The following is a 56,812-nucleotide window of genomic DNA, read 5'->3' as shown; positions in this document are numbered from 1 at the left end:
GGCGAGAACCTCGCCATCGGCAATTTCGATCATGTCGCACCGAAGGGCTGGGTGTTTCCCAAAGCGGTTCAGAGGTTCGCCGAGGCCGGCATATCGAGGCTCGGCGTCAAGGGTCGGCCGAACCAGGCGGTCTCAAAACTTTCCGGCGGCAACCAGCAGAAGGTGATCATCGCCAAATGGGTGTCGCGGCCGCCCAAGGTGTTCATCCTCGATGAGCCGACGCGCGGCATCGACGTTGGCGCCCGCGCGGCGATCTACGATGTCATCGCCGACCTTGCCCGCTCGGGCATGGCCGTGGTGGTGGTGAGCTCGGATCTCGAGGAGGTGCTGGGGCTTTCGCACCGGGTTCTGGTGCTGAGCCGCGGCCGCCAGCGCGGCATCCTCGATCGCGACGAAGCAAGCAATGTCGCCGTGATGGAACTCGCCACGAGCTGAGGGCACGGCAGATGGGAATAAAGCGCAGCAGGTGATAGCCTCCCAAGCACCGGACCGCGCGGGGCGCCAGCAGGGCTGGCGCCCCTTCTTTCAGGGAGAGGGAGAAAGATGAAACTGTTCGATATTGATGGCGACGTGGCGCTGGTGACGGGCGCCGGCAGCGGCATCGGTCAAGCGATCGCCATCGGTCTGGCGGAAGCCGGCGCCGATGTCGCCTGTTTCGGCCACAGCTCGAAGGGCGGGCTGGAAGACACGGCCGACAAGATCAGGGCGCTCGGCCGCAAGGCGCTGGTGCTGACCGGAACTGTCACATCGCAGAGCGATCTCGCGGCAACGGTCGAACGCGTCGAAAAGGAACTCGGCGCGCTGACGATCGCGGTCAACAATGCCGGCGTCGCCGGTGCCGAACCCGCCGAGACGCTGCCGATGGAGAAGTGGCAGAAGCTCTACGACGTCAATGTCAGCGGCGTGTTCCTGTCCTGCCAGGCCGAGGCGCGCGTCATGCTGCCCCGCCGCAAAGGCTCTATCATCAACATCGCCTCGATGTCCGGCTCGATCGTCAACCGCGGCCTGACGCAGGCGCACTATAATTCGTCCAAGGCGGCGGTGATCCACATGTCGAAGAGCCTCGCCATGGAGTGGGCCGATCGCGGCCTGCGCGTCAATGTGGTGAGCCCCGGCTACACGCTGACGCCGATGAACATGCGGCCGGAGGTCGCCGAGCAGGTCAAGATCTTCGAGCGCGACACGCCGATGGGCCGCATGGCGAGGCCTGAGGAAATGGTCGGGCCGACCGTGTTCCTGGCGAGCCGGGCCGCGAGCTTCGTCACCGGCATCGACCTCATCGTCGATGGCGGCTTCGTCTGCTGGTAGGAGAAAGAAAAAGTGCAGAAGCGTTTCGAAGGAAAGACGGCAATCGTCACAGGCGCCAGCGGCGGCATCGGTGCGGCCATGGCGAGGCGTTTCGCGGCGGAAGGTGCGGCGGTCGTGATCAGCGCCATTGATCCGCGCGTCGACGAGGTCGCCGCCGGCCTGAAGGCTGCGGGCGCGAAGGTCGCCTCGATGCGCATGGACGTGACGAAGAAGGACGAGGTCGAAGCGCTTTACGATCTCGCGGAGAATGAATTCGGTCGGGTCGACATTTCGGTGCAGAACGCCGGCGTCATCACCATCGCCAAAATCGAGGCGATGACGGAATCCGAGTGGGACAAGGTGATGGCGGTGAACACGAAAGGCGTGTTCCTGTGCTGCCAGGAAGCGATCGCGCGCATGCGCAAGCACGGCCAAGGCGGCCGGCTGATCAATACCGCGTCCGGCCAGGCGCGGCAGGGTTTCATCTACACGCCGCATTACGCCGCGTCGAAGTTCGGGGTTGTCGGCATCACGCAGAGCCTGGCCAAGGAAGTGGCCAAGGAAAAGATCACCGTCAACGCCATCTGCCCCGGCATCATCGATACCGACATGTGGGCCTATAACGACACCGCATGGGGCAAGCTGCTCGGCGACTACAAGCCGGGCGAGCTGATGGCGGAATGGGTGAAGAACATCCCGATGGGCCGCGCCGGCAGCGGCGAAGACGTCTCAGGCCTCGTCAGCTTTCTCGCCAGCGATGACGCGGCCTACATCACTGGACAGACCATCAATGTCGACGGCGGCCTGATCATGTCGTGAGAAGGCCTGCGATGCGTTGAGTGACCGCGGCGCCAGCCTCACTGCGACCCAGGCAGCCGGGTCGCGACAGCCGATTTCATCGCAGGTTCTGCGACATAAGACGGCTTGCCGCCGTGATTGCGCTCCTGTATCGCCACCGAATATGTTCACCTCGAGTGAAATAAATCGGCGGAAAGTTGAGGGCGCCATGGCAAAGAAGACGACCGACACCAAGCCTTCCAGCGCTAGCGCCCAAGCCAAGCCGTTGCCGAAGAGCGTCTCGGCGGACGGGCGAACCGTGCGAACCATCCGCGCGCCGCTGACGCAGAATCCGCACGCCGTCCGCGACACGCGCGAGAAAGTGCTGGAGGTGGCGATCGGCCATGAGGTGCGCGCCTTCCGCAAGAAGCTGGGCATCACCGTCGCCGATCTCGCGGCCGCCACCGACATTTCGCTGGGCATGCTGTCGAAGATCGAGAACGGCATCACCTCGCCGTCGCTAACCACGCTGCAGGCGCTGTCGCGGGCGCTCGGCGTGCCGGTCACCGCCTTCTTCCGCCGCTTCGAGGAAGAGCGCGCCGCCGTCTTCGTCAAGGCCGGCGAAGGCGTCGACGTCGAGCGGCGCGGCACACGCGCCGGCCACCAGTACAATCTGCTCGGCCATATCGGCGCCAACACCAGCGGCGTGGTGGTGGAGCCCTATCTGATCACGCTGACCGAGGACTCCGACGTGTTCCCGACCTTCCAGCATGCGGGTATGGAGTTCCTCTATATGCTCGAGGGCGAGGTCGTATACCGGCACGGCAGCAATCTCTATCCGATGAAGCCGGGCGACAGCCTGTTCTTCGACGCCGATGCGCCGCATGGGCCGGAAGAACTGACACAGCTGCCGATGCGCTATCTCTCCATCATCTGCTATCCGCAGAACAGCACGACCTGACCAACCCGAACCCGGACATCGTTCGGTGACGCATTCGTCGAAGGTCCGACCTCGCGAAGCATTTCCGTGGCATTTCCACCAGCTCGTGCCGGCGTTGTGCCGTCCGCGGTAATTTTCCTGCAGGCAAATAGTTTTATCCACAGGCAATCCTGCGGCGGACCCCCAAACCGTTTACCGAACGGAAAACCGGCTTGACAACTTCGCGGTTCGGGCAGAACTTATGAAAAAAATTTCACTCTGTTGAAAGAGTGGACGCCCGGTCGATTGCGGGGCCGGACGTCGAGAAAAGGGGAAAAACCGATGTCCGACCTTAAGCAGCGCATCGAAGCGCTGTACCGTTCCGACGTGCGCGGATCCGTGCTCCTGATCGTCTGCCTTTGGGCGACGATCCTCTTCGTCCTCTTGATGACCTGGGCCTACATCCCCGACAGCGGGATCAAGCTCGTGGTGGTGATCGCCGCGGCCGCGGTGCTGATCTTCAACACCGCCGCCATCCTGGCGATGCTCAACCACTACAAGGAAGACAAGGATTTCATCTACGGCCTCGACATCAAGAACGCCGATGCGTTCCGCAACCGCCAGTCCTGAAGGGAAAAAGCATGTCCCGCTACATTCCGCCGGAGCAGAGCAAGGCCGGTCAGGTCTTCGACATCGCCGTCGTCGTCGTCGCCATTTTCGTGGCGCTTTGGTTGCCGCTGAAACTCGGCCTCGCGGGTGCTGCGAAATCGATCGACGTGCTCGACGCCAAGACCTGGGAAGCGCTCGGCCAGAACGCGACCATGGCCTCGATCTGGGAAAAGCTCGGCTACACGCCGGAGACCGCCCACGACATCATCCAGAACCGCTTCCACTACATCATCGACTGGCCGACGCTGATCATCATGGCGGTGGTGCTGATCGCCTATTTCGTCTTCCTGTTCCGCGCCTCCGATCGCGAATATCGCGAGGTGATCAACGAGAAGTTCGACGGCAAGTAACCCGGGAACACGATCATGTGGATGACAGTCTCTTACGCATGTTGGGGCATCTCGATCCTGCTCGCGCTGTGGATGCTCTACGACTGGTTCAAGGTCGACACGACCTATTCCGAGGAGACGCTGACCTCCTCGCGCGAAGGCGAGCTTGAAGCCGTCTCCGAAAAGCACCGGATCTGAGTGGAGCCTCACCAATGACAGTCGCGGTTGAAACGAGAGAAACGGTGGTCCACGGCGACCGGGTCTCGCTGCTACGCGTGCTCGGCCCCGCCCATGTCTGGGCGCTCGGCGTCGGCATCGTGCTGGTCGGCGAGTTCACCGGCTGGAATTTTGCCGCCGACAAGGGCGGCGCGCTCGCCGCGCTGATCGTCTGCTGGATCGTCGGACTGCTCTACACCTCGGTCGCCATGATCGATTCGGAAGTGACGTCGACGGTCGCCGCCGCCGGCGGCCAGTACGCGCAGGCCAAGCACATCGTCGGGCCACTGATGGCTTTCAACGTCGCGCTGTTCCTGGTCTTTGCCTACACGATGCTCGAAGTCTCGGATGCGATCCTGCTCGGCGACACCATCGTTGCCAAAGCAGGTGTCGAGGGATTGACCCACAATTCCTTCATCGCCGCCACCATCGTCGTGCTGGCATGGCTCAACTATCGCGGCGTGCTGATGACGCTCAACGTCAACTTCGTCATCACGGCGATCGCCTATATCTCGATCGTCATCCTGTTCTTTTCGGTCAGTCCATGGACGCAAGGGGCGGTGCTGAAGCTCAACGAACTGGTCACTCCCGGCAACGCGCTGCCCTATGGCTGGATCGGCGTGATCGCCGCCTTCCAGTTCGGCATCTGGTACTATCTCGGCATCGAGGGCACCACGCAAGCGGCCGAGGAAGTGCGCTCGCCGGCGCGTTCCCTGCCCTATGGCACGATGGCCGGCATGATCACGCTTCTGATCGCCGCCGCCATGACCTGGTATGTCTGCGCCTCGCTGATGCCGTGGGAATATCTCGGCATCACCTATTATCCGCTCTGGGACGCCGGCAAGCTGACCGGCAGCCCGCTGCTCGAGAACCTGCTCTTCATCGCGACGCTGCTTGCAGCCCTTGCCTCGGCCAATGGCTGCATCAATGACGCCGCCCGCGCCTGGTTCTCGCTCGGCCGCGACCGCTACCTGCCGAGCTGGTTCTCGGCGGTGCATCCGAAGTATCGCACGCCCTATCGGTCGATCCTGTTCCTGCTGCCGATCGCGCTGGCCTTCGCCTTCATCGCCGATCTCAACCAGGCGATCACCTTCTCGATCCTGTCGGGCGTGCTGCAATACACCTTCATGAGCATCAACATCATGATGTTCCGCAAGAAGTGGCCGCTCGGCTCGATCCGCCGTGGCTACACGCATCCCTTCCATCCGCTGCCGGCGATCGTGCTGTTCTGCCTGTGCGTGGTGACCTTCTTCGCCATCTTCCTCGGCTTCGGCTCGCAGCTGATCGCGATGATCGCCTTCTACTTCCTGATCTCGCTGTGGTTCCACTTCTACCGCTACAAGTTCGTGCGCCGCGGCGACCAGTTCACCATGCCCTGGCCGAAGCCGCAGGGCTATTGAACGGAAAAAGACCCGCCGCTTGGCGGCGGGTCTTGGCGTATCGAGATGTCTGAGTTGACGTCAGTCTTGTTTGCCGGGGCGATCGTATTTGCGGTCGTCCTTCACCTTGCCTGGCTTGCGCGCTCCAGCCGCAACAGGGCCAGGGCGGCGCTCGCCAACGACGAGGCCGCCGTTCGCGCCGTCATTCGCGACGCGATCGACGTCTCCAACGGCACGGCCGGCGTCGCTACCTGGGCGGGTTCGCATAACGGCGAGCGCGCGCAGGTGCGCACCATCGTCGACACGCTCGCAACCAGGAAGCTTCCCGCGCGCTGGCTCAGCGTGTCGATCACCGAGCCTGTCGCGGTGCCCGGTGTTTTCGATATGATGATGCGGCCGGGATCGCCGACGACCTTCTCCAATTTCGACCATCTCGAACACACCCTTCCGAAGACGGCGGCGTTCCCCGACGAGGCGGTGCTGCGGACAAACCGCAAAGGCGTCGTCTTCCCGCAGGAGGTGATCGCCGCGCATGCCGGGATCTTTGCCGAAGGCCACGCCAAGGAATTGCTGATCACGCCGAAGGGCGTGCGCATCGTGTGGCTGCTGGCCCAGGCCGATCGGGCGCGCTACGGTGTGTTCCGGCAAGCCGCTTTCGGCGACGCGAGGCTCGATCCGGCATTGATCGAAAAACTGCTCGGAGCCGCATCCTCGGTTCGCGACGCGATCAACCAGTGCGAGAGGCAGGCCGCATGAGCAACGCCACCGAACCCGCCGCCCGGCCTTCGAACCCTTATCTTGTTCTGGCCTCCGCGATCGCCCTGCCGGGCAGCGGACATGTCATGCTCGGCTTGCCGGCGCGGGGCCTGCAGTTCCTGTTCTTCATGGTGATCCTCGGCTGGGTCACAACCAAGGTGGCGCCGGCGGATGCCAGCTTCATCGGTCGCCATGCCGGCGGGTTCCTGATCTATGCGCTGTCGATCCTCGATGCCTACACGATAGCGCGCATTCGCCACGCGATATGGACCCACGGCCATCCGGACGGCGACAACGCTACAAGCGGCTCGAAGGCGGATATATAATCAGAGGAAAATTTCTTTCATACCATTGAATTCGCGGATTTCATTCGGTACACCATCTGGAAGCCACAAACGTCGGAGGCTGACATGTGCGGAATCGTCGGACTTTTCCTCAAGGACAAGACGCTGGAGCCGAAGCTCGGCGCGATGTTGTCGGAGATGCTGATCTCGCTCAGCGACCGCGGTCCGGACAGCGCCGGCATCGCCATCTATGGCGCGGCGACCGGCAACGAGGCCAAGATCACCGTGCAGTCGCCGAAACCCGAGCGCGATTTCCGCGGCCTCGACGTCGAGCTCGCCAAGGCGGTCGGCGCGCCGGTGAGCGTCGCGGTGAAGTCGACGCATGCGGTTATCCGCACCACGCCCGACAAGGTCGACGCCGCGCGTGAGGCGCTGCAGTCGCTTCGGCCCGATATCCGCATCATGGGCGCCGGCGAAGCGGTCGAGATCTACAAGGAAGTCGGCCTGCCGGAAGCCGTCGTCGATCGCTTCGACGTGCGCTCGATGACCGGCACGCATGGCATCGGCCACACCCGCATGGCGACGGAGTCGGCGGTCACTACGATGGGCGCGCATCCCTTCTCGACCGGCGCCGACCAGTGCCTGGTGCACAACGGTTCGCTCTCCAACCACAACAATGTCCGCCGCGAGCTGGTGCGTGAAGGTATGACCTTCGAGACGGAGAATGATACGGAAGTGGCGGCCGCCTATCTCTCCAACAGGATGGCGCATGGCAAGAATCTCGGCGAAGCGCTCGAAGGCACGCTCTCCGACCTCGACGGCTTTTTCACCTTCGTCGTCGGGACCAAGAACGGCTTCGGCGTTGTGCGCGATCCGATCGCCTGCAAGCCGGCCGTGATGGCCGAGACCGACCAGTATGTCGCGTTTGGCTCGGAATATCGCGCGCTCACAAAATTGCCCGGCATAGACAATGCGAGGGTCTGGGAGCCGGAGCCCGCAACGGTCTATTTCTGGGAGCATTGAGTTCATGCCTGCAACACCCATGCCGAAGGCGCAGCGCGAGCAAGGCCATGCGAGGGTCTTCGACCTCGCAGAACAGTCGCTGCGCGAGCTGAACCAGGCGCTTCATCAGCTGACCCCCGGCTCGAACGAGACCGCTTGGGAAGTGCTCAACCCGAAAGGCAGCCATTCGGTCGCCGTCGGCGTCGACCAGCCGATCAGCATCGATGTGCGCGGCAGCGTCGGCTATTACTGCGCCGGCATGAATGATGGTGCCGCGATCACCGTGCATGGCTCGGCCGGCCCCGGCGTCGGCGAGAACATGATGTCCGGCTCGATCGTGGTCAAAGGCGATGCCAGCCAGTATGCCGGCGCCACCGGCCGCGGCGGCCTCTTGGTCATCGAGGGCAATGCTTCCTCGCGCTGCGGCATCTCGATGAAGGGCATCGATATCGTCGTGCACGGCAATATCGGCCACATGTCGGCCTTCATGGCGCAGTCCGGTAATCTGGTGGTGCTGGGCGATGCCGGCGACGCCCTCGGCGATTCCATCTATGAGGCGCGGCTCTTCGTGCGCGGCAAGGTCGAAAGCCTGGGTGCCGACTGCATCGCCAAGGAGATGCGGCCCGAGCATATCGAACTGCTGCAGGGCCTGCTCGACAAGGCCGGCGTCACCGACGTCGAAGCTTCGGAGTTCAAGCGCTACGGCTCGGCCCGGAAGCTCTACAATTTCAATATCGACAACGCCGACGCGTATTGAGGCAAGATGACCTACCGCAACCCGCCGACGACGCCACGCAAGTCCGCGACCTTCGACGACTACACGCTTTCCGAAATACGCCGCGCGGCCGCGACCGGCATCTATGACATCCGCGGGGCCGGCGCCAAGCGCAAGCTGCCGCATTTCGACGACCTCCTGTTCCTCGGCGCCTCGATCTCGCGCTATCCGCTTGAAGGCTATAGGGAGCGCTGCGACACCAGCGTGGTGCTGGGCTCGCGCCACGCCAAAAAGCCGATCGAGCTGAAGATCCCGATCACCATCGCCGGCATGAGCTTCGGCTCGCTCTCCGGTCCGGCCAAGGAAGCGCTCGGCCGAGGCGCGACGCTTTCCGGCACCTCGACCACTACCGGCGACGGCGGCATGACCGAGGAAGAGCGCGGCCATTCGAAGACGCTGGTCTACCAATACCTGCCGTCGCGCTACGGCATGAACCCGCGTGACCTGCGCCGTGCCGACGCGATCGAAGTTGTCGTCGGACAGGGCGCCAAGCCCGGCGGCGGCGGCATGCTGCTGGGACAGAAGATCTCCGACCGCGTCGCCGAGATGCGCACGCTGCCCAAGGGCATCGACCAGCGCTCGGCCTCGCGCCATCCCGACTGGACCGGCCCGGACGATCTCGAGATCAAGATCCTGGAGCTGCGCGAGATCACGGACTGGGAGAAGCCGATCTACGTCAAGGTCGGGGGCGCCCGTCCTTATTACGACACCGCGCTTGCGGTGAAGGCCGGCGCCGACGTCGTCGTGGTCGACGGCATGCAGGGCGGCACCGCCGCGACCCAGGAAGTATTCATCGAGAACGTCGGTCAGCCGACGCTCGCCTGCATCAGGCCGGCGGTGCAGGCGCTGCAGGACCTCGGCATGCACCGCAAGGTGCAGCTGATCGTCTCCGGCGGCATCCGCAACGGCGCCGATGTCGCCAAGGCGCTGGCGCTCGGCGTCGACGCGGTGTCGATCGGCACCGCCGCACTCGTGGCGCTTGGCGACAACGACCCGCGCTGGGAGACGGATTACAACGCGCTCGGCACCACGGCCGGCGCCTATGACGACTGGCACGAAGGCAAGGACCCGGCCGGCATCACCACGCAGGATCCCGAGTTGATGAAGCGCGTCGATCCGATCGCCGGCGGTCGGCGGCTCGCCAACTACTTGAAGGTGATGACGCTCGAGGCTCAAACCATTGCCCGCGCCTGCGGCAAGAACAGCCTGCACAATCTCGAGCCCGAGGACCTGGTCGCGCTCAGCATCGAAGCAGCCGCCATGGCCGGCGTGCCGCTTGCCGGTACCAACTGGATACCGGGGAAGAACGGCTTCTAGGACACACCATCCAGGATCACATAAGCGAGGAACTATAATGGGGAACGATCTCGCCGCATTCGCCAAGGAGAACGGCGTCAAATACTTCATGATCTCCTACACCGACCTGTTCGGCGGGCAGCGTGCCAAGCTGGTGCCGGCGCAGGCGATCGCCGACATGCAGAAGGACGGCGCCGGATTTGCCGGCTTCGCCACGTGGCTCGATCTCACGCCGGCGCACCCCGACATGCTGGCGGTGCCGGATCCGGATTCGGTGATCCAGCTGCCGTGGAAGCCGGAGGTAGCCTGGGTGGCGGCTACGTGCGTGATGGACGACAAGCTCGTCGACCAGGCGCCGCGCAACACGCTGAAGCGCCTGATCGAAGAGGCCGCCCGCGACGGCATGCATGTCAAGACCGGCATCGAGGCCGAGTTCTTCCTGATCTCGCCGGACGGCAGCGCTATCTCCGACCAGTACGACACGGCGTCGAAACCCTGCTACGACCAGCAAGCGGTGATGCGCCGCTACGACGTGATCGCCGAGATCTGCGACCATATGCTGGCGCTGGGCTGGGGTCCGTACCAGAACGACCATGAGGACGCCAACGGCCAGTTCGAAATGAACTGGACCTTCGATCACGCGCTGGCGACCGCCGACAAGCACTCTTTCTTCAAGTTTATGGTCAAGTCAGTTGCGGAAAACCACGGGCTGCGCGCGACTTTCATGCCCAAGCCCTTCCAGGGCCTGACCGGCAATGGCTGCCATGCGCACATCTCGGTGTGGGACGAGACCGGCAAGACCAATGTCTTCGCCGACAATTCGGAGGAGCTCGGCCTGTCCGCCAAGGGCAGGAACTTCCTCGGCGGCATCATGAAGCATGCTTCGGCACTTGCCGCGATCACCAATCCGACGGTCAATTCCTACAAGCGCATCAACGCGCCGCGCACCATTTCGGGCGCCACCTGGGCGCCAAACACGGTGACCTGGACCGGTAACAACCGTACCCACATGGTGCGCGTGCCGGGACCGGGCCGCTTCGAGCTGCGTCTGCCGGACGGCGCCGCCAATCCCTATTTGCTGCAGGCAGTGATCATCGCTGCCGGCCTCGACGGCATCCGCTCGAAGGCCGATCCCGGCAAGCGCTACGACATCGACATGTACCAGTTCGGTCATACCGTGACGGATGCGCCGAAACTGCCGCTCAACCTGCTCGATGCGCTGCGTGAGTTCGACAAGGACAAATCGCTGAAGGCGGCGCTGGGTGAGGAATTTTCGTCGGCATATCTAAAGCTGAAGCAACAGGAATGGAATTCCTATGCTTCGCACTTCACGCAGTGGGAGCGCGACCACACGCTGGACATCTAAAGCCCGTCGGCCGTGCAATCCGATGCGATAGAGAAGAGTCGGCGTGGGCGAGCGGCCTCGGAATGATTTCATGAAATACTCGATCTTCTCGCTCGCCCGTGCCGCCCTCTCAGGCCACAAGACCTGGAAGCCGACCTGGCGGGATGCGGCTCCGAAGGATCTCTACGACGTGGTGATCATCGGCGGCGGCGGGCACGGGCTGGCGACCGCCTGGTTCCTCGCCAACGAGTTTGGCATCCGCAACGTTGCGGTGCTGGAGAAGGGCTGGATCGGCTCCGGCAATGCCGGCCGCAACACCACCATCATCCGCTCCAATTACGGCCTGCCCGGCAACACCGGCTTTTACGAATTGTCGATGAAGCTGTGGGAGCGGATGGAGCAGGATTTGAACTACAACGCGATGGTCAGCCAGCGCGGCGTCATCAACCTCTACCATTCCGACGCGCAGCGCGACGCCTTTGCCCGACGCGGCAACACCATGCGCATCAACGGCATCGATGCCGAGTTGCTCGACCAGGCGGCGCTCAGGAAGATGATGCCGTTCCTGAACTTCGACAATGCGCGCTTCCCGGTGCAGGGCGGGCTGTTGCAGCGACGCGGCGGCACGGCACGTCACGATGCCGTGGTCTGGGGCTACGCGCACGCGGCGAGCGAGCTCGGCGTCGACATCATCCAGAACTGCGAAGTCACCGGCTTCATGCGCGACACCAACGGCAAGGTCTCCGGCGTCGAGACCTCGCGCGGCCGGATCGGCGCCGGCAAGGTCGGCATGGCGGTCGCGGGCAGTTCCTCACGCGTCGCGGCGATGGCCGGACTGCGCCTGCCGATCGAGAGCCATGTACTGCAGGCCTTCGTCTCCGAAGCGATCAAGCCGCTCCTGCCCAACGTCATGACCTTCGGCGCCGGGCATTTCTATGTCAGCCAGTCGGACAAGGGCGGGCTGGTGTTCGGCGGCGACATCGACGGCTACAACTCCTATGCCCAGCGCGGCAATCTGCCTGTCGTGGAGGATGTTTGCGAAGGCGGCATGGCGCTGATCCCCATGATCGGCCGCGTGCGGCTTCTGCGCCAGTGGGGCGGCATCATGGACATGTCGATGGACGGCTCGCCGATCATCGACAAGAGCCCGGTCGACGGCCTCTATCTCAATGCCGGCTGGTGCTATGGCGGCTTCAAGGCGACGCCTGGCTCCGGCTTCGTCTTTGCTCATCTCATCGCCCGCGATCAATCGCACAAGGAAGCCGCCCGCTTCCGCCTCGACCGGTTCCAGCGCGGCGCCATGATTGACGAGAAGGGCCAGGGCGCCCAACCGAACCTCCATTGAAGACCCGACCATGCGCATAGTCTGTCCCTTCTGCGGCGAACGCGAACTCGGCGAGTTCACCTATCTCGGCGACGCCAAGCCGCAGCGCCCGCCTGCCGATGCCGGTGAAGACGCCGTCTACGACTACGTCTACCTGCGCGACAACATCGCCGGTGTGATGAGCGAGCATTGGTATCACGGCGGCGGCTGCCGGGCTTGGCTGAAGGTCAAGCGCAACACGCTGACGCATGAGATTTCGGCTGTCGAGCCGGCGGCGGGCGCCGGCTCCGCCAAGGTTGGTGCTTGATGCGCGGCAACCAGGCAAACCGTCTGTCCGCCGGTGGCCTTATCGACCGTTCGGCGCCGCTCAGCTTCCGCTTCGACGGTAAGACACTCTCCGGCCTCCAGGGCGATACGCTTGCCTCGGCGCTCGTCGCCAACGGCGTCAAGCTGGTCGGCCGCTCGTTCAAATATCACCGCCCGCGCGGCATCCTGACGGCGGGTTCGGAAGAGCCCAACGCTCTGGTCGAACTGCGCAGTGGCGCGAGGCGCGAGCCGAACACCAAGGCAACGACCGCCGAGCTCTATGAAGGGCTCGAGGCCGCCAGCCAGAACCGCTGGCCGTCGCTCAATTTCGACGTCATGGCGGTCAACCAGCTCTTCGCGCCGATTTTCGTCGCCGGCTTCTACTACAAGACCTTCATGTGGCCGGCGAAATTCTGGGAAGCGATCTACGAACCGGCGATCCGCCGCGCCGCCGGCCTCGGCCGCGCGGCGGGCATTCCCGATCCCGATCGCTATGACAAAGCGTGGGCGCATTGCGACGTGGCGATCGCCGGCTCCGGTCCGGCCGGCCTCGCCGCCGCCCTTGCCGCCGCGCGCTGCGGCGCACGCGTCATCCTGTGCGAGGAGGATTTTGTCCTCGGCGGGCGCTTGCTGGGCGATGGCGGTACGATCGACGGGCTGCCGGCGGCCGAATGGATTGCCCGTTCTCTGGACGAACTCGCGGCGATGCCGGACGTTCGCATCATGACGCGCACGACGCTGTTCGGCGTCTATGACGGCGGTACCTATGGCGCGATCGAGCGCGTCAACGACCATCTACCGGTACCGCCGGAGCATCAGGTGCGGCAGCGGCTTTGGCGTATCGTCGCCAAGCGCTGCGTCGTCGCGGCGGGCGCGATCGAACGTCCCATCGTCTTTGCCGGCAACGATACGCCTGGCGTGATGATGGCGTCCGCCATGCGCAGCTACATCAACCGCTACGCCGCGGCTCCGGCGCGGCACATTGCGCTGTTCACCAACAATGAGGATGGCTGGCGCACCGTGGAGGCGGCGATCGCAGCCGGACTGCAGGTCGCTGCGGTGATCGATGGGCGGCCAGACGTTTCGCCGGCCCATCGCTCGCTGGCCGGCAAGGGCGGCTTCCCGGTGCTCAACGGCTCCGTCAGCGGCGTCGACGGCGGCAAGAACGGTGTGCGCAAGATTTCCGTGTCGCTCACCGGCGGCGCGCGCGCCGAAGTCGAGGCCGACGGGCTTGCCGTCTCCGGCGGCTGGAACCCGGCGGTCGGCCTCACCTCCTATCATCGCGGCCGGCCGAAATGGCGCGACGATATCGCCGCCTTCGTGCCGGACGGCGCGCCGCCCGGCATGGTGGCGGCAGGCGCGGCGAACGGCGCCTTCGGCCTTGGCGCCGGCCTGCGGGAAGGTTTCGAGGCAGGTGTTGCAGCGGCGCGCGATACGGGACGGAGCGGCAACGCCGGATCGGCGCCCCTCGCCGACGACGAGGCCTTTTCGCTGACGCCGCTCTGGCATGTCGCCGGCAAAGGCAAGGCCTTCGTCGACCAGCAGCATGACGTGACGGCGTCCGATGTCGAGCTGGCGCAGCGCGAGGGTTTCGAGTCGGTCGAGCATCTGAAGCGCTACACGACGCTCGGCATGGCGACCGACCAGGGCAAGACCTCGAATGTCGCCGGCCTCGCCATCATGGCGGCGGTGTCGGGTAAATCCATTCCCGAAACCGGAACGACGATCTACCGGCCGCCTTATGTGCCGGTCGCCATCGGCGCCTTCGCCGGTCACCATCGCGACGAGAATTTCCATGCGACGCGGCTGACGCCGTCGCATCACTGGGCGGCCGAACAGGGCGCGGTGTTCGTCGACACCGGCCTGTGGAAGCGCGCGCAATGGTATCCGTTGCCCGGCGAAAAAGACTGGCTGGAATCGGTGACCCGCGAGGTCAAGGCGGTGCGAAGCGGCGTCGGCTTCTGCGATGTCTCGACGCTGGGCAAGATCGACGTGCACGGCCCGGATGCCGGCGCCTTCCTGGACCGCGTCTATATCAACGCGTTCTCCAGCCTCGCAGTTGGCAAAGCGCGTTATGGACTGATGCTGCGCGAGGACGGTGTCGTCTATGACGACGGCACCACCTCGCGCCTGGCTGAGGACCATTATTTCCTCACAACCACGACCGCCAAGGCTGGGCTGGTGATGCAGCATCTCGAATTCTGCCGCCAGGTCCTATTCCCCGAACTCGACGTGCAGCTGACCTCGGTCTCCGACCAGTGGGCGCAATTCTCCATCGCCGGTCCGAAGACCCGCGATCTGCTGAAGGAGATCGTCGATCCGGCCGAAGACCTGTCGAACGAAGGCTTTCCGTTCATGGGCGCGCGCGAAGTCAAGCTGCGCGGCGGCCTCAAGGCGAGGCTGTTCCGGATCTCCTTCTCCGGCGAGATGGCGTTCGAGATTTCGGTGCCGGCGCGCTACGGCGAGGCTCTGGCGCGCAACCTGATGATCGCGGGAAAGCCGTTCGGCGTGACGCCTTACGGCACCGAGGCGCTCGGCGTGATGCGCATCGAAAAAGGCCATGTCGCCGGACCGGAGCTCAACGGCACCACAACGGCTGCCAATCTCGGTCTCGGCAAGATGATGTCGACCAAGAAGGATTTCATCGGCCGCGTCATGGCCGGCCGCGAAGCACTCGTCGCGCCGAACCGGCAGGTGGTCGTCGGCATCAAGCCGACCGACAAGGCGCGCCGCCTACGCTCCGGCGCGCACATCGTTCCCAAGGGCGAGACCCCCGGACCAGACAACGACCAGGGCTATATCACCTCGGTCTGCTTCTCACCGGTGCTCGACCAGTGGATCGGGCTCGGCCTCGTCGAGCGTGGCCGTGCGCGCATTGGTGAGATCGTGCGCGCTCATGATCCGCTGCGTGGCGAGGAGTACGATGTCGAGCTCTGCAATTCCGTCTTCTACGATCCGGATGGAGGGCGCCAGCGTGGCTGATTTTTCCTGGAACATCCGCAGCCCGCTCGAGCGCGCCCTGGTCGCCGGCCGTTATGGCGCGCCGGGCGAAGCCGGCGTGTCGCTGACCGAGATCCGCAATTTCGACCTCGTTCAGGTGATGGCGCGTCGCGGCAAGGCGGCCGAGACGGTCAATGCCGCGAAGGCTCGCTTCGGCGTCGCCGCACCGGAAACACCCAAGGCGGCCGACACGGCCGACGCGACGCTGATCTGGTCAGGACCGGACCAGTTTCTGGTGCTGTCGAGAGGCGGCGGGCAAAGGATGGAGACCCTTGCCCGCGTGTTTGCCAGTTTGGCCTCGCTTTCCGATCAATCACATGCGCGCGCGTTGATCAGCGTTTCCGGCGACAAGGCGCGCACGATGCTGGCCAAGCTGTCGTCGATCGACCTGCACCCCGAAATATTCCCGGTCGGCACGGCAGCCGCCACCTCGATCGACCATACCAGCGTGACGCTCTGGCGCGGGAAGAACCGACAAGACGGCCAGGCCGTGTTCAACCTCTTGGTATTCGCAACCTTTGCCGAAAGCCTGTGGCATACGATGCTCGACTCGGCCGCGGAGTATGGCGTGACGGTCGCGCATTCCGAGGAATTGGCGTAGGCGCCTCGCCGAGCGCGCCGCGGCGGCGCGAGGCGTTCTTTCGATGCGCATCATCCGCCACCGGCTTTCGCCGATGGCGGATGATTCGAGGTTGCCACCTTCTTATTCCGCAGCCAGCGCCAGCTGCGGTCTTTCGATGCCTTCGACCTGTTCCGGCTCCTGCGCCTGCTCGCCTGTCTTGGCCTTCTTGGGCTCGCGGCCGAAGAACAGGGCATAGCCCGCCGGCAGCACCAGGATGGTGAGCACGGTGGCGACGAGGATGCCGCCCATCATGGCGTAGGCCAGAGGCCCCCAGAAGACGGCGCGCGAGATCGGGATCAGCGCAAGCACCGCGGTCAGCGCCGTCAGCATGATCGGGCGGAAGCGGCGCACCGCAGCGCCGACGATCGCTTCCGATCGATCCATGCCGGCGGCGATGTCCTGGTCGATCTGGTCGACCAGGATGATCGAGTTTCGCATGATGATGCCGAGCAGCGCGATGACGCCGAGGATGGCGACAAAGCCGAAGGGCGCGCCGCTGATCAGAAGGGCTGCCGCGGCACCGATGATGCCGAGCGGGCCGGTGGCCAGCACCAGCATCGACTTGCCGAAATGCTGCAGCTGGACCATCAGCAAGATGACGATGACGGCCAGCATGATCGGTGCCTTGGCGGCGATCGAGGCCTGGCTTTCGGCCGAGTCCTCCGCGCCGCCCTGGATCTCGATCTTGTAGCCGGGGGCAAGGCCGGCGCGCAGGTCCTTCATGTCGTTGTACATCTTGGTGACGACGTCGTTCGACTGCACGCCATCCGGCAACGTGGCGCGCACGCTGATGGTCGGCAGACGGTCGCGCCGCCACTCGATGCCCTGCTCCATCACGGGCACCACTTTCGCCACCTGGGACAGGGGCACGGAGCCGCCGAAGTCGGTCGGGATGTAGACGGAGTCGACCGAGGACAGCAGATGACGGGTCGCCTCCGGCTCGCGGGCGACGATCGAGACCGTCTCTTCGCCGTCGCGGAAATCGTCGAGCGGCGCACCGGACATGGTTGCCTGCAGCATCTGGCGAATGCGCTGCGATGTGACGCCTAGTGCCCGGGCTCGGTCCTGGTCGATCACCAGCTTCATCGCCGGCACCGGCTCCAGCCAGTCGTCATGGACGGCGCCGAGCAGCGGGTTTGCTTCGAACCTTGCCTTCACCTCGTCGGCGATGCGGCGCACCTCCTGGCGATCCGGCCCCATGATGCGCATTTGCACCGGCCAGCCGGTCGGCGGCCCGAGGAACAAACGATCGACCTTGGCGCGGATCGACGGGAAGTCCTTGGCGAGGATGCCTCGCATCTTGACGATCAGCCGCTCGCGCGCCGGCTCATCCTTGGCCATCACCAGAAGCTGGGCAAAGTTCGGATTGCGAAGCTGCTGGTCGAGCGGCAGGAAGAAGCGCGGAGCGCCCTCGCCGATATAGGTAGCGATGAAGCGCTTGTCCTCGTCGTCCATCATCTTCGCTTCGAGAGCCTTGGCTTGGTTCTCGACCTCCTTGATCGATGTACCTTCCGGCAGCCAGAGATCGACCAGGATTTCCGGACGTGACGACTGTGGGAAGAAGTTCTGCGGGATGAACTGGAAGGCCCAGAGGCTGGTGCCGAAAGTGACCAGCGTCATCGCCAGCACGATGATGCGGTGGCGCACGGCCCAGGTGACCGTCGCACGCAGCCGCCGGTAGAAGCCGGTGTCGAAGACGTCGTGGTGGGTGCCGGCGTGCTTGCGCTGCTTCAGCATCATGTAGCCCAGCCAGGGCGTGAAATAGACCGCGACGAACCACGACACGACCAGTGCGATGCCGACGACATAGAACAGCGTGCGCACATATTCGCCCGCGGTGGAGGCCGCGAAGCCGACCGGGATGAAGCCGGCGGTGGTGATCAGCGTGCCGGTCAGCATCGGGAAGGCGGTCGAGGAATAGGCGAAGCTCGCCGCCTCGATCTTGACCAGCCCCTCCTCCAGCTTGCGCTCCATCATCTCGACGACGATCATGGCGTCGTCGACCAGCAGACCGAGCGCGATGATCAGCGCGCCGAGCGAGATGCGCTGCAGGTCGATGCCGATCTCGTACATGATGGCGAAGGTGGCGGCTAAAACCAGCGGGATGGCGATCGCGATCACCAGGCCGGAGCGCCAGCCGATCGACAGGAACGAGACGACGAGAACGATCAGCAACGCTTCGCCGAGCGCCTCCATGAATTCGTTGACGGCATCCTTGACCACCTCCGGCTGGTCGGAGATCTGGTCGACCGCAACGCCATAGGGCAGACCTTCCTCGAAGCGCTTGTAGGTCGCCTCGACATCCTTACCGACGTCCCTGACATTGAAGCCCTTGGCCATGACGACGCCGACCTGGACGCTTTCGTGGCCGTTGAAGCGGTACTTGCGCTCATAAGGGTCCTCGAGGCCGGAAGAGACCGTGGCGATGTCGCCAAGACGCGTCACCTGATTGCCGGCGCGCAGCCTCAGCTCGCGGATATCGGCGGCCTTGGTGACGTCGCCCTCGACCGAGATGCGAACCGAGCGCAAGCCGGTATCGACCGAGCCCGCCGGATCGACGGCGTTCTGCCCTTTCACGGCATTCTGCAGGTCAAGCACCGTCAGGCCGCGCTCGGCGAGCGCCTTGGAGGACACATCGATATAGATCTTCTCGGGCTGGTCGCCGATGATGACGGCCTTTTCGACTCCCGGCGTCGCCAGCAGCATGTCGCGCGCCTGAACGGCGAATTTCTTCAGCTCGGGATAGGTGAAGCCGTCGCCGCTGATCGAATGCAGCGTGATGAAGGTGTCGCCGAACTCGTCGTTGAAATAGGGGCCGAGCAGGCCCTGCGGCAGTTCGTTGGCGATATCGCCGACCTTCTTGCGCACCTGGTAGAAGGCATCCTTCACCTCCTCGGCGTTGGTGTCGCCCTTTACCTGGAGCGTGATGATGGCGCTGCCGGCGCGGGTGTAGGAGCGGACAAAGTCGAGATGCGGCGTCTCCTGCAGCTTGCGCTCGATCTTGTTGACGACCTGGTCTTCCATGTCCTGGATCGAGGCGCCCGGCCAGACTGCCTGCACGACCATGACGCGGAAGGTGAAGTCCGGGTCTTCCTTCTGGCCCATGCGCATCAGGCCGAGCGCGCCGGCCAGGATAATGAGGCCAAACAGGAAGCGCGCGATGCTCGGATGCCCGATCGCCCAGCGCGAGAGGTTGAAGGGACGCTTTTCAGTGCTGCTGTCCGTGGTCATGGCGCAGGTCCAGTCCAATTGGCGGCAAGGCAGCATGCCTTGCGGCTCATGAGTTCTCGGTGGGCTTCCGGGCGGCGAGCACCTCAAGCGGAGAGAGACTCGCAATCGCGCTCGACGTGGCCGTGGTGCGGGGGATACCAATGCCGCGTCTCGTCGATCGGGCGATTTCGCCGCCCGGAACCCATGCCCTGCCCGGCTCGCGGCTCACGCAGCGAGGTCGGGAAAGGCGTTCTTTCGCCTGGTTAGCGCAGGCTGCTGGTGGCGGCGATGTCATCCTCCGCCGAGGCGGACTGCTGGGTGGCATCGCCGGATGGCTTCACCTTCAGATTGTCGGTCATGAACTGTGTGCCGGCGGCCACCACCACGTCGCCCTGCTTCAAACCTTCGGCAACGGCAACGCCGTCGGCGGTGAAGTTCGCCACCTTGATCGGGCGCGGATGCACCGTGTCAGACGCGCGGTCGACCGTCCAGACGATGTGCTTGCCGTCCTTCTCAGCCATGGCGGTCAGCGGGACAGACACCAGCTGCGCCTTGCTGCCGACGGTCGCCGCGACATTGGCGGTCATGCCGAGCAGCACCCGCGGATCGTTGGGCAGCGACACCCGGACCGCAAAGGTGCGCGACTGCGGGTCGGCGCTGCCGGCCACCTCGCGGACCTTGCCGTCAAGGGTCAGCGCCTCGTCCGACCAGAAGCTCGCCTTGACCTCCTTGCCCGGCCGGAAGCCGGCGATGTCCATTTCCGGCACCGCGATCAGCACTTCCTTCTCGCCGTCGACGGCAACCGTCATGACCGGCGTGCCGGCGCCGACCACCTGACCGATATCGGCCGAGATGGCGGTGACGATGCCGGCCTTGCCGGCTTTGAGATCGGTGTAATGGACCTGGTTCTGCGCCTGGGCCAGGGTCGAACGGGCGGCATCGCGCGTCGCCACGGCCTGATCATAGCTCAGAACGGCCTGATCGAGCTGCGACTTAGGCGCGAAGTTCTTGGCATAGAGCTGCTCGGCGCGCTTCCTGGCGAGATCGACGGTCTCGACCTGCCGCTCGGCGGCGTCGAGGCTCGCCTCGGCGCTCTTCACCGACAGCTCGTAGTCGGAGGGGTCGACCCGGGCAAGCACATCCCCCTCGTTGACATGCTGGCCGATGTCGACGAGACGCTCGGTGACCTTGCCGGCGATGCGGAAGCCGAGATTCATCTCGGTGCGGGCGCGCACCGAACCGGAATAGTCGAGCTGGCGCGTGGTCTCGGCCTCGCCGATCTCGACGACCTTCACCGGCCGGATGACTTCCTGGACTTCCGCTTTCTTCTCTTGGCTGCAGCCGGCAAGCCCGAGCGCCGCGACAACGACGCCGACGACTGGGAGGCCGGCGGCCGGCAGCCTGCGGAGGATGGAACTGGACAAAGACACCTTAGCACTCCCGAACTGGAGATAAACGTCGACCGGCACCCGGCGGGGCAGCGGCTATTTCAAGGCTCTGATTGCGTAGTCGATAAGGTCGTCCGGCATTGCCCGGTTGGTCTTGGCAAGGCACTGGGCGACCATCTGCGGATGGCACAGGATGACGGTGGAGGCGCCGAAACAGCGCGAGGCGATCACCGGGTCCTGCTTCCTGAACTCGCCGGCCTCTATGCCGTCGCGGATGACGTCGGCGAGCAGGTCGTGGATGCGGTCGACATGCTTGTCGATGACGCCCCAGTCGCGCTCGAGCGCGACGATCACCATCTCATGCACCTTCTGGTCGTCGAGCATGACTTCCAGCGTCATCTTGTACTGGGCGTGAACGTAACGGCGCAGCCGCTCCTCCGCGCTAATCGGCAGGCGCGAAATCTCGTAGGCCATCGCGTAGCTGGCGCCGAGCATGCGGCCGCAGACGGCCTGGTGGATTTCGACCTTAGAGGCGAAGAAGCGGTAGATGTTGGCCGGCGACATGCCGAGATCGCGGGCAATGTCGGCAACGTTGGTCTTGCCGTAGCCGTAATGCCGGAACAGGCGCTCGGCACAGTCGAGAATGCGCGTCACATTCTCCTGTCTGGCGGGGTCGGCCACGATGTTGGCGGGTTCTGACATGGTGCTTTCGATTTACGAGTGACGAATTTCAATTTTCGTCACTCGTAAATCGAAAGCGGCCCGGAGTCAACGCGGAATCGATATACGCGTACAAAATGGTGACAGATGGTGACAGTTGCGAGGGGCCAATGAGCGACGTTGGCGGTTGGCCAATGACGCCCTGTGCCGTCCTCATCCTAGGGCGAAGCAAGGAGCGAAGCGACGCGCACAGACGTCGCGGCTGCTGGCGCAAACTGTCGACATCAAGGCCATGTTGGAGGGAGTGAACTACGCCCCCTTCGCCATTTCCCTCAACCTGAACTTCTGGATCTTCCCCGTAGACGTCTTCGGAATCTCGGCGAACACCACCGCCTTCGGGACCTTGAAGCGGGCGAGCAACCCACGGCAATGCTCGATGATCTCGGCCTCGGTCGCAACCTTGCCGGGCTTCAGCTCGACATAGGCGACAGGCACCTCGCCCCATTTCTCGTCTGCGCGGGCAACCACTCCGCAAGAGGCGACGGACGGGTGCTTGTAGAGCGCGTCCTCGACCTCGATGGACGAGATGTTCTCGCCGCCTGAGATGATGATGTCCTTGGAGCGGTCCTTGAGCTGGATGTAGCCGTCCGGGTGCATGACACCGAGATCGCCGGAGTGGAACCAGCCGCCGGCAAAAGCCTCGTCGGACGCCTTGCGGTTCTTCAGATAGCCTTTCATAACGATATTGCCGCGGAACATGACCTCGCCGATGGTCTGGCCGTCGGCCGGCGTCTCGACCATCGTCTCGGGGTTCATCACGGTCAACCCTTCCAGCGCGGCGTAGCGCACGCCCTGGCGCGCCTTCTTCGCTGTCCTCGGGCCCTTCTCCAACTCGTCCCACTCATTGTGCCATTCGTTGACGACGGCCGGCCCATAGGTCTCGGTCAGGCCGTAGAGATGGGTGACGGCGAAGCCGGCATCGGCCATGCCGGAAAGCACCGCCTCGGGCGGCGGCGCGGCGGCCGTGTTGAAGGTGACGGTCTGGGCAAACTGGCGCTTGTCCTCGTCTTTCGCGTTGATCAGCACCGACATAACGATCGGCGCGCCGCAAAGATGGGTAACGCGATGGTCGGCGATGGCGTCATAGATCGGCTTTGCCCGTACCCAGCGCAGGCAGACATGGGTGCCGGCCTGCACGGCGAGCGTCCAGGGAAAGCACCAGCCGTTGCAGTGGAACATCGGCAGCGTCCAGAGATAGACGGCGTGCTTGGCCATGCCCGCGTGGATGGTGTTGGTGTAGGCCATCAGGGCCGCGCCGCGATGGTGGTAGACGACGCCCTTTGGATTGCCGGTCGTGCCGGAAGTATAGTTGAGCGAGATGGCGTCCCATTCGTCGTCGGGCATCGACCATGCAAAAGCCTCGTCGCCGCCGGCGACGAAGTCCTCATAGTCGAGCGAGCCGATCCGCTCGCCCTTCGGATAGGGCGCATCGGCGGCGTAGTCGGGGTCGTCATAGTCGATGACCAATGGCTTGGCCTTGGCCGATGCCAGCGCCGCCCTGACCACGCCCGAGAACTCGCGGTCGACGATCAGCACCTTGGTGTCGGCATGGTCGAGCTGAAAGGCGATGACGGCGGCATCGAGGCGGGTGTTCAGCGAATGCAGCACCGCCTTCACCATCGGCACGCCGAAATGCGCCTCCAGCATCGGCGGCGTGTTCGACAGCATCACCGTTACCGTATCCCCCTTGCCGATGCCATGCCTCGACAGCGCCGAGGCGAGCTTCAGCGACCGCCGCCAGAAATCGCGATAAGAGATGCGCTGGCTGCCGTGGATAATGGCGACATGGTCGGGATAGGTCTTGGCCGCCCGCTCAAGGTAGGTGAGCGGCGTCAGCGGCTGGTGGTTGGCGGCGTTCCGTTCGAGATCCTGTTCGTAGGGATTGGCCATCCCATCCTCCCCAAAAGTCTTTTCGAGCTTTCTAACCGCAGGCCCGCGATCATGCCATCCCCCTGAACGACCGGGAAATGCTATGACATGAGCGCTCGGTAGAAGAGCAGCCCGGAACATGCCGGCTCCGGAGGACGAATAACCCAGCAGGCTGGATTTGACTTTTGTCGAGAGCCGTGACTAATGTCAGCCGAGGAGGCGGCATGGCGATCCGACCGGCAGAACAGCTCATCCACAAGGCCGCCTGGCTTTACTATGCGCATGGCCTTCGCCAGGACGAGGTGGCGAACCAGCTTAAGATTTCGCGCGCATCGGTCGCCATGTATCTTCGCAAGGCGCGCGAGACCGGCATCGTCAACATCTCGACCTCGACGCAGCTTTTCACCGATGATGTCATGGCACGCAGGCTGGAGGACGCCTTCAAGCTCGACACCGTCTGGATCGCGCCGGAAAACGCCTATGTCGCCGACCCGTCGACCGACATCGCCGTCCTGGCGGCGAGCGTCTTCCTGGAACTGGTGAGTAAGGGCGACCGCATCGGAGTCGCCTGGGGCCGCACGGTCTACACCATCGCCGACATCATGTCCTATGCCGATCTACAGGACGTCACCGTGGTGCAGCTCTGCGGCAATCTCGGCGCGCCCTATTCCTACCGACCCGATCAGTGCACGATGGAGATCGCGCGGCGGCTGAACGCCAAGGGTCTGAACTTTTACGCGCCGCTGGTGCTGTCCACGGAAGAATTGGCACAGGGCCTGCGCGCCGAGCCGGTGATCCGCGACCAGCTTGCCGGCATCAGCGACTGCGATCTCGCGCTCTATTCCGTCGGCGCCGTGGACGCCGACAGCCATCTGGTCAAATGCGGCGCGCTGACGCCGGCCGAAATGGCCGCGCTCCGCAAGGAAGGCGCGGCCGGCGTCATCGCCGGACAGATCATCGATGCAAGCGGCGAGGCGCTCGACTGTAGCTACAACCGGCGGGTCATTTCCGCCGAGCTCGCCTCGCTACGCGCCATCGGGAAGCGGCTGATGGTGGTGCAGGAGGACAGCAAGTTCGAGCCGCTGCTGGCCGCAATCGCCGGCGGCCTCTGCACGCATCTGGTGGTCGGCGCACATATGGCGGGGCGCCTCCTCGATCACGCCGGCGCGGTCAGCAAAAAGGCCTCGTAGGAAACCACCCTCGCCGCGTCTGTCATCAAGACGTCGCGGCTTCCTGTTCATGAGCAGACAAAATACGGAATCGGACGGAACGACATGAAGAACCTTTGGAACGACGCTGACGCGGAAAAGATGGTTGCCGACTACGCCAAGCAGGGCGTCCGCCGCGACCTTGCGCTGCGCGTCTACACGACCCGCCTGCTCGGCGGCGAGCCGCGGCTGGTGCTGCATGGCGGCGGCAATACCTCCTGCAAGACCAAGGCCACCGATCTGGTCGGTGACGAATGGGACGTGCTTTGCGTCAAGGGCAGCGGCTGGGACATGGCCGTCATCGAGCCGCAAGGCTTGCCGGCGGTGAAGATGGGGGCGCTGCTCAAGGCGCGCGCGCTGGACACGCTCTCCGACGAGGACATGGTGGCGCTGCAGCGTTCCAATCTCATCGACCCCGCCTCGCCGAATCCATCGGTCGAGACACTCCTGCACGCCTTTCTGCCGCTTAAATTCGTCGACCATACGCATTCAACCGCGATCCTTGCCATCGTCGACCAGGAGAACAGCAAGGCGCTGGTGAAGACGGTGTTCGGCGACAAAATGGGCTACGTGCCCTACATCAAACCGGGCTTCGAGCTCGCCAAGGTCGCGGCGGACGTTTTTGACGCCGACCCCAGCGTCGAAGGCCTGATCCTCGACAAGCACGGCATCTTCACCTTCGGCGACGATGCCAAGCAGGCCTATGACCGCATGATCCACTATGTGACCATCGCCGAGGACTATATCGCCAAGAACGGCAAGCCGCAGGCGACCAAGGCGGCGCTGCCGGTAAAGCTCGCCAAGGCGAGCGACATCGCGCCGACTCTGCGCGGCGCTGTCGCAGTGGCGCGCGGCGAAGGCCGCTTCGACCGCATGATCAGCGATTTCCGCACCTCGGATGCAATCGTCGATTTCATCAATTCGGCCAGGATCGCCGAGCTGGCCGGACGCGGCGTGTCGACGCCCGATCTTTCGATCCGCATCAAGACCGGACCGATGGCGGTCCCGGCTCCCGACGCCGACAAGCTCGGCGACTACAAGGCCGCCGTCCGCAGCCATGTCGAGGCTTTCGCCAAGGACTACCGCGCCTATTTCGAGACCAACGACGCGCTGGATGACGTCAAGCGCACCATGCTCGACCCGATGCCGCGGCTGACATTGGTGCCGGGCCTCGGCATGTTCGGCCACGGCCGCACGCTGAAGGACGCGAAAATCGCCTCCGATGTCGGCGAGATGTGGATCGAGGCGGTGCGCGGCGCGGAAGCCATCGGCAATTTCCAGCCGCTCTCCAAGGCCGACCTCTTCCCGCTCGAATACTGGTCATTGGAGCAGGCCAAGCTCGCCTCGAACAAGCCGAAGCCGCTGACCGGCCAGGTGGCGTTGATCACCGGCGGCGCCGGGGCGATCGGCGCCGCGACGGCGAAGCTGTTCGCCGCAAACGGTGCGCATGCGGTCATCGTCGATCTCGATCCGGCCAAGGCCGCGGAAGCGGCAATGGCGGCGGGTAACAATTCGATCGGGGTCGGCGCCGACATCACCAGCCCGGCCGAGGTGCGCGCCGCCTTCGACAAGGCGGTCGCGGTCTATGGCGGCGTCGACATCCTGGTCTCGAATGCAGGCGCGGCCTGGGAAGGCCGGATCGGCGAAATCGACGACGCGCTGCTGCGCAAGAGCTTCGAGCTCAACTTCTTCGCCCACCAGTCGGCGGCGCAGAACGCGGTGAGCATCATGCTCGAACAGGGCACGGGCGGCGTGCTGCTGTTCAACACCTCCAAGCAGGCGGTCAATCCCGGGCCGAAATTCGGCGCCTACGGCCTTCCCAAGGCGGCGACGCTGTTTTTGTCGCGCCAGTATGCCCTGGACTACGGCGCCTACGGCATCCGCTCGAACGCGGTCAACGCCGACCGCATCCGGTCCGGGCTTTTGACCGACGCCATGATTGCCAGCCGCTCGGGCGCGCGCGGTGTCTCGGAAAAGGAATACATGTCCGGCAATCTGCTCGGCCAGGAAGTGACGGCCGACGACGTGGCGCAAGCCTTCCTGCATCAGGCACTGGCCGAACGCACCACGGCCGACGTGACGACGGTGGACGGCGGCAATATTGCCGCGGCGCTGCGCTGAAGAAACAAGGAGATCTCCCTGAGCGGTCCGTGGCTTTCCCAGAACGACGGACCACTCTCTCCGTGTCGCGACCCAGGTCAGGACTGAAGCCCATTTCACGTCTGCTGGAAAACTGCTCCAACCGGTCAAAATCCGCGCAAATCTTTTGCTTATTGCTCGAACAGCTTTAAGGGGGTGCCTTGCCCCTCGCTTGCGGGACACAAAGCTGGAGCCGCTATGCAAACCAGGGAAGTGCCTTATTTCAGCCAGTGGGAATCGCCCGGCATGACTCTGCCGCTGTTGGCGGAGGGACCATCGGCTCTGCACCGCGACCTGCTGTGGCGCAATTCCGGCGCCGAAACGATTGAGGATTATGCACGCTGGGCGGTGAATGTCTGCGGCATGGCCTGCCTGAAGATGATCCTTGCCGCGCGCGGCGAAATTCATCCGACGCTTGAGCTCGCCCGCGCCTGCACGGCCTATGGCGGCTATGTCGTCAATGAAGGCGACGGTACGATCAAGGGGCTGATCTACGAGCCCTTCGTCCGGTTCGTGCGCGAACGTTTCGGCCTGCTCGCCGAGACGATGACGAATGTCGATGCGGCCACGGTGCCCGGTCTGCTTTGCAAGTGGCGCTACTTCATCGCCTCGGTTCATCCAGGCATCCGCTGGCCCGAGCGCGAGCCGCCGTCGAAAGGCGGGCATCTGGTACTGGTGACGGCCGCCTCGCCAGGCGAAATCCGCTTCCACAACCCTTCGGGACACGTCAGGCAGAGCCAGGCGGACGTCACGCTACCGCTCGCCAGTTTCGACCGCTTTTTCGCCCGGCGCGGCATCGCCGTCGGTTTCTGATCCTTGAGCATTGTGGAGATGTCGATGGCCGAAAAAAGACTGCGTATTGGTGTGCTCTTTGGCGGGCGGTCCGCCGAGCACGACGTGTCGGTGCTTTCGGCGAACAATGTCATGGGCGCGCTGGAGCCGGGGAAGTACGATGCCGTTCCGATCTTCGTCACCCGCGAAGGGCAATGGCTGCTCAGCCGCTTCGAGGACGGCGCGCTGGCGACACCGTCGAACGGAGCGGAGGTCTGTCTGGTGCCCGGCGGGCATGGCCGAATGCTGGCCGTTCCGGCCGAAGGGCCGCCTTACGAGTTGCCCGCGATCGACATTCTGTTTCCCGTCCTGCACGGTCTCCATGGCGAGGACGGCGCCGCGCAAGGACTGGCGGAGGTGGCGCGCGTGCCGCTTGCCGGCTGCGGCATTCTCGGTTCGGCCACGGCGCTCGACAAGGATATCGCCAAGCGGTTACTGAAGGCGGCCGGCCTGCCCACGGCACGGTCCAGCACCATCCTGCCCGAGGCCGCGCCTGGCTTCGCGGAGATCGAGCAGGCGCTCGGACTCCCGGTCTTCATCAAGCCGGCCCGCCAGGGCTCTTCCGTCGGCGTCAGCAAGGTCTCCGACGAAACGGGCTATCAGACAGCGCTCGCCGAAGGCTTCAGGCACGACGGCAAGCTGCTGGCGGAGGAATTCATCCGCGGCCGCGAGATCGAATGCAGCGTGCTTGAGGACACGGAAGGTGGCCTCTTCGTCTCCCGTCCCGGCGAGATCGTGCCGTCCGAAAGCCACGGCTTCTACAGCTATGACGCCAAATATATCGATAAGGATGGAGCAGCACTTAAGGTGCCCGCCGAACTGCCCGAGACGATCGAAGGCGAGATCCGCGAGACGGCGGCGAAGGCGTTTCGCGCGCTGGGTTGCGACGCGATGGCGCGCGTCGACTTCTTCGTGAGACCGGACATGACGTTCCTGATCAACGAGCTCAACACCATTCCGGGCTTCACCGACATCAGCATGTACGCCAAGGCAATGGCGGCAAGCGGCATCAGCTACCCGGAAGTCATCGACCGGCTGGTGGCGCATGGGCTGGCGCGTGCCGCCCGATCTACCTGAGCGACTCCGGGAATAAAAAGAGCGGCCCGAGAGCCGCTCTTTTGCCTTCAGGCGCGTGGCCTACTTGGCGTTGGGGTTCGGCATCCAGGCCGGCATGGCGACATCGGCATGGGCGAACTGCGGCAGCTTGGCCGACAGGTCTTCCATGTTCTTGATGTCCTTGTCGATAAGTTCCTTCTGGGTGATCAGCGTCGGCGGCACGATGACGTTGTGGCCGGGATCCTCGCCGGCGAGCAGTTGCGCCAGCGCGCGCACCGAGACCTGGCCGACGACTGCCGGGTTGGTGGCGGCGGTGGCGGCCCAGGCGCTGTCCGGCTCGCGCATCGCGGCGATGTCGGACGTCGATATGTCGGCCGAGTAGATCTTGATGCCCTTGTTGAGGCCGGCTTCGTCGACGGCGATCTTCACCCCCTTGGCGAACTCGTCGTAAGGCGCGAACATCACCTTGATATCGGGATGCGCCTGCAGCACCGAGCGCGCCTGGTTGGCGACGGAATTGGCGATCGGATTGTCGAGCGTGCCGAACATGGCGACCTCGCTGATGCCGGAATGTTTCTTCTTCACGTCGACCCAGGTTTCGTTGCGGCGGTCGAGCGGGGCGATGCCGGCGACATAGACATAGCCGGCTTTCCAGGCGTCGCCATTGTCCTTGACCGCCTGTTCGAGCGCGAGGCGCGCGAGATCGCGGTCGGACTGCTCGATCTGCGGGATCTTCGGGTTCTCGACATTGACGTCGAAGGCGACGACCTTGATGCCCGCGTCGACGGCGCGCTGGGCGGCGTCCTTCATCGATTCCGTCAGGCCGTGCTGGATGATGATGCCCTGCACGCCGAGCGCGATCGCCTGGTCGACCATGTCGGCCTGGAGCGCTGCGTCCTGGCGGCTGTCCAGCACGCGCAGATCGACGCCGAGCGCGTTGGCCTGCGCCTCGACGCCGGAGAGATAGGCCTGGAAGAAGTCACCGGTGGAGAGATAGCGCACCAGCGCGATCTTGACGCCCGGCTTGTCGAATGGCGCCGGACGGTCCGCCGCCAATGCTGTGCCCTGCATGAGCAGCGCCGCGCCCGCGAGGCCGAGTGCGGCCTTCCCTAAAAGTCTCCTTGTGATGCTCACTTCGTCTTCCTCCGTTTTGTTCTCAATGCCCCGGTCGAAACTATCTCTTGCCCCTGCCGGAAAGGGCGAAGGTGAAGACAAGGGCGACGACGAGAACCGCGCCCTTGACGAAATCCTGCGTGTAGTAAGGGGCGTTCATCATCGTCAGGCCCTGCAGCAGGACGCCGACGAACACCGCGCCGACGGCCGTGCCGAAAGCGTTCGGCTTGGCGGCGCCGAGCACCGCGTAGCCGATAAGCGCCGCCGCTACTGCGTCGAGCAGCAAATTATTACCCGAGGCGATATCGCCGCGTCCAAGCCGGGCAGCGAGCAAAATCCCGCCGATCGAGGCAAAAACTCCCGAAATGACATAGGCCCAGATCTTGTATGCCTTGACAGGCGCGCCGGCCAGTTCGGCGGCGCGTTCGTTGCTGCCGACGGCATACATCATGCGGCCGAAGCGGGTGTATTCGAGGAAGAACCAGATGAGCGCGGCGAGCACGATGAGCACCACCACCGAGACAGGGATCAGGTTCGGAATGAAGAAGTCGATGCGGTGGCGGCCGAGCGCCAGGAAGGCTTCCGAGAACTTGCCGTTGGCGACCGAGCCGTCGGGCATCGTCATGCCGGTGGCGATCGAGCGGCCTTCGGTCGGAATGCGTTGCAGGCCGAGCAGCAGGAACATCATGCCGAGCGTCGCGAGCAGATCCGGCACGCGCATGTAGACGATGAGCCAGCCATTGATGAGGCCGACGACCGCGCCGATCACGAGGCAGGCGATGACGGCGACGACGGCGTTCTGCTCCAGCACAACCATGGCATAGGAAGCCGCCATCATGGCGCTGGTGGCGACCGAGCCGATCGACAGATCGAAGCCGCCGACGACAAGTGTCGCGGTGACGCCGAGTGCCAGCACGCCGGTGATCGCGACCGACTGGAAGATGAAGACGGCGCTTTGCGGCGAGGCGAAGCCGTCGGCGGCGATCGCGAAATAGGCGATCAGCCCGACCAGCAGGATGATGAAACCATAGCGGATGGCATAGTCGCGCAATGTCATCGAACGCCCCCGCGCTGCTGCCCTCTCCGCCAAACTGGAACTCATGCCTGCACTCCAAGTCTCGTCATCCATACGATCTCACGCCGCGCTGGTGAGCGGCCCGCCGGCCACCTCAGCCAGCAGCCGATCGAGATCGATGTCATCGTTCCTGTGCTCGCCGACGATCGCGTGCTCCGACATCACCAGGATGCGGTCGGCAGTCTCCAGGGCCTCGTCGATCTCGGTGACGAAGAGCAGTGTGGCGCGGCCGTCGGCGCTCGCCCTGAGCTTGGTTGCGATGTCGCGCCGAGCCGAGATATCGACGCCCTGGAACGGCTCGTCGAGGATGAACAGGCGCGAGGCCTGCGACATCCAGCGCGCCACCATCACCTTCTGCTGGTTGCCGCCCGAAAGCGCGGAAAGCTCGTCCTTCTCGGAGCGGCAGACGATGCCGAGCTCGTCGATCTGGCGGCGTGCGGCAGCCCGTTCTGCCCGCTTCTTCATGACACCGAAGCCGGACATGCGCTTGAGAAACGGCAGGCTGATGTTGCGTTCGATGTTGAAGCCGCCGACGATGCCGCTCATCGCGCGGTCCTTGGCCACAAGGAAGGCACCGGCAGCGATCGCCTCGCGCGCGGATCCCGGTACGTAGGGCTTGCCGTCCATATGCATGGTGCCGGCGAGCGGCCTGCGCACGCCGAACAAAGTTTCGGCGAGCGCCGTCTTGCCGACGCCGACCAGGCCGGTGATCGCCACCACCTCCCCGGCGCCGAGCGTCATCGAAATCGGTCTGGCGCCGGGCGCCAGCTGCAGGCCTTGGGCGGTGAAGACCGCGCGCGCCGAGCTTCTGGCAATGACCCGGTCGAGCAGGATCTTGCGGCCGAGCATGGCATTGACCGCGCCCTCATAGTCGAGCGGCTTCCGGTCGAACACGCCGGAGACGACGCCGTCACGGATCGAGACGATGCGGTCTGCCAAGCGCCTGATGTCGGACATGCGATGCGAGATATAGAGGATCGCGACACCCTGCCCGCGCAGCCTGTCGATCAGCGCAAACAGCCGGTCGGCCTCGGCGCTCGACAGCGAGGAGGTCGGCTCGTCGAGGATCAGCACTTTCGGCTGGTGCGCCATGGCGCGGGCAATTGCGACCATCTGACGATCGGCGAGCGAGAGGTCCGCGACTCGTGCCTTAAGATCGAGCGTAAGCCCCATGCGGTCGGCTACGGCCCTGGCTTCGACGCGGACATTGGCGGGCTTGAACAGCAGCGATGCACCCTTGCCGCTCAGCCGGTCGAGGGTCAGGTTGGTGGCGACGTCGAGATCGGCGACAACGCCGTCATTGATGTTCTGATGAACGGTGACGACGCCGGCGCGAATCGCTTCTGCCGGCGAGCCGGGATCGAAGGCCTGGCCGGCGAGCCGCATCGTGCCGCCGCCGAGCGCGTAGACGCCGCTGACGATCTTGACCAGGGTGGATTTGCCGGCGCCGTTGGCGCCCATCAGCACGGTGACCTCGCCCGCATAGAGATCCAGCGCGATGCCGCCAAGCACCTCGTTCTGGCCGAAGGATTTCCTCAGGCCGCCCACACGGAACACGGCATCTGCGCCCATTCGTTCCTCCCTGATCCATGACGCTATGGGCTCACTCGGCAATTGTCAACACGATTGACAATTGCCAGAGCGCTCCCTAGCTTGGCCCGGCCGCCATGGCTCCGTTATCGTGGGACACCACGCGCAGGAGGGAGAGGATGACCGGGAAGTTCGAAGCATTGTCGGTGGAGACGCTGCCGCAGCGCCTCGGCGAGACCACGGCGCTGACCGAGCGCATTGGCAAGGACGCCGGCCACTGGAAAGTACGCGAGGTCGGCGACGGCAATCTGAACCTCGTTTTCATCGTCGAGGGCGACCAGGGCGCGGCGGTGGTCAAGCAGGCGCTGCCCTATGTGCGCCTGGTCGGCGACAGCTGGCCGCTGCCTTTGAAGCGCGCTTTCTTCGAGTATCACGCGCTGACGAGGCAACAGCGCCGAGCGCCAGGCTCGGTGCCGGCGATCTATTATTTCGACGAGGACCAGGCGCTTATTGTCATGGAGTATCTGGCGCCGCCCTACATCATCCTGCGTCGCGCGCTGATCGACGGCCGCGAGCTGCCGAACATTGCGCGCGACATCGGCCTGTTCATGGCCCGCACGCTGTTCCGCGGCTCGGACCTCTCAATGCCGACAAAAGAGCGCAAGGCCGATCTCGCGCTGTTCGCCGACAATGTCGAGCTCTGCGACATCACCGAGAACCTGGTGTTCTCCGATCCCTATTTCGACGCCGAGATGAACCGGCACACCAGCCCGCAGCTCGACCGCCTGGTGGCCGAATTGCGCGCCGACCGCGACCTCAAGGTCGAGGCGCAGCGGCTGAAGCACCTATTCGCCGCCAATGCCGAAACACTGCTGCATGGCGACCTGCATTCCGGTTCGATCATGGTGACCGACGCCGAGACCCGGATGATCGATCCGGAATTCGCCTTCTACGGCCCGATCGCCTTCGACGTCGGCATGCTGCTCGCCAATTTCTGGATGGCCTTCTTCTCGCAGCGGGGCCATGAGCAGAAAGGTAGCCGGGATTCGATGCGCGCCTACCTGCTTAAGGTCACGGCCGAGAGCTGGGCGGTGTTCCGCGCCGAGTTTTCGCATTTGTGGCGAACCGAGCGCACCGGCATCCTCTACCAGAAGAGCCTGTTCGAGGATCAGGGCGACCTGCTCGGTTCCGAACAGGCGCTCGACCACATGCTTTCCGGCATCTGGACCGACCTGCTCGGCTTCGCCGGCATCGAGGTGCACCGACGTATCCTCGGTCTCGCCCACAATGCCGATTTCGAGACCATTGCCGACGCAGACCTTCGCGCCAAATGTGAAGCAAAGGCGCTGCGCTTCGGCCGCCACATCGCCGTGAACCGGCGTCAGATCCACAGCATCGACGAGGTCAACGCATTGGCCGCGCTGGTCGAACAGGAGAAGAGCCTTTGAACGTCGGCGAACGCCATTATCGTACAATTTGGCTCAGCGACGACAAACGCTCGGTCGAGATCATCGACCAGCGCTGGCTGCCGCATGAGTTTCGCGTCGAGACGATCGGAACCGTTCCCGGCATCGCCACCGCGATCCGCGACATGTGGGTGCGCGGCGCGCCGCTGATCGGCGTCACCGCCGCCTACGGCGTCGCCATCCAGATGACCGACGATCCCTCGGACGAAGCGCTCGACGCGGCGTGGGAGACGCTGCACAAAACGCGACCGACGGCGATCAACCTGCGCTGGGCGCTGGACGAGATGCGGCGTTTTCTGAAGCCGCTGGCGCCGGGAGAGCGCGCCGAGGCCGCCTACCGGCGCGCCGCCGAGATCGCAGACGAGGATGTCGGGCTCAATCGCGCCATCGGCGAGAACGGGCTTGCCATCATCAAGGAGATCGCGGCGAAAAAGAAGCCTGGCGAGGCGGTCAACATTCTCACCCATTGCAATGCCGGTTGGCTGGCGACGGTCGACTACGGCACCGCCACGGCGCCAATCTATCTGGCGACGGAAGCCGGCATTCCGGTCCACGTCTATGTCGACGAGACCAGGCCGCGCAACCAGGGCGCCCAGCTGACCGCCTGGGAAATGGCCGGCCACGGCGTGCCGCACACGCTGATCGTCGATAACGCCGGCGGGCATCTGATGCAGCATGGCGACATCGACATGGTGATCGTCGGCACCGACCGCACGACGGCCAATGGCGACGTCTGCAACAAGATCGGCACCTATCTCAAGGCTTTAGCCGCCGCCGACAACGAGGTCCCTTTCTATGTCGCGCTCCCCTCGCCCACCATCGACTGGACGGTCGCCGACGGGCTTGCGGAAATCCCGATCGAGGAGCGCGCGAGTGACGAGGTTTCGCTGGTGTGGGGTAGGACGGCCGACGGCAAGGTCGCGCAGGTGCGCGTCTCGCCCGACGCAACGCCGGCGGCAAACCCCGCCTTCGACGTGACGCCGGCTCGGCTGGTGACAGGGCTGATCACCGAGCGCGGCGTGGCGAAGGCTTCGCGCGAGGCGCTGAAGGCAATGTTTCCCGAGCGCAGCTAATCTTCGCCCGGTGCTCTCGGCCGTGCTCACGCCGCACAACTATCATGAGAGCGCCGAGCACCGCCGCTTCTCCCACGAGCATTTTTTGGTGAAGGGCAAGGAAGCGGCGAAGGCCTGCGTCGAAATCCTTGCCGCGCGCGAGCGGATCGCCGCTTAGGCTCGACTCGGGCCGGATTTCAGCCCTGCAACAAGAATTGCGGCCGAAAGGGCTTCAAAAGGTTGCGGTAGGTCAGAAATCCGGCCAGAAGCAACGGGGCCGCCCGCCCGGGCGGCCTTTTCAAACACGGGCTCGAACCAGATACGGGAGACTATTCGTTGGCTCGCATCACACTGAGACAATTGCTCGACCATGCCGCCGAACAAGGCTATGGCGTGCCTGCCTTCAACATGAACAACATGGAACAGGGCCTCGCCATCATGGAGGCGGCCGAGGAGACCAAGTCGCCGGTCATCCTCCAGGCGAGCCGCGGCGCGCGCGCCTACGCCAACGATGTGGTGCTGGCCAAGCTGATCGACGCGCTGGTCGAGATTCACCCCGACATTCCGGTCTGCATGCATCTCGACCACGGCAACAACGAAGCGACCTGCGTCACCGCCATCCAGTACGGCTTCACCTCGGTGATGATGGACGGTTCGCTGAAGGAAGACGGCAAGTCGCCGGCCGACTACGCCTATAATTCAGGCATCACGCGCCGCGTCGTCGATATGGCGCATTGGGGCGGTGTCTCGGTGGAAGGCGAGATCGGCGTGCTCGGCTCGCTGGAGAGCGGCGGCGGCGAGCAGGAGGACGGCCACGGCGTCGAAGGCGCCATCAGCCACGATCAGTTGCTTACAGACCCGGTGCAAGCCGAGCAGTTCGTGCGCGACACCCATGTCGATGCGCTGGCGGTGGCCATGGGCACCAGCCACGGCGCCTACAAATTCTCGCGCAAGCCGGATGGCGCGGTGCTGGCGATGAACGTGATCGAGGAGATCCATCGCCGCCTGCCCAACATGCATCTGGTCATGCACGGCTCGTCATCGGTGCCGGAGGAGCTGCAGGAGATCATCAACAAATATGGCGGCCAGATGAAGCCGACCTGGGGCGTGCCGGTGGAAGAGATCCAGCGCGGCATCAAGCACGGCGTGCGCAAGATCAACATCGACACCGACAACCGCATGGCGCTGACCGGCGCGATCCGCAAAGTGCTGACCGAGAACCCTTCCGAGTTCGATCCGCGCAAATATCTGACGCCGGCCATGGCGGCGATGAAGAAGCTCTGCAAGGAACGCTTCGAGCAGTTCGGCACAGCCGGCAACGCGCCGAAGATCAAGCCGATCCCGTTGTCGGAAATGGCCAAGCGTTACAAGGCCGGCAGCCTCGACCCGAAGTTCGGCTGAGCCACCTCCTCCCGCGACCGGGTTCCAGCCGGTCGCGGGAGCACGCCCGCCCTCCCACGGCACCAGTTCCGCGGAACCTCACGTCATCGGCATTGGCCAAGGAACCATCCATAGCCGAGCTTAGTTGAACTGTCCTGACGCAATGGAGGGTGCGCCGACCGGCGTCGCCGACGGGAAATGCTCGAGCCGCTCTGCTGCGACATGCCGCTTCATCCGACATGGCCGGATCTCGTTGCGCGGCTGTTGCTGACGCTGGTCGCGGGCTTCCTCATCGGCTTGAATCGCGAAGCGCGCGGCCATTCCGCCGGCCTGCGGACGACCATCCTGGTCGGCCTCGCGGCGTGCGTCGCCATGGTCCAGGCCAACATGCTGCTCGACGTTGCCGGCAAGGGACCGGACTCATTCGTGCGCATGGATGTGCTGCGCTTTGCGCTCGGCGTGCTCACCGGCGTCGGCTTCATCGGCGGCGGCGCCATCCTCAGGCGCGGCGATCTCGTCACCGGAGTGACCACCGCCGCCACCATGTGGATCATGACGATGATCGGGCTGGCCTTCGGCGGCGGCCAGTTCGGCCTCGGCGCGATTGCTACAGCATTGACGCTGGTGACGCTGCAGGCCCTGAAGTGGGTCGATCTCAAGATCCCGCGCGACCATAAGGCGATCCTTGCGGTCGCATGGCCGAAGACGGCCCCGCCCGACCTCCAGGAGATCGTACGGCCGCTCGGATACGATGCCCGCTTCGTTGGCATGGAGCACGATGCCGACCGCGACCGCTTCGTGTTTTCCTTCCAAGTCAAATGGCGGCAGCCAGATGCAGTCGAGCCGTCAACTGAGGTGCTGGCGCTGGTCGGCCAACACTGCGAGATCGAGCGGTTTGAATTGATCAGCGAGAAAGTGCCCTGATCAGCGTCAGAAGGGTGGCGAAGCTATTCGGCCGCGCTTGGCGTTTCCGAGTCCGGGCGAATAAGCTTGATGTCCGCTCCCGCCGCCCAGGCGCCGATGTCCTCCCGGCGCAGCGCCGCCGCCATCATGTCGGGAAAATGGTCCGGCGTGCAGGCGAAGACCGGGACGCCCAACGCCGCGACCGAGCCGGCCATGGAGGAGTCGTAGCCGGGACGGCCCTGGTCGGTGAGCGCCAGGAGCACAACGACATTGACGCCCGACCGCACCAGCGCAGCCAGCCGACGAAGCAGTTCCTGACCGTTGCCGCCTTCGTAGAGGTCGGTGATGAGGACGAAATGCGCCTTGGTCGGCCGCTCGATGCGCTCGGCGCAATAAGCGACCGCCTGGTTGATGTCGGTTCCGCCGCCGAGCTGGACGCCGAACAGCACCTCGACCGGATCGCTGAGCTCGTCGGTCAGATCGACGATCGCGGTGTCAAAGCAGACCAGCTTGGTGCGCACGACCGGCAAGGAGGCCATCACGGCCGCGAAGATCGAGGCGTAGATGACCGAACTTGCCATCGAGCCGGACTGATCGACGCAGAGCGTCACTTCGTCGAGGTCGACCAGCCGACGCTGGCGGCGCATGAAGCCGACGAGCTTTTCCGGCACCACGGTCTTGTGGTCTGGCTGGTAGTGGCGAAGGTTCGCCGCGATCGTGCGCGGCCAGTCGATGTCGCGCTGCCGCGGCCGGTTGGTGCGCCTGGAACGGTCGAGCGCGCCGCGGATCGCCTCGGCGGTCTTCTGCTCGAGACGCTGCATCAGCTTGGCGACGATGTCGGAAATGATCGAGCGGGCAATGTCCTTGGTCTTTTCCGGCATCGCCGAGCGCAACGAGACCAGATCGGCAACGAGATTGACGTCGGCCTCGATCGCCTTGAGGAATTCCGGCTCCATCAGCATCTGCTTCAGGTTCAGGCGCTCGAAGGCGTCCTTCTGCACGACCTGGACCACCTGCTCGGGGAAGAAGGAGCGGATATCGCCCATCCATTGCGCGACGCGCGGCGCCGAACGGCCAAGCCCGCCGCGCCGCTTGCGCAGATCGCCGGCGTCGCCGCTGCCGTCGCCGTAGAGCGCATCGAGGGCTGCCGAAAGCCGCCGGTCCTCCTGCGACAGCGCCGAGGAGGACTCATCGTCGGCGCCGATCGCCAGGCGCCAACGGCGCTCCCGCGTCCCTTCGATCGGATGAAGATCGGGTCCGACCGTTTCATCATCCATGGTTGGGCTCCCCCGTAAGCAGCTTGCCGAGGAGACCAAAATGCCGGCGCCAGGCCTCGCCGCCATCGGGTGCCGGCGTCAGTCCGGCGGGCAGGCTCGCCCTGCGGCCGAGCACGGCCTCGATCAGGCGGCGGCGCTCCATGCTGTCGAGATTGGAAAATACGCGGCGCAGCAAAGGCAGGTGCGCAACGAAGGCGTCCTCATCGAGCGATGCCAGCCAGGAATCGACAGCGCCGCGCAGCCCTTCGTCATAGATCAGCCTCTGGCCGGCGCCGCTGAAGACGCCTTCGAAAAAGGCGGCGGCGTCGATGACCGGCGTTCCGGGCGAAAGCCGCTTTGCCAGAAGGCCGGCCGTTGCCTCGGCGGAGAGGTGCCCGGCCTCGTAGAGCAGATGTGCGGCGCAGCCAGCAACGAGCGCCGTCGAGCGCGATGAATCGAGCACGGCCGCAAGGCCGTTCCGCCAGGCATCCAAAACATGCTCGTCCGGCTCGACCAGCCTGATCGCCTCGTCGGCCTTGCGCAGCGCCGCCGTCAAGCCCGCGGCGGCCTGCGCGTCGAGATCGCGCGCGGCGTAAGGCAGCGCGATCGCGCCTTCGATGACCAACCGCTCCAAGAGGCCGGCAAGGCGCTGCGTCTCGGTTTTGCGCGCTTCGCCATAGCGGATGATGTCGGCAAGTGGGGGCACCGACGCAAGGAGCTCCAGGCATTCGCTGCTATGCGCCGCCTTCTCCTCGAGCGCGGCGAGGCCGGCCGCGGACGCCTCGCTCAAGGCGGCGGTGATCGCGCTTTGCACCAGCGTGGCCAGAGCATCGAGCGTCGAAGCGGCGCCGATCATCTGGACAAGCCGGCCGTTGGCGGCCTTCTCGATGGTCGGTCCGTAAATCAGGTTTTCGACCAGGCGCACGGCGTATTCCGGCTGCCAGGCCAGCAGCCAGCGCTCGCGGAACGTGCCGCGGCTGCGGCCGACATCCGTCAACCTGCCCCAGTTCACGCCGAGCACGTTCAGCCGGTGCAGAAGCGTCGACCGAAAGAGACCGCTCTCGCTGCGCAGGTCGATGGAGAGCTCGCGCTCCAGTGCTTCAGGCTTGAGCCGCGCGGCCTTCTGGTTGCGCTGCAAATCATCGATCAGCGGCGCGAGCGGCGTGTCGGCTGGAATCTCGCCGACATCGGCGCCGAGCAGAAGCTCGGCCTCGACCATCTTCCACAGCAAGGCCTCGCCGTTGAAGAGCGCCGCGATCGAGGCCTCACGCAGTTCCTCGAAACCCGGTTTCGGGCGCTCGCGTATGGCGGCAAGCGCCCGCGCCAGACGCTCCGCCTCGATCAGCGAGGCGGTCGAAATCATATGGCCCTTGGCCCTGAGAACCGAAGCGATCCGCGCGAGCCACAGCACCGAAGCGTCATCCTGCCCGCGCGTCTGCCACAGGTGCTTGCTCCAGCCCGGCGCGACGACACCGGCGCCATAGCCATAACCCAGCGCCAGCCGCGGTCCGGTCCATGGCGCGAAGGTCATCGTGGTCTTGCGCCGGCCGATGCCCTTGAGCAGTGCCTGGTCGCTCTTTTGCGTATGCGCAGCTTGCAGGGCGGGCACATGCCACGCGCCGCAGACGACGGCCAGCGGCCCGTCGATTTCTTTGCGCGCAGCGGCGATCTCCAGCCGCATATGCGCCTCGCGCATAGCCTCGAATTTGCCAATGGACGTCTCGCCGTCGCGCAGCGTCGTCATCGCGTCGGCGATGGCAGCGAAGATCGGTCCGGGTGCGGGATTCTGCTCGATGATATCGGACCACCAGCTTTCGCCGTCCTCATAGCCGGCGGCGCGCGCCAAGGTGCCGATCGGATCAAGGATCCGCGAGCTTGCTTCGCTCTGCTCTTCGGTGGCCTCGGGTTCGTCCGCATCGGCGTCGGTCGAACCCTCGGGCCCGTGCTCGGCGAGCCGCGCGGCGGAGGGCAGGTCGATGAAACGCAGCGCCGCCTTGTTGGCGACGGCCCATAGCGCCGCCTGATATTCGGGAGAGAATTCGGCGAAGGGCCAGAAGCGCGTCGCGGCGGGATCGTCCTCGGGGTAGCAAAGCAGCGCCACCGGCGGCTTCATGTCCAGGCTGGCAAGCAGGGGCAGCAAGCGCGAGGCATCCACCGGCCCCTCGATCAGCACGGCAGCCGGCTGCAATTCGTGCAACGCTCTAACCAGGCTCGCGGCGGAGCCCGGCCCATGATGGCGAATGCCGAAATAGCTGATGCCGCCTTGCGTCATGGCTCAGATGGCCGCGTTGAGCGCCGCGTAATAACCGGCGTAGTCCGGCCGCTTCTTCAGCACCGTCTCCAGATATTCCTCAAGCACGACCTTGTCCTGGACCGGGTCCTTGACGATGGCGCCGACCAGGCTTGGCGCCAGGCCTTCGGCGTGGAGCTTGCCGCCGTCGAACCAGGCCGCCTGGCTGAGGCCGCTGATCATCGTGGCGATCGCCTCGGCGGTGGAGAGCGAGCCCGACGGCGTCTTCAGCGTCACCTTGCCGTCCGAGGTCGCGCCGGAGCGCAGCTCGCGGAAGATGGTCAGCACGCGCGCGATCTCCTCGCCGACATTTTTCGGCACCGGCAGGTCCAGTCCGCCGGCCATCTCGCCGACGCGCCGAGACACGATCGAGACCTCTTCCGCCATGTCCTCCGGCAGCGGCAGCACCACGACATTGAAACGGCGCTTCAGCGCCGAGGAGAGTTCGTTGACGCCCTTGTCGCGATTGTTCGCGGTGGCGATGATGTTGAAGCCGCGCTGCGCGTAGATCGAGGTGTTCAGCTCCGGCACCGGCATCATCTTTTCGGACAGCACGGTGATCAGCGTGTCCTGCACGTCGGAGCCCATTCGCGTCAGTTCCTCCAGGCGGCAGAGCTTGCCTTCCTGCATGGCGAGGTAGAGCGGCGTCGGCACCAGCGCCTCCTGGCTCGGCCCCTTCGCCAAGAGCTGCGCATAGTTCCAGCCGTAGCGGATCTGATTCTCGTCGGTGCCGGCCGTGCATTGCACGATCAAGGTCGAGTTTCCCATGATGGCGCCGGCAAGATGTTCCGAGACCCAGGATTTCGCCGTGCCCGGCACGCCGAGCAGGAGCAGCGCCCGGTCGGTCGCGAGCGTCGCCACCGCGGTTTCCATCAATTGCCGACGTCCGATATATTTCGGGGTGATAAGCGTGCCGTCGCTTGCCTTGCCACCCATCAGGTAAGTGAGGACGGCCTTGGGCGACAGGCTCCAGCCGGCAGGCTTCTGGCGGTCGTCGTCGCGCGCGAGCGCCTGCAGTTCGGAGGCATAGACCTGCTCGGCCGGAAGGCGGATGGCTGCGTTCATGCGATCTTCTCCGGGTTGATCATCTGTCGGATTTGCGAAGGGTTTCCGGCCAGCGCCGCATTGAGCCGCAGCAGACCGAGCGAGGGGGAAGCGGGCGACAGGCCGGCGGCGACCACCTCGTCGATCAATTTTTCCGCCGTCTCCGGAGTGGCCAGAACGCCTAGGGTCTCGAGATACTGCTCGGCGCTTCGTTTCATGACCTCGTTGTCACCCGAGACGGCGGAACGCAGCGCTGGAAGCGTCTTGCTCCTTGCGAGGTCGCTCCATTCCAGCCAGCCTGCTTCCGCGCCTTCGACCTGGTTGAGCGCGGCCAGATTTTGCCCGTCATCCAGGATCTGCCTGATCAGGACACGCTTCCTGCCGTTGTCCAAGCGCGACATGAGCTGGAGGACGAGAAGCGCCAGCCCGCCGCCGGCGGCGACAAGCAAATCCGCCAAGCAGGCGACGGCAGCATCGCTGCCGGACACCGCGATCATTCGAACGAGAAAGAGGTCGGCACCCTCATCGACGCCGAACTGCCATGCGCCAATGAAATCGGGCTCTGTCTTGCCGAAGCGGGCGACGAGATCGCCGAGGTAACAGGATGCGAACAGGTCGGCGCGACGCGACTGTTGCGCAGGCGACTTGGGTTTTATCGGCGTGTAGGTGGTGCGGCGGCGGATGAAGCCGGATTTGCCTTCCTCAATGAAAGCGGCGAGCTCGGCTATCGGATCTTTCGACACGCCATCCGCTGGATCGCTACGTTCACCCAACCTTGCCAGGAGCCGGCCGGCCGTTTCGCGCACCTTGCCTGAGCGATCGGCGGACAGGCTCTTTAGAAATGGAATGTCATCGGCACTCAAGCCGAAGCGCATCAGCTCCACGAGCGCAAGCCTGACCTCCGCCGGCTCGCTCGCTCCCTTGGTCTCAATCAACGTCCGCGCCAAGACAGGCATGGTGCGCCGTAATTCGACCAAAGCTGTACGGCGCGCGGCAGGATAGAAATCATCCCAGGTTTCAGCGGTGAGTTGTCCTCGTCGAGACTGCCTGTCGCCATCCGCGCCTGCTTGCCAGTCGACCCAGGGAGCATAGATATCTGGGCTTTCCTGATCCGACGCAGCAGGCATCCAATCCATCGGATGCAGCACGAAGCCTCGGCTGGCGACGAGTGTGGCCACGCGGGTCTTGAGCCTCGCATCAGCGGCGTATTTCAATGCGCCACGCAGCAACGGTCGCAGCCAATCAGGAAGCATCGGCAGCGCGAGCATCGGCAGCGGCGGACGGCGTTTCAAGGTTTTTGGCGCCGCCGGCCGAAGCGCGACATCCAGCGCCTGCGCGGCGATCGCCAAGAGCCGACGTTCCTGCTCGTCCGAGCTGGAGGCAGCCGCGAACTCCTTCCATTCGGCGGGCGCCAATTCGAAAGCGGCGCCGCCCGAAATCCAGTTGTCGCGAAGCCTCGCCAGCCCTGCCTGCTCGAGCTCGTTCATGAGAGATCGAGCCTCCCGATGCTGCTTTGCGAGGCCAGAAGCTCGAGCCTGGCGCCGTTCCACAGTGCTGCCGTGACTGTCAGATCGAGGCCAAGCAAGGTCTGGTTGACGGAGCCGGCGACTGGCAGGGCGATGCCATGCGAATCGTTCGCCGCCTGCCACCAGGCGCCATCCTTCTCGTCCAGCGCGATCGCGCCCGCCGGCAGGAGGATCGGACAGTCGGACAGCCACGGCGCGCCGTCCTGGAAAGCTGCATAGGCGGCCAGCGGATCGCCGGCAGCGTTCGGAGCAAAATCGGGCCAATTGCCGGGCGACGCATCGCCCAGGCGTTCTGCGACCAGTGCGCGAAGCGGAATTCGGGATGGATAGAACACCAGCCTCGCCTTGAAGCGGTCCCCCGGCGCGAAGGCGCCGGAGCGGCGCCCGGCCGAGGCCGGGAAGAAGTCCAGGAGGACGGCAAATCGTGGGATTGGGCTTTTCAGATCGAGCAGCCAGGTCGCGTGGCTGACCAGGCCGTCGCGACGGGCCTCGATCTTCTCACCCAGCACCTCCCAGTCGCTCTCGACCTTGACGGCATCCGGATTGGCAAGGATCTGGTCGCGTGTTTCGGATGTCGAGACCAGGCGCTTCAGCTCGGCATCGTCGGGCGCGGCACGCCAGGCCTTGGCGAGCAGCACCAGCTTACCCAGCTCTCGGATAGCGGCGTCCGGCCGCTCTTCGCTGCGCAGCGCCATCAGTTTCGCGGGCAGCTCGTCGATACGCCCGGCCAAAGCGGTCGCCTTGAGGTCTACAAGCCGCGCCGCGATGCGGCGGCAGCGCTCGCTGCTGGCGTCGACAAAACCGGCAAGGCCGAGCCGAAGCTGGTCGGCAACCCACTGATCCAATTCGTCGAGCGCTGCCGACACGGCACTTCGCGTGTCCTCGGCGCGCTTGCGCTGCGCCGCCTCGCGGCGCTCGGCGGCCGCGGCGTCTTCTACGGCAGCGCTTTGCTCGGGCCGCAACGCCTCGTCGATGCTTTTGCTTTCCGCGCTTGCCGGCGTCGGCGGCTGGCCCGGCTTGCGGCGCCGCCCGAGCCAGTCATTGACCCATTCCGGCGTCTGGTCGACCCGATCGAAGCTGGCGGGCGCGGTGGCGCCGATCCACATCAGCCCCAGTATGTGCTTGCACGGAAATTTTCGCGATGGACAGGTGCATTTGTAGCCGTGGTCGCGGGCATCGAATGCGACGCGGTAGGGATTCGCTCCCGAGCCCTGGCATTCGCCCCAGATGAGGCCCAGCTGTTCGTTTGTCTCGAGACGGGGCCAGTTGGACCGCTTGGTCAGCTTGGCGGCGGCGCCCAGCGAAGCCTGGTCGGGCGCGAGCGCCTCGATTGTTTTCAAATCCAGCTGCAAGCCGCTCCCTCATGACCCCCGAAGCATGATGTCGCGACGATAGATACCTGTTTGCGGCGCGCTGGTGTAGCTCCAGCCGCTGAAAAGTTGGTGTCTTGTCTAACGTTGCGTTGCCCTGTTCATCGTCAGGCGCGCACCCACCAGGATGGCGTGCACAGCATAGGCGCGGCGATCCTCGGCGCTGACGGCCAGCCGATCGGCACGCTATCCATCGCCTCCCCTGTCTCGCGCGTAGACGATGCGGTGGCGGCCCCGGGCGAAGCGGCGATCAGGGCGGCGAGGCTCATCTCGGCGCGGCTGACCGGCGAGGCATGACTCATCTTCCCCGTTGCGGCGAAGATGGTTAGGTGCTGCCGACGCCGTCCCGATGGCAGCTGGCGTCGTGCCCCAGCTTCTCCAAGCCTGACTTCATCATCTGCCTCCTCCACCAGTCGCTTCGCGTTCCGCAACCGGCGGATTTCGCGGCCGAATTCCTCACCGTCAAACAGCGTCCTGGTAAAATTCGATCGGCAGTCCATCGGGATCGGCGATGAAGGTAAACAATCGTCCCGTGTATGGATCTGTTCGGATGGGCTCCACCTCGACGTCTCGCGACCGAAGCAGCTCGGCTGTTGCCTCGACCGAGGCGACCGAGAATGCAATATGCCTTAATCCACAGGCCTCGGGCCTGCTGGGCCGGCTTGGCGGATCAGGGAAACTGAACAGTTCGATCTGGATGGGACCGTGACGCAAATCGCACTTCCAAGACTGCCTTTCGGGGCGCCAGTTTTCGGCCAGAACGACGAAACCGAGCTTGTTCGTGTAGAACTGCTTGGAGGTCTCATAGTCACTGGAGATGATTGCGACATGATGGACAGCCAGGAGCATCAGATTGGCCTCGCGTAAGCGTCGATAACGGCGACCCAGCACAGTCGCATCGGGTATACCTTGGCGCAACCAGGCGCCGACACCGGCCGTGCCGGCTTGGGCGAGCATCTCCACAAGGTCCGGCCACCCTCCCCTCGAGGGGAGCTTATCCGAGCGCTATTCACGCCGTCTTGAGGTCGGTGTACTTCTCGATCGCGTGCAGCGACTTGTCTTTGCCGAAGCGGGACTGCTTGAAGCCGCCGAGCGGTACCGTGATGTCGGCGCCGCCATAGGTGTTGACTTGGACGACGCCGGCATTGATGGCCGCACCATGCGATGCGCGGTCGAACGCTTCGAGGTGCACACACTGCAGAAGCAAGACCATAGACGGTGGCGTTGGCAAGGCGCACCGTCTCTTCCTCGCTTTCGAAGCGCATGACGCCGAGCACCGGCATGCACAATGTGATGTTCGGCCGCGTCGTCGACATCCGCCATGGCAGCGACGAGGCGGCGCTGCTCTATGTCGGGCGCAACTACATGCAGCCCAGCGCACTGGGAGTTTCGGTGGCTAGTCGGTCAGTCTGGCGCTGATTCCGACTCGATCAGGCTTTCCAGCATGTCCAGCAGGCGCTCGTACTGCTCGGCGCCGTAACGCTTCTCGATGGCGTCGTAGATGGCGGTGCGCTCGGGCGCCAGCTCCTCGATCAGCGCCACGCCGGCCGGGCTGATGGCGAGCAGAGCGCGGCGGCCGTCATCCTTGACCTTGTTGCGGGTGATGAATTCGCGCTCGTCCAGTGCTTTGATCATGCGGGTGAGACTGGGCGGCAGGATCGAGGCGCGGTTAGCGAGCTCGGTCGCTTCCAGCGGACCGGTCTCGGCAAGCACGCGCAGCACGCGCCATTGCTGCTCGGTGATGTCGTGGCGAGCAAGCATCGGACGAAAATGCGCCATGATCACTTCGCGGGCGCGAAGCAGAGCCATGGGCAGGGAAGGGCGGGTGCTGGGCGGCAGCAGAGTCAACTCTCCGAAAAGTTCCAGTCCAGTACGACTCGCAACAGAAATTAACGCTCGGATCGCAGCTATATCCGCGATTTCTCCGAGAGCGGCAATCCCGTCCCCGACGACCCCGTCGACATGGAGACCAAGCACTTGACATTCGGTCGCCAAGCCCTTGCCCCACATGGGGATCGAATATTCGGCGAATCTCGACGCGAAGGTCGAGATGAGCGAGCTTTGCGCGCTCGTTTCACGCATCATCCTCGAGACCGGCCTGTTCGAGCCCGGCGCCGAGCGGGTGCGCGCCTTCCGTGCAGATGCCCATGCGGTCGCGGACCGGCTCCCCGAGAACGGCTTCATCGACATGAATTTCCGCATCGGCAGGGGCCGCAGCGCGGAGGAGAAGAAGCGGACCGGCGAGGCGATCATCAAGGGGTTATCGCGCGCGTTCTATGTCGACACGCTCGGCCTGCAGGTGAGCGACGAGACCAGCGACGCGATCTATCTGCGCGCGCTGGAGGAGCGCGGCCACCCCAGCCCGCGCGAGGCAGACCTGCGCTGGATCGGCGCCATCGTGTCGCGCAACGGCGAGGTGGAGGAGACGGGGCTCGGTGCCGGCGTGCTCGATCATCCGGCCAAGGCATTGTGTGGCTCGCCGACCGGCTGCATCAGTACGGCATGCAAATCGAGGCCGGACAGGTGGTGCTGTCGGGCTCCTTCATCCGGCCGGTCGAATGCCGGCATGGCGATCGGATCGTCTCGGATTTCGGGCCCTTTGGTGCGATCCGCATCGCTTTCGCCTGACCGGCCGCGCGAATTTGCAAGCTGCGCGCTGCCCCAAAGAAAAAGGCCGGGCGCGAAAGCGGCCCGGCCAAGAAATGAAGGTCATAACCTTCAGAGGGGAACATCGCCCGGCGCAATGGGAGGAAAACACCGAGCGATGGCCTCTATTTGGAGCGGTTGCGGTATATTTTCCACGAACTGAATTCCAAAAACTGGCCGGAAGGCGAAAAAATATCGCGCGGGCAGCGGCAAAGCTCAGCCGGCCGCCGCTGCCTTTTCCAGAAGATCGGCATAGTGCTGCCGGGCCACGTCGGGATGCGACCTCAGACGGCTCTTCAGCACATTGGTTCCGACGTTGCGGAAGAGCGGATTGTCGGGATCGCTGGCCGGCCCGCGCGCCTCAGCCGCCAGTTCCTGCGGAAGGTCGAGCAGCGGGATGGTCGCGTCGAGCCGGGCGCTGAAGAAGAACGGCACCGAAATCCGCTCGACGCCTGGCGGCGGTGTGACGACGCGGTGCACGGTTGCTCTCAGATACCCGTTCGAAGCGAGTTCGAGCAGTTCGCCGATGTTGACCACGAGCGTTTGCGGAATCGGATCCACATTCACCCAGCTGCCATCATATTCGACCTGCAGCCCCTTGTTCTCGTCCTGCAGCAGAAGGGTGAGGAAACCGCCATCCTTATGCGCGCCGACGCCCTGGTCGTCACCGGTGGCGTCGCGGCCTGGGTAGCGCACGATCTTCATGCGGTGGTTGGGCTCGCTGCCATAGATCGGGTCGAAGGCGTCCTCCGGCTGATCGAGTGACAGCGCGAAGGCCTTGAGCAGCCGGATGGCTACCTCCGTCGCCTTGGTCTGCCAGGCAAGCAGCGCCGGCTTCAGTTCGGGCAACGCAGCCGGCCACTGGTTCGGACCTTGCAGCCGGGTCCAGGCCGGCACGCTCGGCCCTTGCGAAATGGTCGCGCGCTCGACGCCGATGTCGAGCTGCTCGCGCCAGTCGGCCTTGCCCCTGGTCAGCTCGCCGCCGGCACGCGTGTAGCCGCGAAACTGCGGCGACTTCACCATCTCGATGGCCAGCTTGTCGGCCTCCGACAAGGCAAAGAAGCGCCGCGCGGCATCGAGCACCGCGTCGATGTCCGGCTGCGTTATGCCGTGGCCGCTGAGATAGAAGAAGCCGACATCGCGAGCGGCGGTGCGCAGATCAAACAAGAAGGTCCGCAGTTCCGACTCGCCCTGCTCCAGTCGGTCGAGATCGAGCACCGGGATTATTCTGGCCATGGACAGCTTCCTCTTGGCGGCAACTCTCTGTTTTTCGCAAGTCCGGACGGAAAACCGATGCGCACTTTCCTGGAATTGCTCGAGCAACCCCGCCGCACGATGACATGCGCGTCATTGCAGGTGAAGAAACGCGCCAACCAATCTCGTTGCAAATGGAGCAAGCCGCCGCTCAATTCCCGGGTTTTCGCGGCAAATTGCGTTCATTCGACTTCCGCTTCTCGCGTTTCGCCTATCCGCGATGATCCAGCCACGCGACCAGCCGGTCCACACCACTGGATGCCGCAGACCAGCACGATCAGCACCACCACCGCCGCAACCATGACGCCGGTCTCGCGTCGGGGCGCGTTATTGCACGGTTCGTGGAATGGATCGTCAGAACGTCTCGACCCAGGGCCTCAGCTCGACCTCGAAGCTCCAGGCGCTGCGATGCTGGCGGTGGACTGCGAGATAGGTCTCGGCGATCGCGTCCGGCGAGAGGCGGCGATCCGGCCGGTCTGGCTCGGCCGCCTGCCCGGGCGGCTCGATCTGGCCGTCGATGATGAAATGCGCGACATGGATGTTCTTCGGACCTAGCTCGCGCGCCATCGACTGCGCCAGCCCGCGCAGCCCGAATTTCGGCATGGCGAAGCCGGCCGAGCCGGAGAAGCCCTTGAGACTCGCAGTGGCGCCGGTGAACAGGATCGAGCCGGAGCCGCGCGCAACAAGCCGGCGCGCCGCCTGCTGGCCGACGAGGAAGCCGCCATAGGCGCCGACGAGCAGGGCCTGCTTGACCGCCTCCGGATCGAGCTCGGCGATCGGGCCGCGCGTGCGGCCGCTGGCGTTGAAGACGGCAATTTCGAGGGAGCCGGCCTTGTCGGCCGCCTCGAACAGCCGCGCGACGGAGGCGGCATCCGACACGTCCGTCCCCACCGCCTGCGCACCCGTCTCCTGAACCAGTGCGGAGAGCTTGTCGACATTGCGGGCGGCCAGCACGACGCGAAAACCTTGCTTGCCGAGGAGCCGCGCCAGCGAAGCGCTGAGGCCAGCTCCAGCGCCTGCGATCACTGCGACGTTGGCGGCCATGTCGTTCCTCCTGCGAGTACGCGTTGTTCAGTTGATGTTGATAGTCGCACAAGCTCGCTCCTTCGGCGGCAAGAGGCAAGGACCAGGTTGCTCCGTTTTGGCAGTGCGACACAAAGGCGGTGCACGTGAGAGGTCCCGGCGCATCCGAAAGACTTGCCTGTCGCGCCGATCCGTCCGACACGTGGTCCAGCGGCGATTCGAGGAACGACCATGGAACCAATCTGGGCCGTCGGCCTGATGACCGGTACGGTGCTTGACGGCAATATCGACGTGGCGCTGATTAAAACCGACGGCGAGCGCATCGCCGACACCGGCACATACACACTGGCCCCCTACCCGCAATCGATCCGCACCCTGCTCGAAGAGACCCTGCGCCAAGCACGCGTCTGGAATTTCGAGGGGCCGGAGCCGACGATTTTTCGCGAGGCGGAGGAGGCGCTGACGCGCGCGCAGTCGGCGGCGGTCAGGGATTTGGTCGAAAGCCAGGGCATGACGATGGCCGATATCGGCGTTGTCGGCTTCCACGGCCAGACGGTGCTGCATCGCGCCCCGCAGCCGCGACGAATCGGCCGCACGCGCCAGCTCGGCGACGGCGAGCTGATGGCCGCCCTGCTTGGCACCAAAGTCGCCTATGACTTCCGCACGGCCGATGTGGCGGCCGGCGGACAAGGCGCGCCGCTCGCTGCCGCGTATCATGCGGCGCTGCTCAAAGAGGCCGACGCCAGCGGCGACACCGCGGTGCTCAATCTGGGCGGCGTCGGCAACATCACCTGGTGGGACGGCAAAGACAACATCGTCGCCTTCGACACCGGGCCGGCCAATGCGCCGGTCAATGATTTCATCAAGGCGAAGGGCCTCGGCGAGATGGATCGCGACGGCAGACTGGCTGCCGCGGGTACGGTCGACGAGGCAAGGCTAGAGCGGCTGCTGCAGCATCCGTATCTGACGAAGCCTTACCCAAAATCGCTTGACCGCTTCGACTTCACCGCGGCCATGGCCGACGGGCTCGGCGCGGAGGACGGCGCAGCGACGCTGACGGCTTTCACCGTCTCGGCGGTCGGCAAGGCGCTCGATCTGTTGCCGCGCCGGCCAAGACGACTGGCGGTCAGCGGCGGCGGCCGCCGCAACCCGACCATGATGGCGATGCTCGGCCAGCGCGCCGGCGTCGAAGTGGTGCAAGGCGAGACGCTCGGCTGGAAGGGCGACGCGGTCGAAGCGGAATGCTTCGCGTTCCTCGCGGTGCGCGTGCTGCGCGGCCTGCCGATCAGCTTTCCGAGCACCACCGGGGTGCCGCAGCCGATGCGCGGTGGAAAGCTCGCGGGTTAAGACAACTTCTTCTGCAGGAAGATGCGGCTGCGGCCGACCGGAAAATCGGCGAGCGTGCCGAACGGCTGGTAGCCCTGGCGCTGATAGACCTTGGCCGCGGTAGGATTGAAAGTGTCGATCCACGCGGCCTGGCAGCCGCGCGCCAGCGCTTCCCGTTCGGCTGCGTCCAGCATGCTCGCGGCGATGTGCCGGCCACGCCAGGTTTCATCGACCCAGAGCCATTGCACATAGAGCCAGCCCCAGGCGGTGTAACCGGAAATGCCGGCGACGATCGCGCCGGCGTCGTCGCGAACGAAGACGGCGAGCGTCTTCCGGCCCGAGGCACCGACATCGCTGTCGTTGAAGGCGGTCAAGCCCTCGCCGACACGGGCGAGATCCTGCGGCAAGGGCTCGGCGGTGATCTCGAGCGTCATCTTCATGGTGGCTCCGGTGCGGTTCGGAAGCCAGCCTTAGCCAAGGAGCGAAGCGACACGCAAGCCTATTGCCGGGCAGAGCGCCACGCCGCGGCCGATGCCGCCACCAGCATCAGCAAGGCGGCGACCAGGGCGCAGTTGGCGAAGCCGAGGGCGGTGTAGAGCGGGCCGAAACCGGCGGTGCCGACGGTTACGGCGAAATAGGTGACTGCGCTGTTCAGGCCCATGATCGTGCCGCGCCGCGCGGCGTCGAGCGCGGTGAGCCGCATCACCAGAACGTTCAGCCCGAAATGGTTGGCAAGGCCCCAGACGGCGATCGTCGCCATCAGCAGGCCGAAGGTGCCGCTGGCCGAGGCGATCGCCACATAGACGGCGGCGACCAGCAGATAGGCGAAGGGCATGACCCGACGGGCGCCGAGACGGTCGATGACGCCGTCAAGCAGCGCCGCCGCGCCGAAGCCGAGCCCGTAAGCGATCGCCGCCAGCCCGTTGGCGCTGACCGGCTCGCCGAGACCTTCATGGAGATGATCGCCGAGATAGCCGTAGACGCCATAGAAGGCCGTCATGAAGGCGCCGCAGGCGATCAGCAGCGGCAGGATTCCGGGCACAGCCAGCGCGCCGAGCGGCGACGGTGCCGGACCGCTTTTCCTGGTGTCGCGCAGCGAGCTGACCGACAGGCCGGCGACGGCGGCTCCGGCGAGAAGCGCGACAGCGGCGAAGACGGCCCGCCAATGGATCAGATCGGCAAGCACCGCCGACAGCGACACTCCGGCGACCATGGACAGCGTCCAGCCGGTCAGCACGACGCCGATCGTTCCGCTCTCGCGGCCGGGCGGCGCGATCGCTGCGGAGCTGGCGTAGATCGCCGGCATGGCGACGCCAGCAGCGATGCCGGCAACGAGCTGGGCCGCGACCAGCGCCGCCACCGTCGGCGCGAGCGCGCTGCCCACCAGTGCCAGCGCAAGCAACAGCAGTGCGCCCTGCAGCATGCGGCGGGCGCCGATCCGGTCGATATAGCGGGCAAGAAAAAGCGCGCTGGCCGAGGTGCCGAGGCCGAAGGCAGCGGCGGCCGTCATCACCGCCGGCACGCTTGCCGCGAAGGATGCCGCGACGGCGGGCGCTATCGGCCCGAGAACCAGTGAGTTGGAGCCGATGACGGCGATGCAGCCGGTGAGCAGGTAGGCTGCGGCCGGGATCGGTGCACGGGACGCCGCAGTCAGAATCGCTGATTGATCACTGTTCGACATATCTCCATAATGACCGAATTGAATTCAGCATCAATGGAGAATTTCCAAATGGACTCAGCAACAGATGACGTTCAGCGGAACAAGCAGCCAACCCGTGAGGTCGACCCGATCGACCGAAAAATATTAGGCGTTCTGGTCGACGATGCGACCATCAGTTATGCCGAGCTCGGCGATCGCGTCGGCCTGTCGCCACCGGCGGCGCATGAGCGGGTGAAGCGGCTCAGGCGCAGCGGCGCCATCCGCGCCACCTCGGCGATCATCGATCCGAAGGCGGTAAAGAAGCCGCTGCTCGCCTTCGTGCACATCGATACCAGGGGCTGGGGCAAGACGCCGAAATTGATGGCGATCTCGGAATGCCCGGAAGTGGAAGAGATTCATTCGGTCGCCGGCGACACTTGCATGCTGCTCAAGGTGCGCACCGAGGACACAAGGGCGCTGGAAGGCCTGCTGTCCCGTATCTACGAGACGCCGGGCGTGGTCTCGACGCGCAGCTATGTGGTGCTTTCGACCTATCTCGAACGGCCGGTGCAGCCAGAGATCACGGCCGAATGGCCGGCACCCAAACATATGGCGACGCCTGTCTACTAATTAGCCGGCTTACGGGGTCGTCGCGCTGCGATAGATATCGAGGACGCGCGTGACGCTGGCAATCAGAAGCTCAAGCGCGGTCGGCGTGATCCGACCGGCGCCGACCTCGGCATCGAGATGGCCGAGATACTGGCTGATCAGGGGGCGTGGAATCTCGCGATCGCCGAGCGCCGCCAGCAGCGCTTCGGTCGCATGCTGCGCATCGGGTGATGGCCAGTAGTAGCGGATGCGGTCGCTGAAGGAGAAATGCCGCTGCAGGCGCTGCTCGTCAGGCGTTCCCGGATAATATTTCTGCCAATTGCCGGGTGAGGCCAGCATGATGCGTTCCATCGCGGTCGGCAAGCTTTCGCGCGAGGGATCGGGCGCGAGCGCGTCGGCGATGTGGCTCAGGCCATAGAGCGCCTCGCGCAATGCGAAGGTGAGCCAGGGGCCGACCTTGAGGATGGCGAAGCCGTCGCGCACGAGCGCGGCCAAAGCTTCCGCCGGCTGATAGTCGGTCGAATGCGCCTCGAAGACGAATTGCGGCTGGCTTTCCAGCGCCGCGACCAGCTTCGTCGCCCTCTCGGGCGCATAGGCGATGATGTCGGCATTGCCGAATTCGACGCCGGGCTGAACGACGACGCCGACAGCCCGGGCAAAAGCGGCATCGAGGCCGAGACGGCAGAAGGCCTGGCGATGGAGCTCGACCGTGCGGAGCGCATCGGCCGGCTCGGTCACATGCATATGGTCGAGCGCTTCCAGCGCGCCGCCCGGAACCGGCACTTCGGTGCCGATGATGTAGACGGGTTTTTCACCGCCCGAGCGGGCGACCGCCGCCTCGGCAACCGCCGCAAGCTCGGCCGCGCGCGCGGCAATCGTCTCGTCGGCGAGTGCCACGGAATCGTCGGCACAAGCCATGCTGGTGTCGAGATGCAGCTTGGTGAAGCCGGCGGAGGCATAGGCGTCGATCATCGCCGCCGCCTTGTTCATCGCTTCCGCCGCGGGCAGATGCTTCCAAGGATTCGGGCCGAGGTGATCGCCGCCGAGGATCAGCCGGTCGAACGGAAAGCCGGTCCTGCCTGCTTGCGTCTCGACGAAGGCTCGAAAGGCGGCCGGGGTCATGCCGGTATAGCCGCCCTCGTGATTGACCTGGTTGCAGGTCGCCTCGATCAGCACATCGGCGCCATTCCTCGCGCCGTGGCGGAGCGTCGCTTCGATCACCAGCGGGTGCGCCGAACAGATCGAGGCGATGCCGCCCTTCGCGCCTGCCGCGCGGCGAGCGGCGATGCCAGCAAATCTTGCCGTGGCGCCGGTCATGCGCGTGCGGTCGCTTTTGCGATGAAGGCCTCGACGTCGGCGAGCCGGTGAATGCCTTCCATCGGCCCCTTGCGGGTAACGGCGAGCGCGCCGCAGGCATTGGCGATGCGCAGTGCATCGGCGGGCGAGGCACCGCGCAGCCAGAAGGAAACGAAGGCGGCGCCGAAGCAATCGCCGGCGCCGGTCGGATCGACTTCCTCGACCACAAAGCCGGGCATGGCGAGCGTGCCCTTGCGGTCGTGATAAGTGGCGCCATCGGCGCCTTTCTTCAGCACGATGCAGGAGATGCCTCGCCCCAGCAATTCGCGGACCGCGGCCTGTTCGTCGCTGGCGGAGGAGAAAAGGAACAGTTCGTTGCCGCTCGGCAGGAAGACATCTGTCTGCGCGAGCACATGATCGAGCGCCTGACGCGTGCCGGACGCCTGCATGATCTCGCGACGGATGTTCGGATCGAAGGACACCGTGCCGCTCTTGGCCTTCACGGCCGCGATCGCGGCGAGTGCGACGTCGGTGGCGCGATCGGAAAAAAGCGAAGAGCCCATGACATGGACATGATCGGCTCCGGCCAAGAGCCGCTTGGCGGCATCGTCCATTTCCAAAAGGCCGGCGGCGCTGTTCCGGATATTGAAAACAAAATGCCTGGATGCATCGGTCCGGTAGGTGACGAAGGCGGTGCCGGTTGCATGGCCTTCACGGACGGCGATTGCCGAAACGTCGGCGCCGAGCGCGCTGAGCCGGTCGATGTTCAACTGGCCGAAATCGTCTCCGCCGACGGCGCCGATGAGACCCGCAGGCTGGCCGAGCGCCGCCGCTTGGCCGATGAAGATCGCCGGGGCGCCGGACGGAAAGGGGCCGGCCAGCGGACCGGGCTCGAGGAAGCTCTGGCCGATTAATTCCGCCATGATCTCGACGAGGATCTCGCCGGCTGAGACCAGCTTCTTCATCACGTCCTCCCCAGCATTCGCCATGCATGGCTTTAGGGCTTGGAATACGGCCCCCTCTTTTTCACGTCAATTAATAAATTTACGCATGGAATGATTTCTCCGGACGCGTTGAAACTTGCGGAGCTTCCTGTAAAGTTTCAACTTGCAGGCGCACGCCGATGCGCCGTATGAGCGCCGGAGCAGCGCCATGGGAGCGAGGTTCCATGCCGCGAGGGTTTGGATGCCGATGACTCACAAGACGATGGAGGAGTTCGCCCGTTCCTGCGGCGTCTCCAGGCCGACCTTGTCGAAATTCTTCGACGATCCGACCAGCGTCAAGCCGGCGACGCGAAAACGCATCGAGGATGCGCTGCGCTCGTCCGACTATCAGCCCAATCTGTTCGCGCGAAACCTCAACCGCAAGCGCACCCGCAGCATCGGCATCGTCGTGCCGACGGTGACCGACCCGTTCTATTCCGAGATGGTCAGCCGCATCGAACTCAGGCTGCGCGACGAAGGCTATTGGCCGATCGTCATTTCCTCGCATGGATCGAGCGAACTGGAAGCCGAGGCGACGCGGACGATCCTGTCGTTGAAGGTCTCCGGCGCGCTGATAGCACCGCTCGGCCGGCGCTCGGACCAGCGGGCGATCGAGAAGCTGACGCAGGCGATCCCGATTGTCTATTTCGACACCTATCTCGAAGGCGGCACGCCTTTCGTCGGCAACAACAATGTGCAGAGCATGTCGACCATCGTCGACTATCTCTGCCGCTCGGGCGATGCCCCGGTCTATTTCGATATTCCGCATGTCAATCACAATTCGCGCGAGCGGGTGGAGAGTTATGTCGATGCCATGAAGCGGCTCGGGCAGGAGCCGCTCGTCTTCGGCAATACCGACGACTACACATGGGAGTTCGAACGGATCGGCTACAAACAGACGGAAAAGCTGCTCGGCAATGGCGGCCTGCCGGGCAAGACCATATTGTGCGCCAACGATCGTCTCGCCTTCGGCGTGATGGCGGCCGCCTTCTCGAAAGGGCTGAAGGTGGGCCGCAAGGCGGATTGCGACCTGCGGGTGGCTGCGCATGACGATCATCCGCTCAGCCGCTACACCTGCCCGGCGCTCACCACCATGGCGCAGGATTTCGCGGCGATGGCCGGAAGCAGCGTCGAGACGCTGCTTACCCTGCTCGACGAGGACGGCGCGCCCGTCGCGGCGAAGGTCAATCTCGACGCGACGCTGGTGATGCGCCAGTCGGCCTAGGGATACCGAACTCCCGCTGGGCGATCACGGCGCCTCAGGCAAGCAGGCTCGCCGCCTCGTCTTCGCCGAGCAGCGGCGGCTGGTCGACCGAGCCGACGA

General features: G+C 64.8%; 54 protein-coding genes and 3 pseudogenes (2 of these 57 running past the window's edge). 34 read left to right on the top strand and 23 right to left on the bottom strand.

Annotation, left to right across the window (positions count from 1 at the left end; translation table 11 throughout):
• From A9K66_RS21125 to A9K66_RS21045, 18 genes are all read left to right on the top strand, one after another.
• Positions 1-435, top strand: the end of a protein-coding gene (locus tag A9K66_RS21125) for a sugar ABC transporter ATP-binding protein (protein WP_067327769.1). Its footprint begins 1,074 nt before the window's first position; the window shows 435 of its 1,509 coding nt (coding positions 1,075-1,509); the start codon falls outside the window, past its left edge; the stop codon is at positions 433-435.
• Positions 436-543: 108 nt separating this feature from the next.
• The gene (locus A9K66_RS21120; protein ID WP_067327768.1) at positions 544-1,308 is read left to right on the top strand and encodes an SDR family oxidoreductase; all 765 of its coding nucleotides are present in this window, start codon (positions 544-546) and stop codon (positions 1,306-1,308) included.
• Between the two features lie 12 nt (positions 1,309-1,320).
• Positions 1,321-2,106, top strand: a complete 786-nt coding sequence (locus A9K66_RS21115) for a glucose 1-dehydrogenase (protein ID WP_067327767.1) — start codon at positions 1,321-1,323, stop codon at positions 2,104-2,106.
• Positions 2,107-2,293: 187 nt separating this feature from the next.
• Complete coding sequence (locus tag A9K66_RS21110) at positions 2,294-3,025, top strand: helix-turn-helix domain-containing protein (RefSeq protein ID WP_067327766.1); 732 nt, start codon at positions 2,294-2,296, stop codon at positions 3,023-3,025.
• Between the two features lie 300 nt (positions 3,026-3,325).
• Entirely contained in the window at positions 3,326-3,613 is a 288-nt protein-coding gene (locus A9K66_RS21105) for a hypothetical protein (protein WP_066988933.1), read from the top strand.
• A gap of 11 nt (positions 3,614-3,624) precedes the next feature.
• Positions 3,625-4,002: a hypothetical protein gene (locus tag A9K66_RS21100; protein WP_067327765.1), complete on the top strand. Its 378-nt coding sequence runs from the start codon at positions 3,625-3,627 to the stop codon at positions 4,000-4,002.
• 15 nt (positions 4,003-4,017) lie between these two features.
• Positions 4,018-4,179 carry a hypothetical protein gene (locus A9K66_RS29740; protein WP_082953998.1) on the top strand — a complete coding sequence of 54 codons (162 nt, stop codon included), beginning with the start codon at positions 4,018-4,020 and terminating at the stop codon, positions 4,177-4,179.
• Positions 4,180-4,193: 14 nt separating this feature from the next.
• Entirely contained in the window at positions 4,194-5,597 is a 1,404-nt protein-coding gene (locus A9K66_RS21095; protein WP_067327764.1) for an amino acid permease, read from the top strand.
• 45 nt (positions 5,598-5,642) lie between these two features.
• A complete protein-coding gene (locus A9K66_RS21090) occupies positions 5,643-6,332 on the top strand; it encodes a hypothetical protein (RefSeq protein WP_067327763.1) in 690 nt (229 codons plus the stop codon).
• On the top strand, positions 6,329-6,658 hold the full coding sequence (locus A9K66_RS21085) for a hypothetical protein (RefSeq protein ID WP_067327762.1): 330 nt from the start codon (positions 6,329-6,331) through the stop codon (positions 6,656-6,658). Before A9K66_RS21090 ends, A9K66_RS21085 begins: the two co-directional genes overlap by 4 nt.
• An 84-nt stretch (positions 6,659-6,742) precedes the next feature.
• Positions 6,743-7,639, top strand: a complete 897-nt coding sequence (locus A9K66_RS21080) for a glutamine amidotransferase family protein (RefSeq protein ID WP_067327761.1) — start codon at positions 6,743-6,745, stop codon at positions 7,637-7,639.
• Between the two features lie 4 nt (positions 7,640-7,643).
• Entirely contained in the window at positions 7,644-8,375 is a 732-nt protein-coding gene (locus A9K66_RS21075) for a GXGXG domain-containing protein (protein ID WP_067327760.1), read from the top strand.
• A 6-nt stretch (positions 8,376-8,381) separates the two neighbouring features.
• On the top strand, positions 8,382-9,710 hold the full coding sequence (locus A9K66_RS21070) for an FMN-binding glutamate synthase family protein (RefSeq protein WP_067327759.1): 1,329 nt from the start codon (positions 8,382-8,384) through the stop codon (positions 9,708-9,710).
• 37 nt (positions 9,711-9,747) lie between these two features.
• A complete protein-coding gene (gene glnT, locus A9K66_RS21065) occupies positions 9,748-11,055 on the top strand; it encodes a type III glutamate--ammonia ligase (RefSeq protein ID WP_067327758.1) in 1,308 nt (435 codons plus the stop codon).
• A 70-nt stretch (positions 11,056-11,125) separates the two neighbouring features.
• Positions 11,126-12,379 (top strand): sarcosine oxidase subunit beta family protein, encoded by a 1,254-nt coding sequence (locus A9K66_RS21060; protein WP_067327757.1) that lies wholly within the window; start codon positions 11,126-11,128, stop codon positions 12,377-12,379.
• A 10-nt stretch (positions 12,380-12,389) separates the two neighbouring features.
• Complete coding sequence (locus A9K66_RS21055; protein ID WP_067327756.1) at positions 12,390-12,665, top strand: sarcosine oxidase subunit delta; 276 nt, start codon at positions 12,390-12,392, stop codon at positions 12,663-12,665.
• Positions 12,665-15,646, top strand: coding sequence for a sarcosine oxidase subunit alpha (locus A9K66_RS21050; protein WP_067327754.1), 2,982 nt, complete (start codon positions 12,665-12,667; stop codon positions 15,644-15,646). The genes A9K66_RS21055 and A9K66_RS21050 overlap by 1 nt, the downstream gene beginning before the upstream one ends.
• A complete protein-coding gene (locus tag A9K66_RS21045; protein ID WP_067328011.1) occupies positions 15,639-16,265 on the top strand; it encodes a sarcosine oxidase subunit gamma family protein in 627 nt (208 codons plus the stop codon). The genes A9K66_RS21050 and A9K66_RS21045 overlap by 8 nt, the downstream gene beginning before the upstream one ends.
• Before the next feature lie 102 nt (positions 16,266-16,367).
• Here the strand turns inward: A9K66_RS21045 and A9K66_RS21040 are convergent, their stop codons facing one another.
• The 4 genes from A9K66_RS21040 to A9K66_RS21025 form a co-directional block, all read right to left on the bottom strand.
• On the bottom strand, positions 16,368-19,517 hold the full coding sequence (locus A9K66_RS21040; RefSeq protein WP_067327753.1) for an efflux RND transporter permease subunit: 3,150 nt from the start codon (positions 19,515-19,517) through the stop codon (positions 16,368-16,370).
• A 242-nt stretch (positions 19,518-19,759) separates the two neighbouring features.
• Positions 19,760-20,926, bottom strand: a complete 1,167-nt coding sequence (locus tag A9K66_RS21035; RefSeq protein WP_067328010.1) for an efflux RND transporter periplasmic adaptor subunit — start codon at positions 20,924-20,926, stop codon at positions 19,760-19,762.
• 54 nt (positions 20,927-20,980) lie between these two features.
• Positions 20,981-21,586, bottom strand: coding sequence for a TetR family transcriptional regulator (locus A9K66_RS21030; RefSeq protein ID WP_067327751.1), 606 nt, complete (start codon positions 21,584-21,586; stop codon positions 20,981-20,983).
• Positions 21,587-21,853: 267 nt separating this feature from the next.
• Positions 21,854-23,494, bottom strand: coding sequence for an acyl-CoA synthetase (locus A9K66_RS21025; RefSeq protein ID WP_067327749.1), 1,641 nt, complete (start codon positions 23,492-23,494; stop codon positions 21,854-21,856).
• Between the two features lie 203 nt (positions 23,495-23,697).
• Here A9K66_RS21025 and A9K66_RS21020 point away from each other — a divergent pair, with 203 nt between their 5' ends.
• From A9K66_RS21020 to A9K66_RS21005, 4 genes are all read left to right on the top strand, one after another.
• Positions 23,698-24,663, top strand: a complete 966-nt coding sequence (locus A9K66_RS21020; protein WP_067327747.1) for a sugar-binding transcriptional regulator — start codon at positions 23,698-23,700, stop codon at positions 24,661-24,663.
• 84 nt (positions 24,664-24,747) lie between these two features.
• Positions 24,748-26,802, top strand: a complete 2,055-nt coding sequence (locus A9K66_RS21015) for a bifunctional aldolase/short-chain dehydrogenase (protein ID WP_067327745.1) — start codon at positions 24,748-24,750, stop codon at positions 26,800-26,802.
• Between the two features lie 216 nt (positions 26,803-27,018).
• Positions 27,019-27,633, top strand: a complete 615-nt coding sequence (locus tag A9K66_RS21010; RefSeq protein ID WP_067327743.1) for a hypothetical protein — start codon at positions 27,019-27,021, stop codon at positions 27,631-27,633.
• Between the two features lie 18 nt (positions 27,634-27,651).
• Positions 27,652-28,728 carry a D-alanine--D-alanine ligase family protein gene (locus A9K66_RS21005; RefSeq protein WP_067327741.1) on the top strand — a complete coding sequence of 359 codons (1,077 nt, stop codon included), beginning with the start codon at positions 27,652-27,654 and terminating at the stop codon, positions 28,726-28,728.
• 60 nt (positions 28,729-28,788) lie between these two features.
• On the opposite strand, the gene A9K66_RS21000 is transcribed toward A9K66_RS21005, so the two are convergent.
• The 3 genes from A9K66_RS21000 to A9K66_RS20990 form a co-directional block, all read right to left on the bottom strand.
• Positions 28,789-29,841 carry a substrate-binding domain-containing protein gene (locus A9K66_RS21000; protein ID WP_067327739.1) on the bottom strand — a complete coding sequence of 351 codons (1,053 nt, stop codon included), beginning with the start codon at positions 29,839-29,841 and terminating at the stop codon, positions 28,789-28,791.
• Between the two features lie 40 nt (positions 29,842-29,881).
• Positions 29,882-30,877, bottom strand: coding sequence for an ABC transporter permease (locus tag A9K66_RS20995; protein WP_067327737.1), 996 nt, complete (start codon positions 30,875-30,877; stop codon positions 29,882-29,884).
• 78 nt (positions 30,878-30,955) lie between these two features.
• On the bottom strand, positions 30,956-32,467 hold the full coding sequence (locus A9K66_RS20990) for a sugar ABC transporter ATP-binding protein (protein ID WP_067327735.1): 1,512 nt from the start codon (positions 32,465-32,467) through the stop codon (positions 30,956-30,958).
• A gap of 137 nt (positions 32,468-32,604) precedes the next feature.
• On the opposite strand from A9K66_RS20990, the gene mtnK reads away from it, so the two are divergent.
• The 5 genes and pseudogenes from mtnK (at position 32,605) to A9K66_RS20970 (ending at position 37,247) form a co-directional block, all read left to right on the top strand.
• Positions 32,605-33,873, top strand: coding sequence for an S-methyl-5-thioribose kinase (gene mtnK, locus A9K66_RS20985; protein WP_067327733.1), 1,269 nt, complete (start codon positions 32,605-32,607; stop codon positions 33,871-33,873).
• Positions 33,870-34,964, top strand: coding sequence for an S-methyl-5-thioribose-1-phosphate isomerase (gene mtnA / locus A9K66_RS20980; RefSeq protein WP_067327730.1), 1,095 nt, complete (start codon positions 33,870-33,872; stop codon positions 34,962-34,964). The genes mtnK and mtnA overlap by 4 nt, the downstream gene beginning before the upstream one ends.
• Before the next feature lie 7 nt (positions 34,965-34,971).
• Positions 34,972-35,121, top strand: a pseudogene (locus A9K66_RS29735) (6,7-dimethyl-8-ribityllumazine synthase); the annotation flags it as partial.
• A 158-nt stretch (positions 35,122-35,279) separates the two neighbouring features.
• On the top strand, positions 35,280-36,344 hold the full coding sequence (gene fba, locus A9K66_RS20975; protein ID WP_067327727.1) for a class II fructose-bisphosphate aldolase: 1,065 nt from the start codon (positions 35,280-35,282) through the stop codon (positions 36,342-36,344).
• A gap of 177 nt (positions 36,345-36,521) precedes the next feature.
• Positions 36,522-37,247: an MgtC/SapB family protein gene (locus tag A9K66_RS20970; RefSeq protein ID WP_067327725.1), complete on the top strand. Its 726-nt coding sequence runs from the start codon at positions 36,522-36,524 to the stop codon at positions 37,245-37,247.
• Between the two features lie 23 nt (positions 37,248-37,270).
• On the opposite strand, the gene A9K66_RS20965 is transcribed toward A9K66_RS20970, so the two are convergent.
• The 5 genes from A9K66_RS20965 to A9K66_RS20945 are packed head-to-tail and all read right to left on the bottom strand — an operon-like array spanning position 37,271 to position 44,682.
• A complete protein-coding gene (locus tag A9K66_RS20965; RefSeq protein WP_067327723.1) occupies positions 37,271-38,503 on the bottom strand; it encodes a VWA domain-containing protein in 1,233 nt (410 codons plus the stop codon).
• Positions 38,496-40,754: a DUF5682 family protein gene (locus A9K66_RS20960; protein WP_067327721.1), complete on the bottom strand. Its 2,259-nt coding sequence runs from the start codon at positions 40,752-40,754 to the stop codon at positions 38,496-38,498. The genes A9K66_RS20965 and A9K66_RS20960 overlap by 8 nt, the downstream gene beginning before the upstream one ends.
• 3 nt (positions 40,755-40,757) lie before the next feature.
• A complete protein-coding gene (locus A9K66_RS20955) occupies positions 40,758-41,837 on the bottom strand; it encodes an AAA family ATPase (RefSeq protein ID WP_067327719.1) in 1,080 nt (359 codons plus the stop codon).
• On the bottom strand, positions 41,834-43,303 hold the full coding sequence (locus A9K66_RS20950; RefSeq protein ID WP_067327717.1) for a DUF5691 domain-containing protein: 1,470 nt from the start codon (positions 43,301-43,303) through the stop codon (positions 41,834-41,836). Before A9K66_RS20950 ends, A9K66_RS20955 begins: the two co-directional genes overlap by 4 nt.
• A complete protein-coding gene (locus A9K66_RS20945) occupies positions 43,300-44,682 on the bottom strand; it encodes an SWIM zinc finger family protein (RefSeq protein ID WP_245307628.1) in 1,383 nt (460 codons plus the stop codon). Before A9K66_RS20945 ends, A9K66_RS20950 begins: the two co-directional genes overlap by 4 nt.
• Before the next feature lie 162 nt (positions 44,683-44,844).
• Here A9K66_RS20945 and A9K66_RS30820 point away from each other — a divergent pair, with 162 nt between their 5' ends.
• On the top strand, positions 44,845-45,009 hold the full coding sequence (locus A9K66_RS30820; protein WP_197507502.1) for a hypothetical protein: 165 nt from the start codon (positions 44,845-44,847) through the stop codon (positions 45,007-45,009).
• Positions 45,010-45,174: 165 nt separating this feature from the next.
• Here A9K66_RS30820 and A9K66_RS20940 read toward each other — a convergent pair whose 3' ends face one another.
• A complete protein-coding gene (locus tag A9K66_RS20940; protein WP_245307627.1) occupies positions 45,175-45,669 on the bottom strand; it encodes a VOC family protein in 495 nt (164 codons plus the stop codon).
• Between the two features lie 52 nt (positions 45,670-45,721).
• Positions 45,722-45,992 (bottom strand): annotated as a pseudogene (locus tag A9K66_RS20935) (aldehyde dehydrogenase family protein); the annotation flags it as partial.
• Here A9K66_RS20935 and A9K66_RS30450 point away from each other — a divergent pair.
• Entirely contained in the window at positions 45,937-46,131 is a 195-nt protein-coding gene (locus A9K66_RS30450) for a hypothetical protein (RefSeq protein WP_197507505.1), read from the top strand. The pseudogene A9K66_RS20935 and the gene A9K66_RS30450 sit on opposite strands and share 56 nt — an antisense overlap.
• Here A9K66_RS30450 and hpaR read toward each other — a convergent pair.
• Positions 46,117-46,521, bottom strand: a complete 405-nt coding sequence (gene hpaR, locus A9K66_RS20930; protein WP_095800975.1) for a homoprotocatechuate degradation operon regulator HpaR — start codon at positions 46,519-46,521, stop codon at positions 46,117-46,119. The two genes, A9K66_RS30450 and hpaR, sit on opposite strands and share 15 nt — an antisense overlap.
• 190 nt (positions 46,522-46,711) lie before the next feature.
• Here hpaR and A9K66_RS31645 point away from each other — a divergent pair, with 190 nt between their 5' ends.
• Complete coding sequence (locus tag A9K66_RS31645; RefSeq protein ID WP_348626456.1) at positions 46,712-47,521, top strand: hypothetical protein; 810 nt, start codon at positions 46,712-46,714, stop codon at positions 47,519-47,521.
• A gap of 53 nt (positions 47,522-47,574) precedes the next feature.
• Here A9K66_RS31645 and A9K66_RS20920 read toward each other — a convergent pair whose 3' ends face one another.
• Entirely contained in the window at positions 47,575-48,594 is a 1,020-nt protein-coding gene (locus tag A9K66_RS20920) for an isopenicillin N synthase family oxygenase (protein ID WP_067327710.1), read from the bottom strand.
• A 104-nt stretch (positions 48,595-48,698) separates the two neighbouring features.
• On the opposite strand from A9K66_RS20920, the gene A9K66_RS30445 reads away from it, so the two are divergent.
• Positions 48,699-48,836, top strand: coding sequence for a hypothetical protein (locus tag A9K66_RS30445; protein WP_156751110.1), 138 nt, complete (start codon positions 48,699-48,701; stop codon positions 48,834-48,836).
• On the opposite strand, the pseudogene A9K66_RS30440 reads toward A9K66_RS30445, so the two are convergent.
• Both A9K66_RS30440 and A9K66_RS20915 read right to left on the bottom strand, forming a co-directional pair.
• Positions 48,824-48,932, bottom strand: a pseudogene (locus A9K66_RS30440) (ABC transporter permease); the annotation flags it as partial. The gene A9K66_RS30445 and the pseudogene A9K66_RS30440 overlap by 13 nt on opposite strands.
• Positions 48,933-48,966: 34 nt before the next feature.
• Positions 48,967-49,656 (bottom strand): SDR family NAD(P)-dependent oxidoreductase, encoded by a 690-nt coding sequence (locus tag A9K66_RS20915; RefSeq protein WP_067327707.1) that lies wholly within the window; start codon positions 49,654-49,656, stop codon positions 48,967-48,969.
• Positions 49,657-49,866: 210 nt separating this feature from the next.
• Here A9K66_RS20915 and A9K66_RS20910 point away from each other — a divergent pair, with 210 nt between their 5' ends.
• Positions 49,867-50,982, top strand: a complete 1,116-nt coding sequence (locus A9K66_RS20910; protein WP_067327703.1) for an anhydro-N-acetylmuramic acid kinase — start codon at positions 49,867-49,869, stop codon at positions 50,980-50,982.
• Here the strand turns inward: A9K66_RS20910 and A9K66_RS20905 are convergent.
• Complete coding sequence (locus tag A9K66_RS20905; protein ID WP_066989003.1) at positions 50,979-51,401, bottom strand: GNAT family N-acetyltransferase; 423 nt, start codon at positions 51,399-51,401, stop codon at positions 50,979-50,981. The two genes, A9K66_RS20910 and A9K66_RS20905, sit on opposite strands and share 4 nt — an antisense overlap.
• Before the next feature lie 59 nt (positions 51,402-51,460).
• Positions 51,461-52,642: an MFS transporter gene (locus A9K66_RS20900; RefSeq protein WP_067327699.1), complete on the bottom strand. Its 1,182-nt coding sequence runs from the start codon at positions 52,640-52,642 to the stop codon at positions 51,461-51,463.
• A 48-nt stretch (positions 52,643-52,690) separates the two neighbouring features.
• Here A9K66_RS20900 and A9K66_RS20895 point away from each other — a divergent pair, with 48 nt between their 5' ends.
• Positions 52,691-53,230 (top strand): Lrp/AsnC family transcriptional regulator, encoded by a 540-nt coding sequence (locus tag A9K66_RS20895; RefSeq protein ID WP_067328007.1) that lies wholly within the window; start codon positions 52,691-52,693, stop codon positions 53,228-53,230.
• Between the two features lie 9 nt (positions 53,231-53,239).
• On the opposite strand, the gene A9K66_RS20890 is transcribed toward A9K66_RS20895, so the two are convergent.
• Positions 53,240-54,526, bottom strand: coding sequence for a D-tagatose-bisphosphate aldolase, class II, non-catalytic subunit (locus A9K66_RS20890; protein ID WP_067327696.1), 1,287 nt, complete (start codon positions 54,524-54,526; stop codon positions 53,240-53,242).
• Positions 54,523-55,470 (bottom strand): sugar kinase, encoded by a 948-nt coding sequence (locus A9K66_RS20885; protein WP_067327692.1) that lies wholly within the window; start codon positions 55,468-55,470, stop codon positions 54,523-54,525. Before A9K66_RS20885 ends, A9K66_RS20890 begins: the two co-directional genes overlap by 4 nt.
• Before the next feature lie 220 nt (positions 55,471-55,690).
• On the opposite strand from A9K66_RS20885, the gene A9K66_RS20880 reads away from it, so the two are divergent.
• The gene (locus A9K66_RS20880; RefSeq protein ID WP_067327689.1) at positions 55,691-56,713 is read left to right on the top strand and encodes a LacI family DNA-binding transcriptional regulator; all 1,023 of its coding nucleotides are present in this window, start codon (positions 55,691-55,693) and stop codon (positions 56,711-56,713) included.
• A gap of 34 nt (positions 56,714-56,747) precedes the next feature.
• Here the strand turns inward: A9K66_RS20880 and A9K66_RS20875 are convergent, their stop codons facing one another.
• Positions 56,748-56,812 carry the end of a Gfo/Idh/MocA family oxidoreductase gene (locus A9K66_RS20875; RefSeq protein ID WP_067327686.1) on the bottom strand. Its footprint extends 1,084 nt past the window's final position, so the window shows 65 of its 1,149 coding nt (coding positions 1,085-1,149); the start codon falls outside the window, past its right edge; the stop codon is at positions 56,748-56,750.

Source organism: Mesorhizobium sp. AA23 (assembly GCF_001672435.1).
In the GTDB taxonomy this organism is placed as follows: Bacteria; Pseudomonadota; Alphaproteobacteria; order Rhizobiales; family Rhizobiaceae; genus Mesorhizobium.
This window is presented reverse-complemented; position numbering and strand designations above follow the sequence as displayed.

Bases quoted from the DNA above. Each gene is read 5' to 3' on its own strand.
- glnT (WP_067327758.1), top strand. From the start codon at position 9,748: ATGGGGAACGATCTCGCCGCATTCGCCAAGGAGAACGGCGTCAAATAC.
- A9K66_RS20960 (WP_067327721.1), bottom strand. From the start codon at position 40,754: ATGACGCAAGGCGGCATCAGCTATTTCGGCATTCGCCATCATGGGCCG.
- A9K66_RS21025 (WP_067327749.1), bottom strand. From the start codon at position 23,494: ATGGCCAATCCCTACGAACAGGATCTCGAACGGAACGCCGCCAACCAC.
- A9K66_RS21050 (WP_067327754.1), top strand. From the start codon at position 12,665: ATGCGCGGCAACCAGGCAAACCGTCTGTCCGCCGGTGGCCTTATCGAC.
- A9K66_RS21070 (WP_067327759.1), top strand. From the start codon at position 8,382: ATGACCTACCGCAACCCGCCGACGACGCCACGCAAGTCCGCGACCTTC.
- A9K66_RS20880 (WP_067327689.1), top strand. From the start codon at position 55,691: ATGCCGATGACTCACAAGACGATGGAGGAGTTCGCCCGTTCCTGCGGC.
- A9K66_RS20920 (WP_067327710.1), bottom strand. From the start codon at position 48,594: ATGGCCAGAATAATCCCGGTGCTCGATCTCGACCGACTGGAGCAGGGC.
- A9K66_RS21100 (WP_067327765.1), top strand. From the start codon at position 3,625: ATGTCCCGCTACATTCCGCCGGAGCAGAGCAAGGCCGGTCAGGTCTTC.
- A9K66_RS30445 (WP_156751110.1), top strand. From the start codon at position 48,699: ATGCGCGTCATTGCAGGTGAAGAAACGCGCCAACCAATCTCGTTGCAA.
- A9K66_RS21075 (WP_067327760.1), top strand. From the start codon at position 7,644: ATGCCTGCAACACCCATGCCGAAGGCGCAGCGCGAGCAAGGCCATGCG.
- A9K66_RS20995 (WP_067327737.1), bottom strand. From the start codon at position 30,877: ATGACATTGCGCGACTATGCCATCCGCTATGGTTTCATCATCCTGCTG.
- A9K66_RS20910 (WP_067327703.1), top strand. From the start codon at position 49,867: ATGGAACCAATCTGGGCCGTCGGCCTGATGACCGGTACGGTGCTTGAC.
- A9K66_RS21040 (WP_067327753.1), bottom strand. From the start codon at position 19,517: ATGACCACGGACAGCAGCACTGAAAAGCGTCCCTTCAACCTCTCGCGC.
- A9K66_RS21055 (WP_067327756.1), top strand. From the start codon at position 12,390: ATGCGCATAGTCTGTCCCTTCTGCGGCGAACGCGAACTCGGCGAGTTC.
- A9K66_RS20885 (WP_067327692.1), bottom strand. From the start codon at position 55,470: ATGAAGAAGCTGGTCTCAGCCGGCGAGATCCTCGTCGAGATCATGGCG.
- A9K66_RS29740 (WP_082953998.1), top strand. From the start codon at position 4,018: ATGTGGATGACAGTCTCTTACGCATGTTGGGGCATCTCGATCCTGCTC.
- A9K66_RS21095 (WP_067327764.1), top strand. From the start codon at position 4,194: ATGACAGTCGCGGTTGAAACGAGAGAAACGGTGGTCCACGGCGACCGG.
- A9K66_RS21060 (WP_067327757.1), top strand. From the start codon at position 11,126: ATGAAATACTCGATCTTCTCGCTCGCCCGTGCCGCCCTCTCAGGCCAC.
- A9K66_RS20955 (WP_067327719.1), bottom strand. From the start codon at position 41,837: ATGAACGCAGCCATCCGCCTTCCGGCCGAGCAGGTCTATGCCTCCGAA.
- A9K66_RS21120 (WP_067327768.1), top strand. From the start codon at position 544: ATGAAACTGTTCGATATTGATGGCGACGTGGCGCTGGTGACGGGCGCC.
- A9K66_RS20915 (WP_067327707.1), bottom strand. From the start codon at position 49,656: ATGGCCGCCAACGTCGCAGTGATCGCAGGCGCTGGAGCTGGCCTCAGC.
- A9K66_RS21080 (WP_067327761.1), top strand. From the start codon at position 6,743: ATGTGCGGAATCGTCGGACTTTTCCTCAAGGACAAGACGCTGGAGCCG.
- A9K66_RS21090 (WP_067327763.1), top strand. From the start codon at position 5,643: ATGTCTGAGTTGACGTCAGTCTTGTTTGCCGGGGCGATCGTATTTGCG.
- A9K66_RS20940 (WP_245307627.1), bottom strand. From the start codon at position 45,669: ATGCTCGCCCAAGCCGGCACGGCCGGTGTCGGCGCCTGGTTGCGCCAA.
- A9K66_RS20905 (WP_066989003.1), bottom strand. From the start codon at position 51,401: ATGAAGATGACGCTCGAGATCACCGCCGAGCCCTTGCCGCAGGATCTC.
- A9K66_RS21105 (WP_066988933.1), top strand. From the start codon at position 3,326: ATGTCCGACCTTAAGCAGCGCATCGAAGCGCTGTACCGTTCCGACGTG.
- A9K66_RS21110 (WP_067327766.1), top strand. From the start codon at position 2,294: ATGGCAAAGAAGACGACCGACACCAAGCCTTCCAGCGCTAGCGCCCAA.
- A9K66_RS20890 (WP_067327696.1), bottom strand. From the start codon at position 54,526: ATGACCGGCGCCACGGCAAGATTTGCTGGCATCGCCGCTCGCCGCGCG.
- A9K66_RS20970 (WP_067327725.1), top strand. From the start codon at position 36,522: ATGCTCGAGCCGCTCTGCTGCGACATGCCGCTTCATCCGACATGGCCG.
- A9K66_RS21020 (WP_067327747.1), top strand. From the start codon at position 23,698: ATGGCGATCCGACCGGCAGAACAGCTCATCCACAAGGCCGCCTGGCTT.
- A9K66_RS20950 (WP_067327717.1), bottom strand. From the start codon at position 43,303: ATGAACGAGCTCGAGCAGGCAGGGCTGGCGAGGCTTCGCGACAACTGG.
- A9K66_RS20990 (WP_067327735.1), bottom strand. From the start codon at position 32,467: ATGGGCGCAGATGCCGTGTTCCGTGTGGGCGGCCTGAGGAAATCCTTC.
- A9K66_RS20900 (WP_067327699.1), bottom strand. From the start codon at position 52,642: ATGTCGAACAGTGATCAATCAGCGATTCTGACTGCGGCGTCCCGTGCA.
- A9K66_RS21085 (WP_067327762.1), top strand. From the start codon at position 6,329: ATGAGCAACGCCACCGAACCCGCCGCCCGGCCTTCGAACCCTTATCTT.
- A9K66_RS20895 (WP_067328007.1), top strand. From the start codon at position 52,691: ATGGACTCAGCAACAGATGACGTTCAGCGGAACAAGCAGCCAACCCGT.
- A9K66_RS21010 (WP_067327743.1), top strand. From the start codon at position 27,019: ATGCAAACCAGGGAAGTGCCTTATTTCAGCCAGTGGGAATCGCCCGGC.
- A9K66_RS20965 (WP_067327723.1), bottom strand. From the start codon at position 38,503: ATGGATGATGAAACGGTCGGACCCGATCTTCATCCGATCGAAGGGACG.
- A9K66_RS21030 (WP_067327751.1), bottom strand. From the start codon at position 21,586: ATGTCAGAACCCGCCAACATCGTGGCCGACCCCGCCAGACAGGAGAAT.
- A9K66_RS21015 (WP_067327745.1), top strand. From the start codon at position 24,748: ATGAAGAACCTTTGGAACGACGCTGACGCGGAAAAGATGGTTGCCGAC.
- hpaR (WP_095800975.1), bottom strand. From the start codon at position 46,521: ATGGCTCTGCTTCGCGCCCGCGAAGTGATCATGGCGCATTTTCGTCCG.
- mtnK (WP_067327733.1), top strand. From the start codon at position 32,605: ATGACCGGGAAGTTCGAAGCATTGTCGGTGGAGACGCTGCCGCAGCGC.
- A9K66_RS21005 (WP_067327741.1), top strand. From the start codon at position 27,652: ATGTCGATGGCCGAAAAAAGACTGCGTATTGGTGTGCTCTTTGGCGGG.